This window comes from Haloferax marisrubri (genome assembly GCF_001469875.2).
Classification (GTDB): Archaea; Halobacteriota; Halobacteria; order Halobacteriales; family Haloferacaceae; genus Haloferax; species Haloferax marisrubri.
Genome location: NZ_LOPW02000010.1, coordinates 422,071 through 479,741, shown reverse-complemented (window position 1 = coordinate 479,741; position 57,671 = coordinate 422,071). Strand labels below are relative to the sequence as shown.

General features: G+C 66.9%; 45 protein-coding genes (2 of these 45 only partly in view). 11 read left to right on the top strand and 34 right to left on the bottom strand.

Annotated elements, in window-relative coordinates; translation table 11 throughout:
* A protein-coding gene (locus AUR65_RS09435) for an aldehyde ferredoxin oxidoreductase family protein (protein ID WP_058566574.1) crosses the window boundary here: on the top strand, positions 1–991 show its 3' portion. The gene continues 941 nt to the left of window position 1, outside the view; only the last 991 of its 1,932 coding nucleotides appear in the window; its start codon lies beyond the left edge, outside the window; its stop codon occupies positions 989–991.
* A gap of 58 nt (positions 992–1,049) precedes the next feature.
* Here the strand turns inward: AUR65_RS09435 and AUR65_RS09430 are convergent, their stop codons facing one another.
* From AUR65_RS09430 to AUR65_RS09375, 12 genes are all read right to left on the bottom strand, one after another.
* The gene (locus AUR65_RS09430) at positions 1,050–1,676 is read right to left on the bottom strand and encodes a hypothetical protein (protein WP_058566573.1); all 627 of its coding nucleotides are present in this window, start codon (positions 1,674–1,676) and stop codon (positions 1,050–1,052) included.
* A 51-nt stretch (positions 1,677–1,727) separates the two neighbouring features.
* Positions 1,728–2,411, bottom strand: a complete 684-nt coding sequence (locus tag AUR65_RS09425) for a hypothetical protein (RefSeq protein ID WP_058566572.1) — start codon at positions 2,409–2,411, stop codon at positions 1,728–1,730.
* 74 nt (positions 2,412–2,485) lie between these two features.
* Complete coding sequence (locus AUR65_RS09420; protein ID WP_058566571.1) at positions 2,486–2,824, bottom strand: AzlD domain-containing protein; 339 nt, start codon at positions 2,822–2,824, stop codon at positions 2,486–2,488.
* Entirely contained in the window at positions 2,825–3,520 is a 696-nt protein-coding gene (locus tag AUR65_RS09415; protein ID WP_058566570.1) for an AzlC family ABC transporter permease, read from the bottom strand.
* Positions 3,521–3,587: 67 nt separating this feature from the next.
* Positions 3,588–4,028, bottom strand: coding sequence for a hypothetical protein (locus AUR65_RS09410; protein ID WP_058566569.1), 441 nt, complete (start codon positions 4,026–4,028; stop codon positions 3,588–3,590).
* Positions 4,025–4,282, bottom strand: coding sequence for a hypothetical protein (locus AUR65_RS09405; protein ID WP_004042070.1), 258 nt, complete (start codon positions 4,280–4,282; stop codon positions 4,025–4,027). The genes AUR65_RS09410 and AUR65_RS09405 overlap by 4 nt, the downstream gene beginning before the upstream one ends.
* Position 4,283: 1 nt before the next feature.
* Entirely contained in the window at positions 4,284–4,562 is a 279-nt protein-coding gene (gene samp3, locus AUR65_RS09400) for a ubiquitin-like modifier protein SAMP3 (RefSeq protein WP_058566568.1), read from the bottom strand.
* 276 nt (positions 4,563–4,838) lie between these two features.
* A complete protein-coding gene (locus AUR65_RS09395; protein WP_269844094.1) occupies positions 4,839–5,141 on the bottom strand; it encodes a HalOD1 output domain-containing protein in 303 nt (100 codons plus the stop codon).
* 282 nt (positions 5,142–5,423) lie between these two features.
* On the bottom strand, positions 5,424–7,382 hold the full coding sequence (locus AUR65_RS09390; protein WP_058566566.1) for an archaea-specific SMC-related protein: 1,959 nt from the start codon (positions 7,380–7,382) through the stop codon (positions 5,424–5,426).
* Between the two features lie 34 nt (positions 7,383–7,416).
* Entirely contained in the window at positions 7,417–8,064 is a 648-nt protein-coding gene (gene rdfA / locus AUR65_RS09385; RefSeq protein ID WP_058566565.1) for a rod-determining factor RdfA, read from the bottom strand.
* A 191-nt stretch (positions 8,065–8,255) separates the two neighbouring features.
* Positions 8,256–9,263 (bottom strand): DUF1616 domain-containing protein, encoded by a 1,008-nt coding sequence (locus tag AUR65_RS09380; RefSeq protein ID WP_058566564.1) that lies wholly within the window; start codon positions 9,261–9,263, stop codon positions 8,256–8,258.
* A 63-nt stretch (positions 9,264–9,326) separates the two neighbouring features.
* Positions 9,327–11,510 carry a DUF4129 domain-containing protein gene (locus AUR65_RS09375; protein WP_058566563.1) on the bottom strand — a complete coding sequence of 728 codons (2,184 nt, stop codon included), beginning with the start codon at positions 11,508–11,510 and terminating at the stop codon, positions 9,327–9,329.
* Between the two features lie 259 nt (positions 11,511–11,769).
* On the opposite strand from AUR65_RS09375, the gene AUR65_RS09370 reads away from it, so the two are divergent.
* The 3 genes from AUR65_RS09370 to AUR65_RS09360 are packed head-to-tail and all read left to right on the top strand — an operon-like array spanning position 11,770 to position 14,753.
* Positions 11,770–13,209 (top strand): DUF58 domain-containing protein, encoded by a 1,440-nt coding sequence (locus AUR65_RS09370; protein ID WP_058566562.1) that lies wholly within the window; start codon positions 11,770–11,772, stop codon positions 13,207–13,209.
* A gap of 18 nt (positions 13,210–13,227) precedes the next feature.
* Positions 13,228–13,722 (top strand): hypothetical protein, encoded by a 495-nt coding sequence (locus AUR65_RS09365; RefSeq protein WP_058566643.1) that lies wholly within the window; start codon positions 13,228–13,230, stop codon positions 13,720–13,722.
* Positions 13,719–14,753: a hypothetical protein gene (locus AUR65_RS09360; protein WP_058566561.1), complete on the top strand. Its 1,035-nt coding sequence runs from the start codon at positions 13,719–13,721 to the stop codon at positions 14,751–14,753. The genes AUR65_RS09365 and AUR65_RS09360 overlap by 4 nt, the downstream gene beginning before the upstream one ends.
* A gap of 10 nt (positions 14,754–14,763) precedes the next feature.
* Here AUR65_RS09360 and AUR65_RS09355 read toward each other — a convergent pair whose 3' ends face one another.
* From AUR65_RS09355 to AUR65_RS09340, 4 genes are all read right to left on the bottom strand, one after another.
* On the bottom strand, positions 14,764–15,753 hold the full coding sequence (locus AUR65_RS09355) for an AAA family ATPase (RefSeq protein WP_058566560.1): 990 nt from the start codon (positions 15,751–15,753) through the stop codon (positions 14,764–14,766).
* Positions 15,754–15,848: 95 nt separating this feature from the next.
* The gene (locus tag AUR65_RS09350) at positions 15,849–16,754 is read right to left on the bottom strand and encodes a DUF4350 domain-containing protein (protein WP_058566559.1); all 906 of its coding nucleotides are present in this window, start codon (positions 16,752–16,754) and stop codon (positions 15,849–15,851) included.
* On the bottom strand, positions 16,755–17,030 hold the full coding sequence (locus tag AUR65_RS09345) for a hypothetical protein (RefSeq protein ID WP_058566558.1): 276 nt from the start codon (positions 17,028–17,030) through the stop codon (positions 16,755–16,757).
* 121 nt (positions 17,031–17,151) lie between these two features.
* Positions 17,152–18,003, bottom strand: coding sequence for a hypothetical protein (locus AUR65_RS09340; RefSeq protein WP_058566557.1), 852 nt, complete (start codon positions 18,001–18,003; stop codon positions 17,152–17,154).
* A 242-nt stretch (positions 18,004–18,245) separates the two neighbouring features.
* Between AUR65_RS09340 and AUR65_RS09335 the strand changes: the two genes are divergently transcribed.
* Positions 18,246–20,480, top strand: coding sequence for a S8 family serine peptidase (locus tag AUR65_RS09335; protein WP_058566556.1), 2,235 nt, complete (start codon positions 18,246–18,248; stop codon positions 20,478–20,480).
* Positions 20,481–20,492: 12 nt separating this feature from the next.
* On the opposite strand, the gene AUR65_RS09330 is transcribed toward AUR65_RS09335, so the two are convergent.
* A complete protein-coding gene (locus AUR65_RS09330; protein WP_058566555.1) occupies positions 20,493–21,518 on the bottom strand; it encodes a DUF1616 domain-containing protein in 1,026 nt (341 codons plus the stop codon).
* 41 nt (positions 21,519–21,559) lie between these two features.
* Positions 21,560–22,045 carry a hypothetical protein gene (locus AUR65_RS09325; RefSeq protein WP_233194351.1) on the bottom strand — a complete coding sequence of 162 codons (486 nt, stop codon included), beginning with the start codon at positions 22,043–22,045 and terminating at the stop codon, positions 21,560–21,562.
* Between the two features lie 537 nt (positions 22,046–22,582).
* On the opposite strand from AUR65_RS09325, the gene AUR65_RS09320 reads away from it, so the two are divergent.
* The 3 genes from AUR65_RS09320 to AUR65_RS09310 all read left to right on the top strand — a co-directional run bounded on the left by AUR65_RS09320 (position 22,583) and on the right by AUR65_RS09310 (position 30,297).
* Entirely contained in the window at positions 22,583–27,832 is a 5,250-nt protein-coding gene (locus tag AUR65_RS09320; RefSeq protein ID WP_233194350.1) for a CARDB domain-containing protein, read from the top strand.
* A gap of 86 nt (positions 27,833–27,918) precedes the next feature.
* Complete coding sequence (locus tag AUR65_RS09315; protein ID WP_233194349.1) at positions 27,919–29,040, top strand: dockerin type I domain-containing protein; 1,122 nt, start codon at positions 27,919–27,921, stop codon at positions 29,038–29,040.
* 3 nt (positions 29,041–29,043) lie between these two features.
* Complete coding sequence (locus AUR65_RS09310) at positions 29,044–30,297, top strand: PGF-pre-PGF domain-containing protein (RefSeq protein ID WP_233194348.1); 1,254 nt, start codon at positions 29,044–29,046, stop codon at positions 30,295–30,297.
* A 721-nt stretch (positions 30,298–31,018) separates the two neighbouring features.
* Here AUR65_RS09310 and AUR65_RS09300 read toward each other — a convergent pair.
* From AUR65_RS09300 to AUR65_RS09235, 14 genes are all read right to left on the bottom strand, one after another.
* Entirely contained in the window at positions 31,019–32,164 is a 1,146-nt protein-coding gene (locus AUR65_RS09300) for a hypothetical protein (RefSeq protein ID WP_058566551.1), read from the bottom strand.
* A 54-nt stretch (positions 32,165–32,218) separates the two neighbouring features.
* The gene (locus AUR65_RS09295; RefSeq protein WP_058566550.1) at positions 32,219–35,212 is read right to left on the bottom strand and encodes an FtsX-like permease family protein; all 2,994 of its coding nucleotides are present in this window, start codon (positions 35,210–35,212) and stop codon (positions 32,219–32,221) included.
* A 15-nt stretch (positions 35,213–35,227) separates the two neighbouring features.
* Positions 35,228–35,908 (bottom strand): ABC transporter ATP-binding protein, encoded by a 681-nt coding sequence (locus AUR65_RS09290; RefSeq protein ID WP_058566549.1) that lies wholly within the window; start codon positions 35,906–35,908, stop codon positions 35,228–35,230.
* A gap of 49 nt (positions 35,909–35,957) precedes the next feature.
* Positions 35,958–37,622, bottom strand: coding sequence for a hypothetical protein (locus tag AUR65_RS09285; protein WP_233194347.1), 1,665 nt, complete (start codon positions 37,620–37,622; stop codon positions 35,958–35,960).
* A complete protein-coding gene (locus tag AUR65_RS09280) occupies positions 37,615–40,587 on the bottom strand; it encodes an ABC transporter permease (protein WP_058566548.1) in 2,973 nt (990 codons plus the stop codon). The genes AUR65_RS09285 and AUR65_RS09280 overlap by 8 nt, the downstream gene beginning before the upstream one ends.
* Positions 40,588–40,777: 190 nt before the next feature.
* Positions 40,778–41,758, bottom strand: a complete 981-nt coding sequence (locus AUR65_RS09275) for a CARDB domain-containing protein (RefSeq protein ID WP_058566547.1) — start codon at positions 41,756–41,758, stop codon at positions 40,778–40,780.
* 318 nt (positions 41,759–42,076) lie between these two features.
* The gene (locus AUR65_RS09270) at positions 42,077–42,370 is read right to left on the bottom strand and encodes a hypothetical protein (RefSeq protein ID WP_058566639.1); all 294 of its coding nucleotides are present in this window, start codon (positions 42,368–42,370) and stop codon (positions 42,077–42,079) included.
* A gap of 227 nt (positions 42,371–42,597) precedes the next feature.
* Positions 42,598–45,501, bottom strand: a complete 2,904-nt coding sequence (locus tag AUR65_RS09265; RefSeq protein ID WP_146047399.1) for a right-handed parallel beta-helix repeat-containing protein — start codon at positions 45,499–45,501, stop codon at positions 42,598–42,600.
* Positions 45,502–45,675: 174 nt separating this feature from the next.
* Positions 45,676–46,479 (bottom strand): DUF502 domain-containing protein, encoded by an 804-nt coding sequence (locus AUR65_RS09260; RefSeq protein WP_058566638.1) that lies wholly within the window; start codon positions 46,477–46,479, stop codon positions 45,676–45,678.
* A gap of 258 nt (positions 46,480–46,737) precedes the next feature.
* The gene (locus AUR65_RS09255) at positions 46,738–46,938 is read right to left on the bottom strand and encodes a hypothetical protein (RefSeq protein ID WP_058566637.1); all 201 of its coding nucleotides are present in this window, start codon (positions 46,936–46,938) and stop codon (positions 46,738–46,740) included.
* Between the two features lie 270 nt (positions 46,939–47,208).
* Positions 47,209–47,814 carry a hypothetical protein gene (locus tag AUR65_RS09250; RefSeq protein ID WP_058566545.1) on the bottom strand — a complete coding sequence of 202 codons (606 nt, stop codon included), beginning with the start codon at positions 47,812–47,814 and terminating at the stop codon, positions 47,209–47,211.
* 64 nt (positions 47,815–47,878) lie between these two features.
* On the bottom strand, positions 47,879–48,787 hold the full coding sequence (locus AUR65_RS09245; protein ID WP_058566544.1) for a hypothetical protein: 909 nt from the start codon (positions 48,785–48,787) through the stop codon (positions 47,879–47,881).
* A complete protein-coding gene (locus AUR65_RS09240) occupies positions 48,780–52,094 on the bottom strand; it encodes a 5'-nucleotidase C-terminal domain-containing protein (RefSeq protein ID WP_233194346.1) in 3,315 nt (1,104 codons plus the stop codon). Before AUR65_RS09240 ends, AUR65_RS09245 begins: the two co-directional genes overlap by 8 nt.
* 587 nt (positions 52,095–52,681) lie before the next feature.
* Positions 52,682–54,049, bottom strand: coding sequence for a hypothetical protein (locus tag AUR65_RS09235; protein ID WP_058566543.1), 1,368 nt, complete (start codon positions 54,047–54,049; stop codon positions 52,682–52,684).
* A gap of 191 nt (positions 54,050–54,240) precedes the next feature.
* Between AUR65_RS09235 and AUR65_RS09230 the strand changes: the two genes are divergently transcribed.
* Both AUR65_RS09230 and AUR65_RS19970 read left to right on the top strand, forming a co-directional pair.
* A complete protein-coding gene (locus AUR65_RS09230; RefSeq protein ID WP_058566542.1) occupies positions 54,241–55,416 on the top strand; it encodes a PAS domain-containing protein in 1,176 nt (391 codons plus the stop codon).
* Between the two features lie 98 nt (positions 55,417–55,514).
* Positions 55,515–55,691, top strand: a complete 177-nt coding sequence (locus AUR65_RS19970) for a hypothetical protein (protein ID WP_199180585.1) — start codon at positions 55,515–55,517, stop codon at positions 55,689–55,691.
* A 35-nt stretch (positions 55,692–55,726) separates the two neighbouring features.
* On the opposite strand, the gene AUR65_RS09225 is transcribed toward AUR65_RS19970, so the two are convergent.
* Both AUR65_RS09225 and AUR65_RS19720 read right to left on the bottom strand, forming a co-directional pair.
* Positions 55,727–56,119 (bottom strand): DoxX family membrane protein, encoded by a 393-nt coding sequence (locus AUR65_RS09225; protein WP_058566541.1) that lies wholly within the window; start codon positions 56,117–56,119, stop codon positions 55,727–55,729.
* A 60-nt stretch (positions 56,120–56,179) separates the two neighbouring features.
* Entirely contained in the window at positions 56,180–57,184 is a 1,005-nt protein-coding gene (locus AUR65_RS19720; RefSeq protein WP_158250832.1) for a polymer-forming cytoskeletal protein, read from the bottom strand.
* Between the two features lie 277 nt (positions 57,185–57,461).
* Here AUR65_RS19720 and AUR65_RS09215 point away from each other — a divergent pair, with 277 nt between their 5' ends.
* Positions 57,462–57,671, top strand: partial view of a PAS domain S-box protein gene (locus tag AUR65_RS09215; RefSeq protein ID WP_058566540.1) — the 5' portion only. 3,843 nt of this gene lie beyond the right edge of the window; 210 of the gene's 4,053 nt are visible here — the first part of the coding sequence; it begins with the start codon at positions 57,462–57,464; its stop codon lies beyond the right edge, outside the window.

The window sequence follows — 57,671 nt, the reverse complement described above, 5'->3', positions numbered from 1 at the left end:
TAAGAAGGAAGTCGAGGTGTCGGTGATGCACAAAGGCGAGGAGATGAACGTCCGCGGCGAGTCCTACGAGTACGAGTCCGCGTACGCGCTGGGCCCGAACTCCGGGCACACCGAGCGCGACGAAATCGCCGTCATGATCGACCGCTGTAACGACATGGGGGTCGACACCATCGAGGTGGGCAACATGATGGCGATGGCGATGGAGATGTCCGAACAGGGCAAGCTCGACGGGCTGAGCGAACAGCTCAACTGGGGCGACACCGAGCGCATGATCGACCTCATCACGGAAATCGCGAACCGCGAGGGCGACCTCGCAGACGCCCTCGCCGAGGGCGCAAACGGCCTCGCCGAGCGCTTCGACGCCCACGACAACTCGCTGGCCGTCAAGGGTCAGACCATCCCGGCGTACGACCCGCGCTGCATGAAGGGCATGGGCATCGGCTACGCCACCTCGAACCGCGGTGCGTGCCACCTCCGTGGCTACACGCCGTCCGCCGAGATTCTCGGCATCCCGGAGAAACACGACCCCCACGAGTGGCGCGGGAAGGGCGAACTCGTGGCGCTGTTCCAGGACATGCACGCCATCTCGGACTCGTTCGACATCTGCAAGTTCAACGCGTTCGCGGAGGGCATCGAGGAGTACGTCCTGCAGTACAACGGCATGACCGGCCGCGACGTGACCGAAGAGGAACTGCTCGAAACCGGCGACCGCATCTACACGTTAGAGCGGTACTACAACAACCTCGCCGGCTTCGACGGCTCCGACGACTCGCTGCCGGGCCGCTTCGTCGAAGGCGACGAGGCGATTCCGGGACAGGGCGCGTCCGAGGGTCAGCTGTGCGAACTCGACGAGATGAAAGAGGAGTACTACGCCCGCCGCCAGTGGGTCGACGGCGTCGTCCCCGACGAGCGTCTCGACGAACTCGGCATCGACATCGGCCCGGGAACGGGCGTCTCCCGCGGCGACTCGCCGGCACCCGCCGACGACTGAGCCGACGGCCGGACCGACCACCCGGCCCCGACCCTGTCGCGGCCGATACCCACCCGAATCACGCTTTTTCCGACCGATTGCGAACCGCAGTGGCGACGAGTCTCCCGACGAGCGCCGCGGCGGCGACGACGCCGAGTCCGATGAACGCCGTCGGAGAGACGAGCGGGAAGTCGAAGACCGGCCCGACGAGGTGGAACGCGGCACCGACGACCGCCGCGGCGACGGCGAGCCGAACCGGACCTCCTCCGCGGTACGTTCGCGTCCCGACGCGTCCGAGCGCGAGGCCGTAGGCGACGAACGGGAGTTCGTACAGCCAGTAAATCACCGGGAAGCCGCCGGCGGCGAAGGTGTAGAGCCGGTAGTAGTCGCCCTCGTAGACGACGGCGTACAACCCCTGTCCCGGGGCCGTGTAGTCGCTGTAGAAAAAGCGGTCCGGCCAGTCCTCGTCGCCGTAGACGATGTGGGAGCCGTCTGGCGACACGATGGCCTGCCGAACCGCGTCCTGTGCGTCGGCGTCGAGTTCGTCGTACCGAAGCACGGGCGTCTCGTTTCGGACCTGCGACGCGTCGATTTCCGACGCGGAGAACGACACCTGCTCCGACCAGTCGGCCATCGTCACCGGCGCGCCAGCGAGCGAGAGAGCGACGAGGAGCGCGAAGACCGATGCGACGAGTCGCCGGGACATAGGCGTTCCACGTTGTCAGGTCGGTGAATATCTTCTGGGGGCCAACACCGACTATCGGAACGGGGAGAACGACGCCACCGCCCCGCCGAGGCCGCCGAAGACGACGCCGAACACCAGTCCGGAGAACGCCCCCCAAATCGGGAGGCCGACCGAATCGCCGTCGAGGTCGGTCGGGTGGAATCCCGTCGAACCGATGCGGACGAACCCCTCCGCGTTCGGGGGCACGTCGCCGAGGCCGACGCGGGCGACGACCGCGGCGACGGCGACTGCGGCGGCGAAGCCGAAGGCGACAGACGACCCGGTGGCGAACCCCTCGGCGGGGCGTCGAGACCACGCCGTGAGGCGCGCTGTGACGACGCCGGCGAGAAAGAGGCAGGCGGGCGGGAGCGCGCCCAGCCAGTACCACGGGTCGGCGGGTCCGTCGAGTCCATCGACGAGGTTGCGGAGGACGACCGCGCGACCGGGACCGGTCGTCTCGACGAGTCGGACGGGCAGGCCCATCGCGCCGCCGAACGTCCAGACGGGGACGAACGCGGACGGGACGGGCTTGCCGGCGGTCATCTCGGTCGCGGCGTCGAGCGTGGAAAACGAGCCGTCGGTGGCGAGGGCGAGCCAGCCGGCGACCGCGAGCGTGCCGACGACGAACGCGGCGACGCCGGCGGCGAACCCGGTCGGGAAAAGGGCGCGAGCCTCGTCGCGGGGGAGCGAGTAGAGGCGCGGAGGTGGGGAGGGCATACGTGCGGTCGTGGTCGTCCGCGAGACGAGTATCTTGGGGGAGGCGACGGTTAACGAACGGGGCTGACGGTGGCTCAGACGACGAACCGGAGAACCCAGAGCGCGCCCATGCCGACGAGGATGGTGGCGAGCACGCGTTCGGTGTACCACGCGGCGAGCGCGGCCAACGCGCCGGCGACGAGTTTCTCGTTGCCGACGGAGACCGCGAGGTCGCCGGATGGGGCGAGGAGCGCCGGGAAGACGAGCGCCGCGAACACCGCCGCGGGGACGTACTCCAGCGCTGACTCGGCCGCCGGCGGCACGTCGTCGATGCGGCCGAACAGGTAGATGAACGACCCGCGGATGGCGAACGTGAGGACGCCCGCGAGGGCGATGACGAGCCAGACGGTCGCCGAGTCGTAGCCAGTCGGCATTCAGGCGTCGCCTCCGAGCGATTCGACCGCGAGACCGGCGAGGACGCCGACGACGGCCGCGACGATGATGTCGAGGTGGAACGGGACGCCCGCGACGACGACGCCGGTGGCGACGAGGCCGCCGACCAGACACGCCGCCCCGGAGGCGCGGTCTTTCAGCGTGGGGACGAGCAGGGCGAGAAAGACGAGCGGCGCGGCGAAGTCGAAGCCCAACTCCGGCGGGAGCCCGGAGCCGAGGAGCGCGCCGGCGACGGTCGTCACCTGCCAGACGAGCCACAGCGACGCGCCCGCACCGACGTAGTACGCGAAGCGGTCGGTCTCGCCGTCGCGGCCGTAGCGGGCGATAGAGACCGCGTACGCCTGGTCGGTCAGGAGGTACGACGCGAGCGCCTTCGACCGAGCGGTCAGGTCGCGGAAGTAGGGCGCGATGGACGCCGAGTACATCATCGTCCGGAGGTTGATGACGACCGCCGTGCCGACGACGATTGCCAGCGGCGCGTCCGCGCCGAGGAGTTCTATCATGGCGAGTTGCGACGCGCCGGCGAAGACGAGACTGGAGAAGCCGAGGGCGTGCGCGACCGACAGCCCCTGCTCGACGGCCGCGACGCCGGCGACGAGGCCGAACGGCGCGATGCCGAGTTGGAGCGGCCCCGCGGCCCGGACGCCGTCGAGGAGGTCGGAAGAAACGGTTGGCATCTGTCGGTAGCAGGGCGTCGCCCCCGAAATAGCCGTCTATCGTCGGGCGGTTTGCCGGCTCTTGGGCCTACCGACTGACGACGGCGACCTCGCGGATTTCGAGCGCCGTCTCGAACTCGTCGCGTCGGTCGGCGTCCGAGCCGACGCGCCGGAGATGTTCGGCGTGTGCCCGGCGGACCGCGTCGACCTCGCGGTGCGAGAAGTCGAGGTCGAGGCCCTTCGTGTCCCAGTGGCCCAGCGGGACGAGAAACACCGCCGTCTCGTCGTCCTCGTGGACGCATTCGAACCCCTGTGCGTACTCGCTGGCCCGCCCGTCGAGATACGCCTGCGCCCGGTCGAGCAACAACGGAAGACTGCTGGCGGGGACGCTCGCCTTCGCGGCCGCGAGCATGATGGCCGTGCCGTCGATGGCACCGCCGTGGGGCGCGCCATCGTCACCGTCCGGTGCGAGGCGCTCGCTGAGTCGTTCGCGGCCCGGTCGCCGGTCGCCGTCGGCCCCCACGGTCATCCCCCCGCGCGCATCGCCTTGCGGGCGAACCGCTCGACGAGGTCGTCGAGCGTCTCCTCGTCGCCCTCGAACGCGAGTTGTACTTCGGTGAGTTGGATACTGCTCGTTATCGTGACCTCCTCGGTCTCGATGTCGACGGCCCAGTCGGGGCCGACCACGCGGCCGTCGCCGTCGGCCTCGCCGCCGAGTCCTTCGAGGTACTGAATCGCGAGGCGGGGCGAGATACCGCGGAACGCTCGCTGTCGGCGCGCCACGTCAGCCCCCCGCGACCGGTGGGAAGACGCTCACGGCGTCCCCGTCGTCGAGCGCCGTGGCCATCCCGTCGAGGTGGACCACCTCGCGCCCGTTTTTCAACACGTTCACGTGCGGCTTGACCTCGCCGTCTTCGATGAGTCGGCCGGCGAGGCCGTCGTACTCCGCTTCCAGCGACTCGAGGACGTCCCCGACGGTCGCGTCGTCGTCGACTCGCCAGTAGATGGACTTCTGGCCCACCACCTCCCGAAACGTCGCGAAGAAGCGCAATTCGAGTTCCATACCCCTTGTCGGCGTCCACGAGACAAAAAGGTACGTCGCGGGCGGCCACAGCGGACGGTCGACCGGACTTATCGGACCCAATAATCCAAATAAACTGCAAGATTATCGCCTGAAAGATCTCAACCAATTAAGTAGAAAGAGCGTCGAAACGTCTCGTTCGAACGGACGTTCCAAACGGCTTCGATACCGGTCCGCGCGGGCCGGAAAAGTGCGGTCGGTGCGGGCCGTTCGACGACAGTCGAATCATCCCCAAGTAGTGCCGAACGGCTCGGTCGATTACTGTCCCGCGTCGCGGACTTCGATACGACCGACGGACTCGACGGTGACGACGAATCCGGCGTAGTCGAATTCGAGCGATGCACCCGCCACGCGCGGTGCACCGGGCGTGTCGCGGCCGAACAGGGCGTCGAGGGCGTCAGTATCTACGTGCTCTGTGAGCGGCGGGAGCTCCGTCGCATCGCGGTGGGTGTGTTGGTTCACGGCCGCGACAACCGCCTCAGAGACTGGCTCGGTACGCTCGCAGTCGTACCAAACCCGTGTCGGTTCGAACTCGTCTCGGAACTGCGTGTCTGATGTGATGATGGTTTCGTCCCCCCAGTATCGTCCGTGCGATACGTCGTTTCGATGTGTTATATTTCTTGCGTACTAACGGTATGTCTCCCTGATAGTGATACAATACTGCAATACTCGCTTCGGGAGATGGCCCGAAAAAAGACTCGAAAGGGGCGAATCATCGGACGATTCGGGTCGGATGTCGGCCGGACCCGGTGCTGCCACGGCACCGCGAGCGTGTCCAGTCGGACGGAACCCGACTGAGAGCAACGAAGACGAAAAGAGACCGCCGGAAATCGCGCGGGTCGGTCAGGCGGCGGGCGTCACGTCGGGGCCCCACGTGACGCGCCGGTACGACGCGTCGAGGGCCTCCGCGTCCTCCGGGAGGAGGGCCGCGACGAGGAACGTCGGGTACTGCTCGAAGTGGTCGACGAGCGCGGCGATGCGCTCGGCGTCGATGGCCTCGACCGAGTCGAGGAGCATGAACGGGACCTCCTCGTACACCTCGTGGACGAGATAGCCCGCGAGGGCGAACACGAGGCCGACGACCTCGCGCTCGCTCTCGCTGAGGTGGTCGATGGAGTCCTCGTACACCGCGCCGGAGTCGGACGCGCGGACGATGTGGAGTTCGAACTGGGTCTTTTCGACCTTGCGACGCCCCTCGCGGACCCGGCGTTCGACCTGCTCCAGCCAGACGCGCTCGATGTTGTCGTAGGCGAGGAGGTCGAGGACCGTCTCCATCTCCTCGTTGAACGCCTCGACCGCCGCCGTGGTCAGCGACCGAATCCGGGTTCGCGCAGATTCGAGTTCCACGTTCACCTGCTCGCGCTCGAGTTCGAGTTCCTCGCGCTCGTCGAACCGGTCGTCGAGGGCGTCGAGGTCGTCGTGGACGGACGCGAGGTTGTCACGCGTCCGGTCGAGCGTGAACTCGACCTCGTTGAGTTCCGTGTGGAGTTCGATGAGGTCGCCTTCGGCCTGCCCGCGGAGGTCCGACGCGTCGGCTTCGAGCGACTCGACCCGCTCGGCGAGTTCCTCGCGCTGGTCGGTCAGCGACTCGATTTGCCCGGTCCGGCGGTCGAGTTCGTCTTCGAGGCGCTGGAGCTTATCGCGGAGCTTCCGGCGGTCGCGCTGGGCCTGTTCCGCCGCCCGCATCGAGCGTTCGAGTTCGTCGAGTTCGCGGCGGAGTTCGGCGCGTTCCTCGCGCTGTTCGTCTCTGACCTCGCGGAGGCGGTCGGTCGTCCCCCGAATCTGGTCGCGGTCGACCTCGGTGCCGCAGGTCCAGCAGGTGATGGTCTCCGAGGAGACGAGCTGGTCCGTCACCGAACCGTCGCCGACCGCGCCCAGCGAGTCCTCGACGAGGTCGGCCTTGCCTTCGAGCACGTCCTCCGTGTACTGGACGATGGTCTGAAGCTCCGAAATCGTCGAGTTGAGCGACTCGATGCGCGACCGAATCGACTCGATGCGGTCGTTCGCCTCGCCGCGGTCGACCTCCTCGGTCTCGAACGAATCGAGTTCCGACTGGAGTTCGGAGCGCTCCTCGCGGAGCGATTCGACGCTCTCGCGCTCGCTTTGGAGGCGGAAGCGGACGGTTTCGAGGTCCGACCGCGCCGACTGCAGGTCCGACAGCACCTCGTCTAACGCGGCTTGGTTCTCGCGTTGGGCCTCGACCGTCCGGTCTTCGGCCTCGATTTCGGCTTCGAGGTCGTCGCGCTCGGCCTCGAGGTCCTCGATTTCGGCTTCGAGGTCGTCGCGCTTCGATTCGAGCGACCGGCGGTCGGCCTCCAGCGAGTCGAGCGAGTCGAGTCGCTGTTCGACTTTCTTGCGTCGGTTCTGCAGGCGCTCGATTTCGGCCTCGATGGCGTCGGTGTCGACCGGGGCCATGATGACGTCGTGGAGGTCGCGCTCCGCGACGACCGCCCGCCGCGCCTCGTTCGACCCGAGGAGGAACGCGAAGCGGTCCGCGGTCGTCGTGTCTTGGAGATACGGCGTGCCGTCGGTCGCGACCGCCCCGTTCTCGCGAGAGAGGATGCGGGTGTACGTTCGTCCGTCGAGTTCGAGTTCGACCGACCCCTCGTCGGCGTCGCCTTTGAGACTGACCGCGTCGCTTCCGCACGCGCCCATGAGCGCCCGCAGGAAGGAGGTTCGGTTCGTCGCGTTACGGCCGGTGAGAACGGTCACGCCGGGTTCGAGCCTGACGGTCCGCTCGTCGATGCCGCCGATGTTTCGTATGTGTACCGTCGCCGTCTGAAGTGCCTCTGAATCGTTCATGTGTCAGATGTGGATTGTTGGTGTGCCCGAATCGCTACTCGTCCCCGCCCTGTTCGCAGTCGCAGTGCCCGGAGGAGAGGAGTGTCGTCGGGGTCATTCGCGTGTCGCAGTCTGTGCAGGTGACGCGGATATCGACTTCGACCTCATACGTGCCGATGAAGACCGCTTCGGCCTTTACTAAACGGTCGATAACATCGATAGTCACCGTCCGAAGCCGGGACCGGAGCTTTCGAATCGTCGCCAGTCCCGACTCGGTGGCGCTCTCTCCGTCGTCGCTCGCGTCTTCGCGCTCGACGTTTCGGTGTCGCTTGAGGTAGTTATACACCGACTGGTAGGAGATGATGTCCGCCTCTAACTGCTCGACGTCGACGCCGCGTTCGCGAAGCGTGTTCCGCGCGTCGGTGCGACTCCCCGCAGTCACGTCGTCGCTGGTCAGGAGGCGGTAGAAGTTCTCCGCCTCCCCGTCGAGGACGTGCGCGCCGGCTTCGTCCAGCGCGGCCCGAATGAGTCGCTCGTTCACGTCGCCTTCGAGTTCGCGGAGGCTCCGTCGTTCTCGACCATCGCCGAGCCACGCGTCGACGAGGTCGTCACCGAGGCCGTCGAGACCGTACCGGTCCGCGATGCGTTCTATCTTCGGACCTCGGCCGCCGCGGCGGGAAACCGTACTTCCAGAGTCTCGCATTGTGACCTCGCTACCCCCACCTTAGCGTGCAGTACCCTAAACGTTACTTGTAGATTATCAGAGGTGATAAAACTAGAACACAAACGAGTTACACGACCTACGCCGATGTTCTTACAGATTTCGGAGGGTGACTGAGAGATATCAGTAAATTGGTGGACTCCCCGTTGCCAGACGGCGGTCGGGTTCCGCCGTCATTCTTCACGAACTGTCACCCAGAGGTGGACCTCACGGTACGCGTTGTCGACCGTCGGCGAGGCCGGCGGCGCGCCCTCGTAGAGGAGATACGTCAGTCGCAGACGCTCGCCCGTCATCGTCGGCCGGACCTCGTGCGGTTCGTGCCACGTCTCGTTGTGTTCGAGCCGGGGCGTGAACGTCCGGAGTCGCTCCGACTCCAACACGGTCGTCGAGTTGTTCGACACCTCGACGCGCTGGAGCACGGTGACGACGGTGTAGTTCACCGTCCGGTGTTCCTGGTTGCCGACGCCGAGGACGAGCGACGCGGGCTCGCCGCGGACGAGTTCCTCGGGGTAGTTGTCGGCGGTGAGTTCGTCGTTTCCGTCCTCGGTCAGGAGGTACAGTTCGGTGAACGACTCGCCGTCTTTCGGCACCGCCACCGCGTAGCCGACGCTGGCGGTCGCGAGGACCACGCTCACCACGAGGACGACGTTCAGCATCGCGTCGGTCCCCGACGCCGGGTTGAACAGTTCGTCGCGCGCGGCGGCGAACCAGCGTTGGTAGGGGACTTCCAGTCGCTCTTCTTCGGGGAGCGCCGACCGGCGGGCCGCCGCGAACGCCGTGGCGACGAGCGTGAAGCCGCTCACGGCGACGAGGATGGGCACGAGTCGAATCCCCCACGGCGTGAAGTTGAGAACGAGTCCGAGCAGGGGGACGACCGCGATGCTCGTCCCGAACGAGAGCGCGACCCGCTCGATACCGTCGATACCGCCCATCCGGTCGTGGTCCTCGGGGGCGTCTATCGGCGGACCGCGCTCGGGAAACAGCGCCGCGATGAGGGCGTAGCCGGGGATGAAAAGCACGAACGGCAGGCCGACGACGACTCGGAGCGGCGTCCCCTCCAGCCCGGGCGTGAGCGTCGCGACGAGCGTGAGCACGACTCCCGCGACGACGACCGCGAGGTCGGCCGGGAGCGTGCGGAGCGGCTCGGGGAGGAACAACCGCCAGTCTTGGCGCTGCGACATCTACCCGAAGTGGGAAACACGAGCACAAAAATCATTTGTCAGCCGTCGGGGCCCGCGGCCGCGCTACTCGACCGGGCCGACCGGCTCCGACGCGTCCGCGCCGTCACCCGACTCGGGCGATTCCAGCGCGTCGGAGTCTGCCGGGTCGGTGAGCGAGCGGGCCGTCTCGACCAGTTCGGCCGCGTCCGCGTCGCTCACCGAGAGGCCGCTGTAGGCCGCCCGCTCGTAGCCCGCGGTGAGCGATTCGAGCGCGTCGGCGGGCGCGACGCCGGCGTCGATACACCGGTCGCAGAACTCCCAGTGGGTCGCGGCGTCGTCGACGTCTGCGGCGGCCGAAAGCGCCCGGCGGACGCCCGCGTAGGCGACGACCACCGCGTCGTTCGGCCGGCCCGCATCGAGCGCGTCGGCCGCCGAATCCAGCGCCGACGCTCCGGTCGCCGACGGTTCCGGCGCGGTCGAGTCGTCGGAGCCCGAGGCGGCGGACTCGTCGGCTGTCGGCGTCGCCGCGGACTCGCCAGCGCCGTTCCGCCGGAGGAGCACGGCGGCGGCAAGGCCGACAACTGCGGTCCCAGCGACGACCCACGCGAGGTCGAGCGGGTCGACCGGGAGCCCACCGGCCGCGCCGTTTCCGGCCCCGGCCCCGGTGGCACCGTTCGAGAGCTGGATGCTCGCCGTCGCGTCGGACGATTCGAGGTTCGTCCCCTCGCCGTCGAACGCGGCCGAGACGGTCGCGTTCTCGGCGGCCACGCCGCTCGGAAGGTCGATAGTCGTCCGGTACGCGCCCGACTCGCCGGTCGTCGCCGACGCGACCTCGCGCCCGCCGACGCTGACGGCGACCGACTGCCCGCGCACGGCCTCGCCCTCGTCGGTTTCGAGACGACCTTCGACGACGACCGTTTGGGCGGTCGTCTCGCGGGCGCGTACGTCGAGCGCCGTCTCCTCGGTTTCGAGCGGGACCGACACCGTCGTCGGGGCGAACGTGACCGCCCTGCCGTCGCCGTCGGGCGCGACGCGAATCGACGCCGCCCCCGTCGCGCTCGCCGGAACGGTCGCCGAGACGGCCGACGCGCCGCTCGCGTTCGTCGCCGACGCGGTCGCCGACGACCCGGCGAAGCTCGCGGCGACCGGGTAGTTCGACACCGGCGTCCCGTTCACGCTGACCGTCGCGCGAACCGAGACGGCGTCGGCGTAGCCGTAGGCCGGGGCAGGCGGCTCCGACAGGCTCGCGGTCGCGTTCACCTGCGAGACGGCGACGGGGACGACCCGCTCCGTCGCCTGATACATCGACGCGTCGTCCGGGAGGTACCGGACCGTGAGCGACGAGGTACTCGTCGGAATCCGCGCCGGCCGGTAGGTCAGTTCGAACGAGCCGTCGGGGGCGACCGCGGTCTGGACCGTCTGCCCGCCGACCGCGAAGCGAGCGGTCGCCGTCTCGACCGGCGTGCCGTTGTCGGCGACGAGCGACCCCGAGAGGACGAGCGGGTCGGTAAAGGAGATGTTCCGGTCGTAGTCGGCGACGGTGAGGTTGGTGGCGACGAACTCGCGGGAGACGATTTCGTCGCGCTGTTCGGAGACGTTCGCCTGTACGTCCGCGATTTGGGCGCTACTCTCCGTCAGGTCGCCGTCGGTCCGGTTCGAGATGACGTCGAACGCTTCCAACAGCCGGTCTGACTGCGTCTCGCCGTCCTCGGCGAGTCGCGTCAGTTCGCGGGCGAGTTCGCGGGCGCGTTCGTCGTTGCCGGCCCGCCTCGCCGCCTCGTACTCGCGGCGCGTCTCGCGGAACTCGCTGACGGTGTCGACGTACTCCCGCTGCGTCTCGCCGACTGACTGGTACTCCTCGCTCGCGCCGTCGCCGCCGGTCTCGCCTTCGACGTCGACGTACTTGCCGAGGGAGTCGTCGTAGTCGTCGCCGAGCGCCGCCTTCGCGGCCGCGTACTCGCCCTGGCTGAGTCGCAGGGTGCTCGCGCCGATGTCCCCGTTGAGCTCGCCCGAGAGGTACGAAAGCAGGCGGTCGAGTTCGTTCTCGTCGTCGACCTCGTCGGGGTTCTCGTGGATGACGCCGGTGCTGTTGTTCGTCGCGTTCGCGGTCTGCTGTCGCGGACCCGCGGCGGGCCCGAGCACCGACGCTCGGTCGGCCGACCCGAGCGACGCCGAACCGTCCGCGTTCGGGGCGGGCGCGTCGCCGACCGCCCCCGCAGAGACCGCCGCTACTGGTGCTGTCGCGACGAGACAGGCGACGACCAACATCGTCCAGAGCAACCGCACCCGGCGGCCCGATTCACCACGCACTACTCGTAGCCAGACGGGGGGACCTAATGGGTTTTGGCATTCGGCCGACTCTCCGCGGGGCCGGACGCCGCGCAACCCGTAGACTGCACCGAGTTAACGGCGGGTTTAACGCCCGATTGACGTGCCGAGTGTGCCGCGGTTCGACGGGGACCGCGCGGCCGAGCGTCGCGCGCGCCAACACAAACATTCAACTTGGGCGGCACGAATCGAATCCACGATGCTTCCGACCCGCCGATGGGCCGCGCTCGCAGGCGTCGCCTGCTTCCTCACCGTCTACGCGGTCGTCCTCGACGAGCCGACGCCGCTTTTGGCCGCCTGCGGCCTCGCCGCGTGGCTCGTCGTCGCGCAGGTCGACGCCGTCGGGACGATGCGCGCGGTCGACCGCGACCTCTCGGCGTCCGTCTCTATCGAGCCCACGTCGGTGTTCGTCGGCGACCGCGCCGCGGTGACGCTGACGGCGTCGCTGTCCGAGGCCGTCGACGCGCCCGTCGAGGTCGAACTCGTCGCGCCGCCGAGCGTGAACGCGCCGGAGCGGGCGCGCCGGACGGTCGCGTTCGACCCCGGCGAGACCACCGGGTCGGTCACGTGCAGTATCGAGTTCCCCGTCGCCGGGCGAATCGCGTTCGACGAGGTCGCCGCCGATATCGAGGGACGCGCGGGCTTTTTCACCGAGACGGTGACGCTCGACGTCGACGCCCGCTGTCTGGTCGAACCGCCGGCACCCGACGGCATCCACGTCGGTCGCGGCGGCGAACTGGTCGGCACGACGTTCGGCGACCACTCCAGCGACCAGACCGGACCGGGACTTGTCCCCCACGAGACGCGGCAGTACCTCCCCGGCGACACGCTGTCGCAGATCGACTGGAAGACCACCGCGCGGATGAACCACCCGTACATCCGCGAGTTCGAATCCGAGTCGGACTACCTGCTGTCGCTCGTGGTCGACTGCGGGTCGCACATGAACCGCGGCCCGACCGGGCGGACGATGCTGTCGTACGCGCGCGAGGTCGCGCTCGGCCTCGTCGACGCCGCGGAGTCTCACGGCGACCCCGTCTCGGCGCAGTTCGTCGGCGACGCCGCGATGGAGTGGGAGTTCGGCCCCTCCTCGTCGTCGAACGCCTACCAGACGATTCGGCGGCGACTGCTCTCGATAGAGCCGACCGCCAGCCCGCGCCGCCCGGTCGACGCGTCCCGCCCGGTCGCCCCGGAAGACGCCCGCAAGCGGAGTCGCCTCCTCGGCGACGACGACTCGGCGTTCGCGACGACGCTCCGCCCGTATCTCCGCGACGGCGAGAGCTACGTCTCGCGGGTCAGCGACCGGCCGCTTTTCGACGCGGTGAAGTCCGCGTGCTCGCGGTCGGACAGAGAGGACCACCTCGTGCTCGTCACCGACGACTCGGCGAAGGTCGAGACCTACGAGGCGGTCGTCGTCGCGTCGAAGCGGAGCAGTCAGACGAGCGTCTTCCTCACGCCGACGACGTTCTTCGACGACGCGGCCGACGCCGCCGACGCGGGGGCTGCGGGCGACGCGGCCGGGTTCGTCGCCTTCGAGGAGTTCCGAGCGCGCCTCGAACGACTGCCGAACGTCACCGCCTACGAGGTCGCCCCCAAGAGCGCGATGGAACTGGCGACGACGCGGGCCACCACAGCGGAGTGAACACCGATGGAGACACCTGTGAACCAGAGCGAACGGACGATTCGAACCGTGTTGGACGCGAACGAACTCACCCCGATGGACGCGGCGGGCGTCCTCTGTTTCACCCTCGCGGTGAGCCTGACGAACGGGCTGTGGGGCGTCGCCGCCGGCGTCCTCGTCCTCGCCGCGGCGGCGGCGTCCGACGGCCCTTTCGCGTTCGTCGTCGCGCAACTGACCGCCGTCTCGTTCTTCGCGGACGCGGGCCTCGTCGCGCTCGGGAGCGCGCAACTCGCCGCGTTCCCGCTTCTCGCGGGGGCGGCGTGCGGGTGGCCGCCGGACCGCGCTCTGCTCGTCCGACTGGCGGCGGGATACGCCGTCGCCCTCGGGGTCGCGTGGGCGCTCTGGACGACGCTCCGGTGGGCGTGGCAGGCCGCGCTGGTCGCCGCCGTCCTCGCGGCGCTCGTCGCCTACGGACTCCACCGCTACGAGCGCGTCGCGCTCGGCTTCGTTGACGCGCCGGAGGCGAACCGATGAGCGCGGACGACGGTCGCGACCGGGAGTTGGAGTTAGCCAACGGGGAGGCCCACGCGACCGTGTCGGCCCCCAACGGCGGCGACGGCGACCTCGGGCGAGCCGGAACCGACGAGACGGACGCCGACCGCGCCGAACTCGCCGACCTCCGACGCGAGAACGCCCGCCTCAGACAGCGCTACGAGGCGCTCCGGCGGGGTCGCTACCGACAGACCGCCGTCGCGCTGGCCGCGCTCGGCGTCGCCGGTCTGCTCGGGGGCGCGCTGTTTCCGCCCGTCAGGGAGACGCTCGTCGTCCTCGGCGCTATCGGGCTGTTCGCCGCGGCGGTGACGCGGTATCTCAGCCCCGAGCGGTTCATCCCCGTCGGCGTCGGCTCGTCGGTGTTCGGCGCGCACGCGAGCAACCACGCCGCCGTCGTCGACGAACTCGGCCTGCAGGACGTCGCGGTTTACGTCCCCGACGCCGACCGCGGCGACGTTCGCCTGTTCGTCCCGGAGCACCGCGGCTACGCACTCCCCGACGCCGAGGCGCTCCGCGACACCTTCGTCGTCACCGACGACGACCTGGCCCGCGGCGTCGCGTTCGACCCCAGCGGCGGCGGCCTGTTCGACGAGTTCGAACGGAGCCTCGACGGCCCGCTCGGCGACGACCCCGAGACGCTGGCCCGGCAGGCGACCGACGCCCTCGTGGAACTGTTCGAACTCGCCGAGACCGCGACCGCCGAGACGGACGCCGCGGACGGTCGCCTGACGGTCCGCGTCGAAGACTGCCGGTTCGCCTCGGCCGAGACGTTCGACACGCCCGTGGCGTCGTTCGTCGCCGTGGTCGTCGCCCGCGGCCTCGACGCCCCGGTCGTCACCGAGGTCGCCGCCGGCGAGGAGATGGACTTCGCCGTCACCTGCCGGTGGGACGTCGAAGACGGCGAGGAAGTCGAGTCGTCCGCGGGCGCGGCGTCAGCGGTCGAGCACGAGGCCGACGCAGGTGCGGTCGAGGCCGAAGAAGCAGAAACAGAAACAGAATCCGACGAGCGATAGCCGACCGCCCTCAGTCGTCGTCGCCCGCGACGGACGGCGTCGTCGACTCGTTGAGGTCGACTTCGGGCGTCGGAACGGTGTCGACGACCTCCTCGACGATTTCTCGCGGGTCGCGCCCGCTGATGTCCGCCTCGGTGCCGAGGACGAGACGGTGGGACATGATGATGGGCGCGAGTCGCTTCACGTCGTCGGGAATCACGTAGTCGCGGCCGCGAATCGCCGCGGCGGCCTTGCCGGCCCGAAGGAAGGCGAGCGAGGCGCGGGGCGACGCGCCGAAATCGACCGCGGCGTGCGTCCGCGTCGCGCCGACGAGGTCGAGGATGTAGTCGAACACTTTGTTGTCGACGTGTACGTCCGTGACGACCTGCCGTGCCTTCCCGATGTCGGCGTCGTCGATGACGTTCGAGATGTCCGAGGGCTTGAGCGACGGCGAGCGGTCGAACCGTTCGAGAATCTCCCGCTCGTCGGCCCGCTCCGGGAGGTCGACGACGACCTTGAACTGGAAGCGGTCGCGCTGGGCCTCCGGGAGGTTGAACGTCCCCTCGTACTCGATGGGGTTCTGCGTGGCGATGACCATGAACGGGTAGGGGAGTTTGAGCGTCTCGCCCTCGATGGTCACCTGTCCCTCCTCCATCGCTTCGAGGAGCGCGGACTGTGTCTTCGGCGTCGCCCGGTTTATCTCGTCGGCGAGGACGACGTTCGAGAAAATCGGCCCCCGCTGGAGGTCGAACTCGCCGAGGTTCTCGCGGTAGATGTGGGTGCCCGTGATGTCGGCCGGCAACACGTCGGGCGTCATCTGAATCCGCTGGTAGTCGAGGTTCGCGGCGTGGGCGAACAGGTTGGCAATCGTCGTCTTAGCCACGCCCGGAACCCCTTCGAGGAGGACGTGCCCGTTGGTCAGCAACGCGATGGTGAGCGCCTCTATCGCGTCTTCGTTCCCGACGAGGAGTTGCGACGTCTCGTCCAGGATGGCCTCGTAGACCTCTTCGGGAGCACTCATATGGAACCACTCGGGACGGCGACCACATATAACTGCGGTCTCGGCGTGCCGGCGAAGAGAGTGCGGTGGCGGGAGCGGACGCGCGGACAGTCGCGCTACGAGACCCGGTCGCGGCGGGCGACGAGCGCAATCGCGCCGACGACGAAGCCGCCGAACAGGAGTTGGAGCCCGCCCGAGTCGCGGAGCGCCCGAAGCGCGACCTGGAGCGGCGGACGCTCCTCGGCGTGCGAGAAGTCCAACACGACGGTCGTCCGGTTGGCCGCGAGCGCCGTCGCGAACGCCCGGTTGTCCGGCCGTTCGAGCATCGCGTTGATGAACACGCTCGGGTCGCTCACGACCACCACGTCGCCCGCGCCGAGACGCTCCGTGGTCACGACGGGGTACGACCGGAGCGTCTCGGTGTCGTCCAGTTCGCCATCACCGTCGGCGTCGAGATACGAGAAGTTCGACGAGCGGACGAGGACGGTGCTCCCGTTGGGCGTCACCGTCGCCGGGTGGTTCAGCGTGAGTTGGCTCACGTCGCGGGTCAGGGGGTCCGCGGCGACGCGCGTCGCCACGGGGAGCGCGCCCGACCTGTACTGGTGGCGGTCGTCGCGGAGCGGCGTCTGGTCGAGTCGCGCGGACGCGCCCAGTCGGACGAGCAGGTCGTTGGCGTGCGGCCTGAAGTCGTCGGCGACGACGACGGTCCCGCCGGCGCGGGCGAACGACTCGATGCGGGCGGCCTCGGCGTCGGTGTAGCCCCGCTCGGGCGAGACGACGAACGCGACGGTGCCCGCCGGGTCGACCTCGTCGTACTCGGTGGTGTTGTAGACGACTTCGGTCTCGGCACCCGCGTCCGATGCGACCCCGCGAATACCCGAGCCGCCGTCCCACGCGGCGTTGAACGCGCCGTAGGTGGACGAGGAGGTGCTCGCGCCGACGCCGACGCCGAGGAGCATCGTGACGAGGAGCGCCGCGGCCAACAGGTGCGGATAGCCGACCTCGCGGGAGCCGAGGCGCACTCAGAACACCCCCGGCGGGAGGATGTCGAGGATGCGTCTGACCACGATGTAGCCGAAGGCGACGAGGCCGCCGCCGATGAGCCACAGGAGCCGTCGCCGCCACGCGGGCGTCACCGCGATGGGCGCGGTGAGTTCGACGACGACGAGGAAGCCGATGAGGGACACGACGAAGACCAACTCGTACGAAAGCGAGTCGAGGAGGACCAAGACGAGGGTCGCGCCGAGCATCCAGGCGAGCTGGGCGCGGATGAATCGCTCGCGTCGTGCCGTTGCCATGCACGGTGATGGACGGTGCGGGATAACTAAACTATCGCTTGCGGGAACCGACCCGACGCGAGCGGTGTGGGCGTCGGTGCGGTCGGTGACGAGAGTCGAGAGGCGACTCCGCACTCACCCTTCAATCGGAGCGGGTTCGCACCGAGAAGTACAGACCGGCGACGAGGAGAGAGACCGTAGTGAGAAGTATCGACGGGCCGGGGGCGGCCGTCTCCGTCGGTATCGCTGACGTGGCGGGTTCGGTGGTGGACTCTGCGGGTTCGTCCCGTCCGTCCGTCGTGGCGCTCGCCGTCGATGACGACGACGCGACGGGCGAACTCGTGTCGTTCGCGTCCGCATCAGCGCCGCCCATCGCCGAGACCGTCAACTCGCCGGCGGTCGATTCGGAGTCGGAATCGGAACCGTCGCCGCCGTCCTGCGACGACGAACCCTCACTAGTCGTGCGTTCTACCGCAGTCGTCGTGTTCGAACTCCCCGCACCAACGACGAGACTCCCGTTTTCGACGGCCGTGATTCGATAGCTGACACCGGCTTCGCTCCCGACGTCAGTCACGTCCACCCCGATTGGGGTCGTCCCGTTCGCGCTGCTCTCGACCGTGACGGTCGCGATAGTGACGGACCCCGACTGCGACGTGTCGATGAGCGCCCCGTAGAGGCGAACTTGCGAGCGCCCGTCGCTGTACGTGACCTCGTTCAGCCCGGGGTCGGGCACGAACGACGCGTTAGCGACGGTAGCGACCGACTCGTCGACGCTGACCGTCACGTCGGCCGCGCCGACACCGCCGCCGTCGAGGCCGCGGACGACGAGGTCGTAGGTCGTCGTGGACCCGACTTCGGCGTCTTGGGACGCCGGCGTCACGACGACCGATACGTTGTCCTGCGCTGTCACTCCCCCGGCGGGGGCGACGCCGAGGCCGAGGCTGACGAGCACGAGAAGACCGAGCGGGACGACGAGAGCCAGTCTAGTCGACATTTGGGTTCGGTACCCGACGTGTTACGAGTCGGACTACTTTTCTGTTCCGGGACCGGCGGACGGCGGACCGCAGACCGTCATTCGTCCGCATGAGTATAACGCCAATATGTGTGTTTTACCAAACGGTCTCCCCGTCGGCACGACCGATGGATGTTTTAGGCCAGTAGCCGCGATTGACAGTACCTCTCGAATAAGATGCTCGCCGTCACAGCCGTGCCCTCGCCCAGACGACTCCCGAAGAGATGATTCGAACGCAACGAGGGACGCGGGCCGCCGTCGTCGGCATCGTGTTCTGTCTGCTTCTGAGCGCGACGCTCGCACCGGTCTCCGAAGCGGCGCGCCCGCCCGATGCCGAGTTAGGCGGGTCCGAGCGGGGCGCGGCCACAGCGGCCGCCGCCGACCTCGCGACGACTAACAACACGACTGCGCCCGACGACGAGACGACCAACAACACGACTGCGCCCGACGACGAGACGACCGGGGACGGCGTTCTCTCGGGCGCGGCGGCGTATCAACTGTCGCGCGCGGCGTCGGACGAACTGGTCCCGGTCATCCTCGTCTTCGACGACCCCTCGCGCGAGTCGGCCGACGCGCCCGGCGAGTCTGAGACGACGCGCGCCCGACTCAGAGAGACGACCAACCGAACGCAGTCCGACGTGCGCGAATTCCTCGACGCGCGACGGGAAAGCGGCAACGTCACAGACGTGACGCCGTTCTGGACGCGGAACGCGCTCGCCGTCGAGGCGACGCCCGCGGTCGTGCGAACGCTCGGTGGGATGCCGAACGTCTCCGCGATTCACTACGACCGGCCGATTTACGCGACGGGGTCGGTGTCGCCGAGCGTCGCCGCGTATCTGGACTCGCTGTCCGCGTACGGCGAGACGGTCCGACCGGACAGCGCGCGGGTCGCGGCGAGCGGAACGGAATCGTGGAACCTCGAATCGATTGGTGCCGACGACGTACAGGACCGTGGAATCACCGGCGCGGGCGTGAACGTCAGCGTCATCGACAGCGGCATCGACGACAGCCACCCGGCGCTCCGCGGGCAGGTCGTCCGGTGGAAGGACTTCGTGGGCGACACCTCCCAGCCGTTCGACCCGTGGGGTCACGGCACGCACGTCGCGGGGACGGTCGCCGGGCGGGCAGACGCGAACAAATCGGTCGGCGTCGCACCCGAAGCACGGCTGTTCGGCGCGCGCGCCCTCGACGAGGACGGACAGGGCAGTATGTCGGACGTGATGGCGGCGATGGAGTGGAGCGCCGAGAACCGCGCGGACGTGGTCTCCGCGAGCCTCGGTGCCAGTCCGTTCCCGCTCGAATACCGCGGCGAGCGGGCGGTCCGGCCGAACGGGACCGGAGCGAGCGACATCGAACTCTACGCGAACGGGTCCGGCGTGTACCAAGCCAGCGCGCGGTACGACGGGTTCAAACCGGCGTACGTCTACGTGCTCGTCGAACCGACGCAGGTCGGCGGCGAGCGGATTCAAAGCGACGAGCGACGGGCCGAAGTCATGCGGAACCTCTCGGTGACGCTTCGAGACCCCGCGGGCGAAACCCCGCTCAGGGGCGTCGATGCGGGCTGGTGGTTCGAGGACGGCCGCGTGCCGGAAGCAATCGCGTACCAGAGGTTCACCCCTCGGAACGAGACGGCAATCGAAACCCCCGGGAACTGGTCGCTCGCCGTCGAGAGCGACCACCCCGAGTCGGTGTCGTATCGGTACCGGGCGACGGCGTACTACCCGTCGAACGGGAGCGACCAGTTCTCCCGGTACGTCGACTCGCTCGTGACGACGACGGACACGGTCGCGGTCATCTCGGCCGGCAACGCCGGGTTGCTCGGAAACCGCTCGGTGGCGAGTCCCGGCGCGTCGGAGGGCGCGATTACGGTCGGTGCGGCGCGACAGACGACGTCCGGCGTGACCTCGTTTTCGAGTCACGGCCCGGTCGGGTTCGGAGACGACCGGCGGCCCGGCATCGCCCTCATCGCTCCGGGAGAAAACGTCACGTCGGCGTACTCGACGTCACAGCGCGACGAGGCCGAACCGTACGTCACGCTCGACGGGACGTCGATGGCTGCCCCGCACGTGAGCGGCACGGTCGCGCTCCTCCTCGACGCGAACCCGAACGCGACCCGCGCCGACGTGACGCGGGTTCTCCGGTCAACGGCGCAACCGCTCCCACAGACGGAACCAGCCGTCGGCGCGGGGATGCTCGACACGTGGAGCGCGGTCAACGAAACGGCCGCGCTCCCGCGTACCGTGACGAGCGAAACAGCGCCGCCGACCGACCCCGACGGCGACGGACGCTACGAGGACGTCAACGGAGACGGAAACGTGACACTCGCGGACGCGCAGGCGCTGTTCGCCAACCGCAACGCCGAGGCGGTCGAAGGCACGCCGGAGGCGTTCGACTTCTCCGGAAACGGTCGCGTCAACGTCGTGGACGTACAGGCGCTGTTCGCGGAAATCCGGGCGTAATAGCGGCGTCGGTCAGGAGGAGGCGGAGTCCGGAGCCGTCACGTTCACCCAGAGATGGACCGACTGATAGGCGTTTGCAGCCGTCGGCTCCGCGGGTGCCGACCCCTCGTACAGGAGGTAAGTGAGTCGGAGTCGGTCGCCGGTCATCGTCGGCGTGACCGCGTGTTCAGTCCGCCACGTCGCGTTGGCCTCGACCGACGGTCGGTACCGGGTGAGTGCCTCGCGTTCGAGGACCGTCGTCGTGTTATTGGCGACCCGGACGCGCTGGAGTTGCGAGACGACGACGTAGTCGGTGGCCGCCCCCTCGTGGTTGCCGACGGCGACGGTGAGCGACGTGGGCTCCCCCGCAGTGAGTTCCGTCGGGTAGTCTTCCGCGGCGAGGTCCCCGGATTGGTTCCCCGTCAGCACGTATATCTCGGAGAAGGACTCCCCGGACCCGGGAGCGGCGACCATGTATCCGCCCACTCCGACGGCGACCGCGAGGCAGAGCACCAACACGACGGCGAAAGCCGCGTCAGTCCGCGACCCGGACGAAAAGGGGTTCGGGTCATTTGGGAGACTGGACCGGACCGCGACGCCGAAACGTTCGCTCTCGGGGAGGGCGGCCCGCCGACGCGACCCGACGACCGCGGCCGCGACCGTGAGTAGGCCGATAGCGACGACAATCGGAACGAGTCGAAGCCCCCACGGCGTGAAGTTGAGGAGCAGTCCGAGCGCCGAGACGAGGGCGATGCTCGTCCCGAACGAGAGCGCGACCCGCTCGATACCGTCGATTCCCGTCCGGTCGGCCGCGTCGGCGTCGCCGCTCGCGGCGACCGAGGGCCCCGACTCCGGGAACAGCGCGGCGATAACTGCGTAGCCGGGGACGAAAAGCACGAACGGGAGGCCGAGGACGACCCGAAGCGGGGTGTCGCGGACGCCGGGGAGGGTGACTGCACCGCAGGTGAGGACGGCAACCACCACGACCGCGAGTAGGTCCGCAGGGGCGGCGCGAACCGAGCGCGGGACGAGCGATAGCCAGTCCGTGTCGGAGGTCATCGGCTATGGGTGCGACAAGGATTCACTAAAAGCGGTCGGTCTCACGCGTCTTCCGCGCGCGAGAGCGTGTTCAACACTTTGAGCGAGAGTTCGTTCGAAGAGATCTCGCCGTCTCGGTACTCCTCGAACCACGACGACTTCGCGTACCACGTCCCGAAGCGGGACTCGGGGCTGTCCATGACCACCGCGTTCAGGCGCTCGGCCTCCCAGCCGTTTGCGACCCGATTGAAGAAGCCGCCGGCAATCGTGCCGATTTCCCCGCCGACTTCCTCGTACTGGTCTTCGTTCGAGACGTACGTGAGTTCCACCGCGTTCGCCGGCGGTTGCGGGAGGAGTTCGACGATGGAAATCTCTTCTTGTTGGAGGAACGACCGAAACTCGTCCGCCTGCTCGACGTACGGTGAGGGCGTTCTCGTCGGGAGCGTCGTTTGTGTTTGGGTTGATACCTCGGTTTCGGACTCCTGTGTACAGCCGGCAGTTCCGACGACCATCGCAGAGAACGCAGTAAGGAACCGGCGTCTTCGCATATGCTACTCACATGACTAGCCGCCTTCTTTAATGTGACCACGGCTACGAAACGGCCGAAATGTTGTCGGTTTGAATGAGTGTCAATACAGCTGGACGGTATTATTCAGGACTATGAATCTGAATAAATCCATGGGTGATACAGAAGTATTTTATCGCTCCTATCAGATGAACATACCATGAGGCCTACGACCAGCAACAGGACTAAACTCTTGAGTTTAGTTCTGACGGGGGTTGTGGTTCTATCCATGGTGGTAGGGCCCGTTAGCGCGAGCACCCTCACCTCAGCAGACGCATCGGCCTCACTCAGCGGAGGGGGTTCCGCTCCGATAGATGGAGCGACAACACCTGCGGTGAGTGACGAGTTGAAAATAGACGCCGGAGAGAACGTCTCCGTGTGGCAGTATTCGCTGCTAACACTCCGGCCGAATAACCCGGCGGCGTCGAGCGAGTTTGTCACACTCGACGACGTTCCGTACATCAGCCACGAGATACGGAACACGAACATTTTCGTCGGGACGAGCGACCTGGAGACCAGTTTGGACAAAAACCGAATCTACGTCTTCAACAAGACGGAGATCACCGCGACCTTCAATCCGGGCAAAGCCGGGCAGAGTAGCGTGGTCGACGGGGAGAAAGTCCAACTGGTCGCTGTCCGCCTGAAGGAGGGCGCGAAGCAACCGGGTGGCATCAGCGATATCGGCAAACTGCTCACCACGAGCAAGGACACGAACGCCGAAATCGTCGACGAGTTCACCGGGCAGAGCGGAACGCAGAACTTCAGATTCACGCCCAACGAGTCCGGGCAGTACATCTTCGCGACGGTCCTCGTCGAGAACAGCACCGACCCGGGACTGGTGCAGGGCTCGTCGCCCGGTAACCTCACCGCCGAAGGGAACGTGACGGTCGTCGGATTCGACCACTTCCTCGTGCAGGACGGTCGGTCGACCGTGACGCCGCCGGAGGTCGCCGCGGTCGGTAACGACGTGAACGTCGACGTGGACGCGTCGAACCTGGGCACGGACGACGTTTCGCACACGACGATTCTGCTGAACGAGTCCGTCCTCGGCGACCAACAGCAGACGATTCAGCTCAACGGGAGCGAAGTCGAGGAGATTCAGTCGTCCATCGACCGGATCGAAGGGGCGACCGACGTGAAGCCCGGAACGAACTTCGCCGGGAGCACGCTTCCCGCGAGTCGCTACAACGGGAACACGAACATCGTCTCGCTGCTCTCGCGGCTCGCCGGTGAAGACAGCGTGACGCAGACCGACGACACGGTCATCTACACGAGTATCAACGGGACCGTCGGCGGGCCGAAGGAAACGGTCACGCTTCGCACGACGGAGAACTTCACCCCGGGTAACTACTCGGTGGTTCACTTCGCGACCGCACAGAACGGGACGGCCACGCTGAGCAACAAGGCGACCGTCGAGCTCGTCGACGGCGTCCAGCTCAACATCGAGCCGAGCGCGGTCGAAATCCAGCAGGGAGAGAGCGTCACGCTCAACGTCACCCGGGCAGACACCGGCGACCGCGTCGCTGGTGCGAACGTGACGTACAACGGCAAGACGTTCACGACCGATTCGAACGGTCAAGTGACGTTCACGCCCGTCGAGTCCGGAACCGCGACGGCCACGAAAGCGCCGTCCGACGGAACCGCGTACATCTCGTCGAGCGTCGACCTGTACGTCATCACGCCGAACATCGAACTCACCGACTACAACGTCTCGTCGACGTCGGTGACGACGGACGAGACGGTGACGGTCAACGCGACCATCGAGAACACCGACTACTTCGGTGGGAACTTCACGGTCGACCTCAAGCGTGACGGTCAGACCGTCGAGTCGAAGACGGTGTTCGTCGGCGAAGGCGAGACCGTCGTCGAGCAGTTCGAACTGAGCTTCGACGCACCGGGCACGTACGACGTGACGGTCAACGACGCGACGCCGACGGCCATCGAGGTCAGCGGCGTCCCGGACATCGTCTACTCGAACTTCACGGCTCCGAGTCAGGTTTCACCGGGTGAGACGACGGTCGTGAGTGCCGATGTCAGCAACAACGGAACCGGCGCTGGCGAGTACAACGCGTCGCTCGTCATCGACGGTCAGACCGTCGAGTGGATGAACGGCACGCTCGCGCCCGACGAATCCACGACGGTCACCTTCGAGAAGGATCTCGGTCCCGGCACGTACCAGATCGCGATCGACGGGCTTCCCGCCCAGACCGTGACTGTCGACAAGCCGGCGAACCTCGAGTACTCGAACCTGCAGGTCAACGCGACCGAAATCGGACTCGAAGACGATGTCAACGCGAGCGCGACGGTGACGAACACCGGCGACGTGTCGGACACGTTCACCGCGACGCTCTCGGTTGACGACGAAATCACCCAGACCAAGTCGGTGACGCTCGACGGGGGCGAATCGAAGACGGTCTCCTTTACCGTCACCGGCCTCGAACTCGGTGAGCACACGGTCCGTATCGGTGACCTCTCACCCGAGACGGTGACCGTGAAGGCACCGGACATCACGCCGACGCTCTCGGTCGAAACGAACGTCACGAAAGGCGTCGTGCCGGTCAACGCGACGGTCGAAAACCGCGGTAACGTCGAGGCGACGGGCGTCGACGTCATCGTCGAAGCGAAAGCCGACAACGGTGGGTCCTGGGAAGAACTCACCAGTCGGTCGGTCGACCTCGCCGCGGGCGAGTCGGTCGCTATCAACACCACGCTCGCACGCGTTGACGCGCGGAACTACTCCGTTCGCGTCGTCGCCGACCCGGCTGACGAAATCGCCGAGGCGAGCGAGACGAACAACGAAGTTGACGCGCGCGTCACCGGCGGTCCGCTCGCGAAGGGCTACGTCAAACTGCCCGACGGGAGCGCCGCCGTGGACGACCTCGTCTACACGAGCCGCACGAACCCCGGCGACGAGCCGTGGTTCGTCGGCCAGACGTTCACCGACGAGAACGGTCGGTTCCTCGTTCCGGTCGTTAACGGAACCACGCAGACGATTGCGTACGTGCAGGACGGAGCGAGCGGCTGGAGCGGCGACCACCCGCGCGACGGGTCGCCCGACATCTTCTCGCTCTACACGACGCAGGGAACCGAGCGGGTTCTGAACGTCGGAAACACGACGCTCCCCGACGCGGGGCTGCTGAACGTCACCGTCGTCGACCAGAACGGTGACCCGGTGGAGAACGCGACGATTGCGGTCCAGCACAACAACGACGGCACGCGTTCGGGTGTCGCGTACAAGTCCAACGCCGACGGGCTCTTCCCGGCCGGTGAAGGCGACAAGACCGGCATCGAGGTCCGCGGCGACATGGAAGTCCGTGTCACGCCGCCGGAGAACGACCGGTTCGTCAACCGGACGTACTGGCAGAACCTCACGGTCGACACGAGCGGTGCGAACCTCACCTTCCGCCTCGCGGAGGGTGCTGACCTCTCGCCCGAACTCGACGTCGAACGGCGACAGCGGTTCAACGACGGCGTGAACGCCTCCGTGACCGTCTCGAACGACGGTCTCGTCAACGTCTCGAACGCGACGGTCAACCTGACGGTCGAGGCCGCAAACGGCGAGACGGAGACGTACACGAAGTACACCGGCAACCTCTCCGACAGCACCGACGCGCCGAACAACGAGACGACGCTCAGCTACGACCTGACCGAGTTCGCCAGCGAGGAACTCCTCGGAACCCTCGCACAGGGTAACGCGCGGGTGACCGCGACGGTCGACCCGGCGAACGAGATTCCCGAGACGGACGAGACGAACAACCAGGCGGTCAACACCACGCGCGTGGTCTACGCCGACCCGACGGTCCGTATCCAGGGACAGAGCACGGTGCTCCAGAGCCAGAGCGCGACGCTCGTCGTGTTCACGAAGAACAACGGTACCGCGCCGACCGGTGAGTTCAACGTGACCGTCGATTACGACGACGGCACGACCGAGAACATCACCATCGGAAACCTCGGTGTCCAACAGCCCAACACGACCCGCGTCACCCACAACTTCGCGACGGGTGGCGACAAGGTCGTGCGTGCGAGCGTCTCCGACGGCGTCCCGTTCGACAACAACGAGTCGACGAAGGACGTCACGGTGAAGCCGTACACGCTGAGCATCGAAGACGACGACGTCTCGGTGCCCTCGACGGTCGTGAACAACTCGACTGTCACCGTCCTCGCCGAGTTCAACACGAACTACCCGTCGAACGTCAACGCGACGGTTTCGCTCCCCTCGGGGCTCGAACTCGTCGACGGGCAGACCGCTGAGAAACAGGTTCGTGCGACAGGCAACGGCGGGTCGGCCGCGTGGAAGGTTCGCGGCAACACGACCGCCGACATCGACGACGCGCAGATAGACGTCACCGTCGAAGCGTTCGGCGAGAGCGACACGGCGTCCGCGACGACCAACGTCACGGTGCCGAAGGTTCGCTACACGACGACGAACGCGACGACGCTCGAGTCCGCGGGCGAGACGCAGTCGCTCGCGCTCAACATCTCGGACGCGACGACCTACGAACACACGCTCAACGTGACCGTGCAGGCCGGGACGGACGGACGGACGCTTCAGGGTCTCGAATACCTGTTCTCCTACCCCTACTGGTGTGTCGAACAGACGACGACCCAGATGATGTCCGCGCTCCGGACCGACCAGTACTACCGCGACGGCGACATCCCGAGCAACTACGACCGCGACCGTGCGAACAGCACGATCAGCGCGGGTATCAGTAAGCTCGCCGACGAGCCCACGCCCGGTACGTACTTCAACATCTCCCAGCACGACAACGGCGCGTGGAGCATGTACGGCAACAACCCGCGCGGTGACCTGTTCTACACCATCTACGCCCTGCAGGGCGCGAGCGCCGTCTCCGACGACGCGGTGCAGAGCAACCGCACGGACGTGAACGCCAGTCTCAAGCGGATCAACCAGAGCGGTGCGGTGCTCTGGCTGGCAGACAAGCAGCGCAACGACGGAAGTGTCCGTCCGAACGGGTACTTCCTCCGCGACAGAACCTCCGCGACCGCCTACACGACGGTCGCAATCGACCGCGCTGGCGACGACCTCAACGCGACCGCACAGACGGCCGCCGACGAGTTCAGCGTCGACGCCGCGGTCCACCTCATCGAACGGCAGAACAGCGACGGTAGCTGGGAAGCCGGTTCGAGAGAAGCGCAGGCGACCGCGTACGCGGTGCAGGCGCTCGCCGCGGTCAACGACAGCGACACCCTCCGGACGCAGGTCAACAGCGAACTGAGTTCGGGCAGCGTGTCGATGGCGCTCGACAGTGGTACCCAATGGCTCGTGGCCAACCAGCACGACGACGGCTCGTGGACCGGTTACACGAACTCGCCGTACTGGAGCAACACCGGTGAGAAGGCCCGTGCGACGGGCAACGCGATTATCGCGTTGAACGCCGCGGAGGGCTACACGGCAGCGAACAACGATACCGTCTCCGATGGTGTCGGCTACCTCGTTGGAATCTACCAGCAGGGCGGCTCCTTCGGGAACACGCGTGCGACCGGCGTCGCAATCGACGCCCTCACCACGGCGGACCAGCGTAACGCCGGTTCGCAGACGGTGACGGTCGAAATCAACTCGACCGTCTCGAAGAACGTCACCGTCGACGGCAACACGCCGACGGCCGTGGTGTCCTTCACGACTGACGAACTCGAAACGCTTCGTCAGACCGGCAGTATCACGCTGACCGCCGAGAACTCGACTCGAGTCGTTGTCGGTGCCGAATCCGAACAGCTCGTCAACGAACAAGAGTACGAGGACGCCAACTGAGGAGAACGATGACACGAAAACTCTCAATGACACTGGCTGCCCTCCTGGTCGTGGCATCGATATCGTTCGGTGTCGGTCCGGGTGTTGTGTCCGCTGCGGACCCGTTCAGCGTCGCCATCGACGCGCCGGACGACCTCAGCACGGACGGCAACCAGACGATTGCAGTAACGGTTACGAACAACAATGACACCGCGCTCCTCAACCCGCTCGTGGAGGTTCCGATTAGCAGTCCGGTCGGACTCCCGAACGGGGCCGAAGACGCGGTGTACGTGAACGACACATCTGACCTACGAGACGCGACCGTCCAGCAGAGCACGATTTCGACCGGCGACGCCCTGCTCATCACGGGCGAAGTGGTGCCGGCCGGCGAATCCCGGACCTACCACTTCAACGTGACCGTCTCGTCGGCGGGGACCACGTCGCTGACCGCTGACGTGCGCCCGCTGTACAACGAGCCGAACAACGTTCGCACGAGCGAACAACTCGACGTGAGCGGCGTCGGGACGGTCAACGCGAGCGTCGTGGACAACGACGGAAACGCCGTGACTGGCGCGTCCGTCGTCCTCGACGGTCAGAGCCAAGCCGACTCGGTCAGCGAGACCGTGCTCGAAGGCGACCACACCGTCGGCTCGAGCCTGACGGACGCCCCCGAGTTCACCGTCGGTGTCGGCATCTCTGAGACGGCGTCTGTCACCTTCGTCGACGGCGACGACAGCATCCAGCCGGTCGCCTACGTCGGTGAGGAACCGACGCTCGTCGGCGACTCGACGTCGGAGTCCGACGGGGACGCGAAGACGCCCGTCAACACGACGGTGTCCGTGACCATCTCGAAGAGTGACGGTACGGTCGTGTACGACATCGCACCGCCGAGCGACAAACCGCTCCGCGGAAACGGCTTCGCGACGACCGACGCGAACCTCGTCGAGCAGACGACCATCGACGGCGAGACGCGGGTCCAACTCAACCAGACCGGCGTCGGAACGCAGGTCTCCGTGGAGTTCGAAGGCTACGAACTCGGTAACGTCGACCTCGACGGCGACGTCGACGCGGACGACGCGTCCGAAATCGCACAGGCCGCCTCGAGCGGCTCTGACGCCGCCTACGGCGACGTCAACGGCGACGGGCAGGTCAACGCGGTCGACGCGATGCTCGTCCAGCAGTACAGCGAGAACAACCGTGATACCGACTACACCATCGGGGGTGCATAACTCATGAACACGAAACAGCTACTCGCGGTAGCGATGTGCACCGCCATGCTCGTCAGCACGGTCGCCGTCGGCGCGGCCGGTGCCGCGACTGCGAAGACCGTCTCGGTCGACGCCGTCGGCTCGATCGACGAGCGCTCTGCAGACTCGACGGCGACGCTCACCGCGTACAACGTCGAAGACGCGGACGGTATCGGGTCGTACGAACTGAACATCAGCTACGACGACAGCGTGGTCGACGTCTCGGTTGCCGGGAACTCCCGGTTCAACGTGGAGACGACCGACCACGGCAACGGAAAGCTCACCGTCGTCGGGTACACGGGTGAGACCTCCGGTTCGACCGGAAATATCTCGCTGGCGGACCTGACGGTGAGTGCGCAGTCCGTTGGGAGCGACACCGCCGCGTCCATCGACGTCACCGTCGAATCGATTACGGACACGAGAGGGAACCTCCTGTCGCACAGCGGCGACACGACGACCGTTGACGTGAACAACATCGACGGCAGTACGCCGACGCCGACGCCGTCCACGCCGACGACCACCGAAGCACCGTCTGGTGGCGGTGGCGGTGGCGGCGGTGGCGGCGGCGGTGGTGGCGGCGGCGGTGCCCCTGACAGCGGAACCTACGAGAGCGTCCGGCTCTTCTACGGTTCGGAAGTCAGCGCATCGCTCCCCGGTGGCTCCACCGTGACGAACGTCGACCTGGCGTTCGGGAGCCAGGGTACCGGCGAGGTCATCGTCCGCGAACGGACGAGCCTCCCCGGAACCGTCGGTCGACCGTCGAACGCGGCAATCGGGTACGTCCAAATCGACGTCCCGAACTCCCTCCGCGATTCGCCGTCGACCATCACGCTGAGCGTGAGACAAGACCGACTCGACGAACTCGGAATTACGGCGCAAGACCTCGCGGTCGAACGCTACAACGACGAAAGCGGTGAGTGGGAGACCCTCGACACGCGCGTCGTGAGCGAGGGCGACGGACGGGTCGTGCTGGAAGTCGATACGCCCGGCTTCTCGTACTTCGCCGTGACGTCGACGCAGGCCGTGACGACGACGGCGGACGACGGTGGTGACGACACCACCACCTCCGACGACGGTGGTGACGACACTACCACGTCCGACGACGGAACGCCCGGCTTCGACGACGAGACGACGACCGGAGAGCCGACGACGACTGACTCGGTCATTCCCGGCTTCGGCGTCACCGCCGCGCTGATTGCGCTCGTCGCAATCGCGCTCATCGCGGTGCGACGCGAATAAGTTCGCGTCACCGTTCTCGGTTCTTTTTTGGTTCGACCTGTGCGGACGACTCGCTTCCGAATCGGAGAGTCACGCACGGCGCTGTTGAAATCCGTAGGTACTGCTAGTTTGTTGCGTCCGTGGTGAATAGCGGGCGCGAGTTTACCGAACAAGTACTTCCCCGGTTACCTGCGCGGAGCCGGTCTGTCACCCGACTCCACCGAACGAGAGGATGACGGCTGACAGGAATTCATCGCACCGAACAACGTTCGAATCTCCCCACGAGCGATATCGAACTGTACCTGAAAGCACTCGTTTTCGCCCCAGTCATCGACTAATTGTTCCACGTCCGATGTTGAGAAGGTGACCTCGACTCGGGGATTCCGAGCAGTCACCGTAATCTCGTAGGTGACATGTTGCCCCATCCACGGTTCAATGACTTCAACCATATCAGCGCTGTTGAGCGTGTGCGCTTGTTCGTACACAGAGCGGCCGTCTCTAAGAACGGTGATGTCGGCAGTAGTCCGGGCCTCCCGGACGTTGAGCACGCTGATCTTCCCGAGGCCGACACGTGGCGACGCTGGTTCATCACGAAGCGGGAGAGAACCCAGACAGCCTGCTCCGAGAGTAACGAAGGGGACAGCAGCGATGAAGCGGCGACGCATAGCGGAGGGAGCCATTGTCGAATGGTACGTAGAGGGAGGTAAAGAAAACCGCGCGAGGAGAGCAATCGGTCGTCCGATTACGAGCGCCGGCGGAGGAGACTGACACCGACGAGGCCGACGATACAGACCAGCGCAATTCCGACCGGTCCCCAGAGGGGAGCGGCGGTTTCAGTCGTGGTTTGGGTCGTCGGTTGCATCGTCGTCGAGGTGTCTGCGGTCTGCGTCGAGGTCTCCGTGCCGGTCGAATCGGTGGACTCCGCCGTCGAAGACAACTGATCGGCGTCGTCCGCGTCGTCCGAATCGTCCGCGTCGTTCTCGTCATCCGCATCGGTCGTGGGCGTCGGCGAGTCAGTCGTCTCCGCCGAGCTTCCACCGGAGGACCCTCCGGTCGAGTTGGATGTGGTCGACTCGTTGGTTGCGGTCGTCGTGGTGGTCTCGGTCGTCTCCGTGGTCGTCGTGTCGTCGGGGCCGTCCGTCGAGTCCGAGTCTTGGAGCGAGCCTTCCTCGACGACGCTCACCGACTGGGTTCCGCTCACCGCGACGAGTTCGGGTTCACCGAACACTTCGTCGTCGGTCTGTGCGGCCGAATAGAGGCGATAGTCGCCCGTCGAGAGCGACGCGACGTCGACCGTCGCCGTGTAGTTCAGCCCGGTCTGTTGGGTCGCAGTCGTGCGGACAGACGTCGATTCGTTCCCGAGAACGACCTCGACGCCGGCCGGCGGTGACTCAACGTCGCGACTGACCTTCGAGAGGTTCACTTCCACGAGGAGTTCGTCGTCCGCTTCGACGCGGTCCGCCGCGGTCTGTTCGACGTCGAAGCCGTTGATGACGAACGGTTCGACCGCGTAGACCGTCTCGGTCCCGTTCGTAATCGCAATCGCGTACGTACCGGGGTCGTAGCGGTTGAGCGAGAACGTCTCCGAGGCGGAGCCGCCGCCGTCGACGTAGTAGTTGTCGCGGAGCCGCTGTTGACTGTCGACGAGACGGATGGAGTACGAGTCACCGGACGGCCCGTCGGTCGACACGGAGAGGGAGCCGTCTTCCGACGCGCTGCCGATGGCTTCGATGGTCTGGTCACCCCACTGGGTCGAAATCGTCCGGTCGGGGATATCGAGGTCGTCGTCGATGTCGACATCGTAGTCAGCGCTCTGTGCGGCCGTCAACGGGGCGACCGTCGAACACACCAACACGAGCGCCAAGAGGAGGGCACGGGACGAGTGCATATGCGCTCCCTACACCCGTCTGGGGTAAGTGCATTTTCATGGCGAGTCGAACAGTCAGCGGTGGAGCAACCGCCCGACGTCGAATCGAACGAACGGCGTCGCCGCGATGACGGCGCTACAGACCGCGAGACAGACCGCGCCGAGGGCGGAGACGCCGACCAGCAACGGGGTGAACGGAACGGCGAGTCGAATCCCGAAGACCACGAGCACGTCGACCCGCGCGAGCGCCCACAGGAGCGCCGCCGCGAGGCCGAACGAGAGAACTGCCGCGGGAATCGCGAGGCGGACGGCGTCGGCCGCGAGGAGGGCGAGAACCCGCCGCCTGCTCGCGCCGGTCGCGCGGTAGATGCCGATGACGCGACGGTTGGCGTGTACCGCCTGCGCGAACGTCGCCGTCGTGCCGCCGATGGTGCTCAACCCGGCGAGCGACACGAGCACGACGAACAGCAACTGCACGTTCCCGAAGACGTTCTCGATGGCCCGGCCGATACCGGTCCCCTCGGTGTACTCGCCGCGACTGCTGAGCGTCGCCGCGACGCGCTCGTCGCCCGTGACGCGGTAGGTCGCCGTCGAGATGACCGTCCCGTTGACGACCAGTCGGAGGTCGTACGTGCCCGGCGGCGGGTCGTCACCGAGTCCGACCTCGGACGCCGACAGTTCGATTTCCGAGACGTTTCCGGCGGTCAGTTCGACGGTCCGCGTCTGCGTGCCGCCCGGCGAGACGAGCGTGAGGTTGCGGACGAGGAACCGACCCCACGGGTTAGCGACGCGCGCCGTCACCGTCGGGTTTGTGAGCCGCGACCCGGTGGACGGCGAGACCGTCAGCCGTCCGCCGAGACGCTGTGGCGCGCCGCGTTCCACGGTGAGGGTGTGTTCTTCCGCGACGTAGCCGTCTTTCGAGAGCCGGAGCGTGTACGTGCCCGGTTCGTCAGGGACGCGTATCGGGACGCCGCCGCGGTCGTTGGTCGTCGCACGCCGGCCGTCGAGCGTGACGGTCACGCCGGAGACCACGGACTCGTTTGGCGTCGTCGCCGGCACGACGAGCGTGGACCCCGGCGGCGCGCGGGTCGGGTACTCGGACGGCAACTGGAGCGTGTTCGGCCGGTACACCGTCACCGAGCGGGTGACGCCGTCGGTGGCGAGTTCGTACGTCCCCGCGGTCTCGAACCTCGTCTCGAACGACAGCCGGGTCGATTCGTCGCTCCCGAGCGTCACGTCTCGTTCGAGCGTCCGGTTCCCCACGCTGACCGTGACCGTTTCAGTCGCGGTCGAAGACCCGAGGTTCCGGACCGTCGCGCCGAAGCGATACGTCGCGTTCGTCTGGACCTCGGACGGGCCCGAGAGACTCGTCACGAGCAGTCCCGACGACCGGTTCTGCAGGGATGCGAGCCTCGACGAGGCGTTTTTCGTCCGAATCAGGTGCACCGTTCCGGGACCCGTCGCCAGCGGCTGTGTCGTTTCGAGCGGGACGACGAGTTGGTCGTTCGTCACGCCGCTCCCGGTGAACGCCCCGACTATCGTGACGCGTCTGACCCCGGGCGTGACGCTCCCGCCGAGCGTCACCGTCTCGCCGACTTCGAGCCCGAGCGTCCGCGCGAGGTCGGTCCCGATAACCGCCTGGTCGGCGCGCTGTGGGGCGGTTCCGGCGACCAACGACGCGTCGGTGACCGAGCTGAACGCCGTGTAGTTCGCCCCGCGAACGAGATACGGCGTCCGGCCTCGCGTCTGCGCGTAGATGACCTCCGGGCTGGCCGTGATACCGTACGAGCGGAGGACCGTCGCGTAGCTCTCGTCGATGCGGCTGTTGAGGGGGTGTGCGGCACCGCTCTCGACGACCGTCCCGCTCGACGTGGTCGCGAGGGGGGCGAGCGCGCCGCCGATAGACCCCGTCAAGAGGATGATGAGCATGAAGACGGCGAGCGTCGCCGCCGTGGGGGTAAACGCCCGCCAATCGACGAGCGTCGGCGAGGCGACCGCTTGGAAGCGGCGAATCGGCTGTGGCCATCGGCCGGTGGCCCGGTGCGTTTGGTCGAATCTCGGGTCGCCGCGGACGACCGGAAGCGCCGCGAGCACCCCGGCGAGGAGGCCCATCACGAGGAGGAACGCCGAGATGCCGAGGAGCGAACGCGCGATGTCGGGGGTCACCGTCGTCTGAAGCGATACCGGGAGGCCAGCGTACGTCGCGGCGTTGACGACGCCGTTGGTCACGACCACGCCGAGCGCGTAGCCCAACGCGACGCCGACGAACGTGAGCGACAGCACGCGGCCGAGGAGAATCGCGAGGATGCGCCACGGCGACGCCCCGGTCGCACGGGCGACGCCGATGAGGCGGGTCCGGTCCCGAATCGACATCTTCGTCACGTTGTACACGACGACGAGAATCAGGAGTCCGCCGGCGAACGCGGCGACCGAGAGGGTCCGGACGACCTGCGTGATGCCGCCCGCCAGAAACGGAAGCGCCGCGATGAGCGGGACGCTCGTCGGTGCCGACGGAGCGCCCGAACTCCCGGTATCGAACACTAACGCACCGCTCGCACCCAACTGCTGGACGGTGTCGGTGTCCGCGACGTACCACGAGTCGGGAAACAGCGTCTCCTCGACGCGGTGCGGCGAGACGGTCGTCGAAACCGCGTTGTCAGGGCCGACGAACTCGACCTGCTGTACCGTCGATACTGGCCCGGAGACGCCGTCAGACGGTGGTCTCGGGAGCGTCGCCGCTCGCCACGCGACCGACGCGCCGGAAATCGTCCGCGGCGCGTCCGGCGGTATCCCGACGACGCGGCGTGTCTCGCTGTCCGGGAGCGAGACGGTCGTGACCGCGATTACGACCTCGTCAGCGGACGCGGTCGCGACGGCGTCGTCGTACGACTGCTCGTACGACACCGTCGCCGAACTCGACAGGTCGGAACTGAGCGTTCCGGTGTAGGTGGCCGCCGTGAGCAACAGGAGCGCGGCTCCGAGGAGGAACGCCGTCGTGACGGCGACGACCGCGATGCTCAGCCACTCGCGGCGCGACCACCTCGAGAGGAGCGCTGTCGCATAGCGCATGTTATCCGAGGCGGCTCATTGCGGGATGCGCTCGTCCGATTTTCGGCGGAGCGAGCCGTCTATCAGCACGTGCGTCTCCTCGAACTGGTCGGACAGCGTGGGGTCGTGGCTGATGACGACGAGCGCGGTGTCCGTCTGGTCTTTGACCCGGAACAGGAGGTCGAGGACGCGCTCTGCGGTTTCCGGGTCGAGTTGGCCCGTCGGCTCGTCGGCGAAGACGACGTCCGGCCGGTTGGCGAGGGCGCGGGCGATGGCGACGCGCTGTTTCTCCCCGCCGCTGAGTGTCGCCGGATACTGGTCTTTGAGGTCTAAAATGTCGAGGGCGTCGAACAGCGTGTCGAGCCACGCCTCGTCTCGGCTCCGGGTGTGGTCCTGTGGGAGCGCGGCGTTGTCCCACGCGGTCAGGTCCGGGATGAGCTGGAAGTCCTGAAACACGAACCCGATTGCGTCCCGCCGGAGGACGGCGCGTTTGCGCTCGGGAAGCGCGCTCGTGTCGTCGCCGTGGACGTACAGCGAGCCGCTCGTCGGGGTGCTGAGCAGTCCGAGGACGTTGAACAGCGTCGTCTTCCCGGCACCGCTCGGGCCTTGAATGAGGAGGGAGGTGTCGGGCTCGACGGTGATGGAGACGTCCGCGAGAATGGTGGAGTCACCGCGTTCGACGGTGAGCGAATCGCCGCGCAGTACGGGGCCCGTCATCGATATGCTCCCTTCATGCTTCACCTATGTATAGTGTACGGCTACTCGGTCACACCGTCTGGTTCGTCGCGGCCGCGCACGTCGCGTTCCCGACCGGCCGGGACACCGAGACGGGGTCGTTCCCGGTGTTTGCGTAGACGACGTTGCGCGTCGCGGTCCACTCGGCGTACGTGGTGGCCGAGACGGTCCCCGGCGCGTTCGGGAAGAGGTGGGCACCGGTCGTCGTCCACGAGTGCTGTGAGATGACGAGACAGTCAGGGCTTGGCCCGCCGGAGAGCCAGTTCGCGACGGCGCTGTAGCCGACCTGTGCCTTGAAGTAGTGCGCGCCGACCCGCGTCAGCGAGTGGTCGCTCACCCACGGCGAGTCGGTGTGCGTGGACGCGAACCGGACGCCTTCGAACTCCGACTCGTACGTCGTGGTCGGGACGGTCGCGGTGTCCATCGTGAGATACGCGAGCGGCGCGGTCGCCAGCGTCGAGACGAGCACGAGCGCGACGAGCGCGAGACGGAGCGTTCGTCCCGAGGTCGAACGCGAGACGCCCTGCAGGAGGCGCACGAGAACGACGCCGACGAGCATCGCCGCCGGGACGTGCAGGAAGGTCTGGGCGCGCATGACCGTGTCGTAGTACTCGGGCGTGAGCGACGCGGTGAGGCCGAACCCGATGATGGTGACCGGCGCGAGGAACATCGCCGTCGGTATCGCGCCGCCGCGGTACGACTCGAACAGTTCGAGCCCGAAGGCGGCGGTGACCGCGAACACGCCGAGAATCGCGACGAGCCCCAAGATGAGCGGCGGCGTCTGGGTCGTCCCCGGGAATATCGGCGAGACGGCGTTGAGCCCGACGATGGCGAAGAAGGAGCCGACGACGGCGAGATACGAGACCTGCTTGACCCGGCGGCCGGTCTGTTGGACCCACACGATGCCGATGGCGAGGAGGATGAGCCACGCGAGGAAGAGTCCGGGATAGGCCATGACTCGGTTCACGTACGGGACGCTGAGCGTCGTCGACGACTCGGCGAAGCGGTAGTACGAAAACATGTACGCCCAGAAGGCGACCGCGAGTGCGCCCGGCCCGAGCACCGACCGGAGCGAGAGCCGCACGGAGACGTGGCGCACGACGAGCGCGGTCACGACGAGCGCGGCGATGAACGTCGAGAACGTGTGCGTCATCGGGAACACGGCGAGGAGCAGCCCGACGACGAGCCACCAGCGGAGGCGCTGACTGCGGAGCGCGAGATGCAGGCAGAACGCGAGGGTAATCACGAGGAGGATGCCGAGTATCTCCTCGTCGGGAACGGCGGTCCGACGGAGGAACAGCCCCTGAATGGCGAGGAGCGTCGCCGTCACCGCCCCGACCGCCGTGGCGGTCTCGTCGCGCGACCCGCTGTCGCGGAGCACGCGGCGAGCGACGACGCCGCCGACGAAACAGATAATCCCGCCAACGGCCGTCGCAAGCGGCTGAATCGATCGGAGGGGAACGGCGTCGGTGACGAGCGACACGACGCTCAGATAGGTGCTGAACACGAGGTTATCTGCTCGCTGCGTGAGGGGGAGCGACCCCGTCTCCGTGGCCGTCTTCGCTAACCACGCGTAGTCGAATCCGTCGAGCGTAGAGGGATAGCCGCTCCAATAAAGGGGGAGGGCGCGGAGGGCGAACGCGAGGGCGACACCCGCGATGAGAATCACGAATCCGCGGCGGCGTCCGTTACTCATTGGTGATACGTTCCTCTCCCTCGGGCGTCGGTATATGTCTATCCACTAAGAGTGCGGCGGGGTCCTGCAGCAACAGATAGCCCGTCGCGAGACAGGCGCTCGTGACCGCGAGTCCGAGGCCCGCGAGAACCATCCCGGCGACGACGCCGGGCGAGAACACCGGCGTGAGCGCGACGCCGAACACGCGGAGTTCGCCGAGCGACAGGAGCGCCGTCACCGCCGCGGTGGCGATGGCGAACGCGACGACCGACGCGACGAGGCCGACTTTCAGCGTGTCGAAGAGGACGAGCCGGAGGACGTCGGTCCGGCGCGCCCCGGTCACGCGGTACACGCCGATGGTCTTCCGAACGCCGTAGGTGCTCCGCGTGAACGCCGCGGTCGTGCTCCCGACCGTCATGAGGCTCACGAGCGCGACGACCGCGGCGAGGAGCACTTCGAGGTTCCCGAAGACGAGCTGAATCGCCTGTGCGATGCCGCCGCCGCTCGTGTAGCGACCGCTCCCCGCGAGCGCCGTCGCCAACCGCTCGTCGCCTCGGACGCGGTAGGTGAGCGTCGTCTCCTCGCCCGCGCCGACCTGCGACGAGACGGTGTACGCTCCGGCCGGTCGCTGTGGGAGGGTCGCCGAGACGCGACCGCTTCCGCCCGGTGCGAGCGAGACGGCCCGCTCGACGTTCGTCCCCGGGCCGCGAATGGTCACCGTCGCGTTCAGCCGCTGTGCCCACGGGTTACTGAGTCGCGCCGTCACCGTCGGCGACGTGAACAGCGTCGGGGCCTGCGGCGAGAGCGAGAGCGTCTGGACCGGTCGCCGAGTCGCGTCGTCGGAGACGGTCACGGTGGTGTTACGCTGTTGGGAGCCGGCGCGAACCGACACGACGGACGTCCCGGTCTCGTTGAACCGGACGCGGGTCGCCCCGCTCGCGTCCATCGTTTGGGTCTGACTCCGGCCGTCGACCAAGACCGTCGCGTTCGCGACCGGCTCGCCGCCCCGCGAGACGCTGACTCGCGGCGCGCTCCCGACGGGTATCGACGTGGGGATGGTCACGCGAAGTGGCTCGACGACGCGGCCTCGCTCGTCGACCGTCACCGACTTCGTCACGTCGGCCACCGAGAGGGAGACGGTGCCTTCCGGCGGCGTCTCGAACGCGACGAACGTCGTCGTCGACCGGCGACTGGGCACCGAGAGCGCGGCCTCCGCCGTCGCGTCGCCGAGCGTGACCGAGACGGGCCGCGAGGCGTCGCTCAGCCCGAGGTTCGTGGCCTCGACGGCGACGCCGAAGTTCCCATCACGACGGGTGACCGTCGCGTCGGTGACCACGATTGTGGACGTGTTTGTCCCGCCGTCGGCGAGGCCGCTGGTTCTGATGAACTGAACCCCGTTATCCCCCGTCGTCGTGAGATGACGCGCCGTGTCGAGCGACACCAACAGTTGGTCGTCTTGGACACCGGTTCCGGCGAACCGTCCCACGATTTCGATTCGCGTGATTCCGGGGGTCGTGCTGCCGCCGAGAACGAGCGTGTCGCCGACTGCGAGGTCGGTCGCCTCGGCGAGGCTCGCCCCGATGAGCGCCTCGTCGTCGCCGGTCGGTTCCCGTCCCGCCGTCAGCGTCGTGTGCGCCAACGACTCGTACGCGGAGTAGTTCACCCCCCGGGCGACGAACGGCGTACTGCGGTACACTTCGAAGAGGAGAATCTCCGGGCTGACCGCGACGCCCTGACTGCGGAGCGCGGACGCGTACGACTCCGGGACGTTACTGGCGATGGGATGCGGTGCGTCCGGCTCTGTAATCGTCTGCTGGCCGACGCCCGACAGCGGGCCGACCGCGCCGATGACGGCCGACAGCAACAGCACCACGCCCATGAACACGCTCAGCGTTGCGACGGTAGGCACGGTCGCCTCCCACCCGAGCAGCCGCGTCTCGAACAGTCGTTTGAGCGGCGACCGGGAGCCTTCGGCGGTCGGCTGTCCCGGCGACGACAGCCGGTCCAGCGGTTTCGTCGCTTCGGGGTACGACGCGGTCAGGCCGGCGACGACGCCGGCGACGAGAAGCACGGCGGCCGCCAGTCCGAGCAGTTGGACGACCGTCGGCGTGAGCGCGAGCGCGAGCGAGGTCGGGAGGCCGGCGTACACGGCCGCGTTCAGGACCGCACGGACGAGTATGACGCCGATACTGTAGCCGAGCGCCAGCCCAATGGCCGCGAGCGTGATGGCGCGGAGCGTATACACGCCGACGATTTGCCGCGGCGTCGCGCCCGTCGAGCGGAGCACGGCGATATCCGGCCGCCGCTCTTTGACCGTGAGTCGGATGACGCTGTACGTCGTCACGCCGACGAGAATCCCGCTCGCGAGCGTCGCGAGTTGGAGCAGGCGGACTAGTTGGTCGGTGCCGCGGACGAAGAACTGGAGCGCCGACAACAGCGGCGTCGCCGGTTCGCCGTCCGCCCGTTCGATGGTGACTACCTCGGTCGCCTCGAACTCCGAAACCGTCTCGGTGCGGGTGATGTACCAGCTATCTCGGAGGACCTGATGACCCGAACGGCCTGCGACCGTGGCCGTCGTCGCCGTCCCATCCGCTTCGAGCGTGACGGTCTCGCCAGAAGGCGGTCCGCCGACGACGGCGAGCGTTCCGGTGGCCGGCCGTGGGAAGTCGATTGTCTGTCCCCGGACGGTGAGTTCCGGCGCATCCGGCGGGATACCCACAATCGTCGCGGGCGTCCCATCGATGGTCGCGCGAACGAAGACGAGTTGGACTTCGGAGTCGCTCGCGCCCGCGACGCTCGACGGAGAGGCCGCGCGCTCGACGTGGTAGCTCGTCCCGAACTCGTCGGAGATAGTCGTCGTCTGCTGGCCGAGCGAGACGCCGAGAACCGCGGCGCCAACGAGAAACGAGACGGTGAGGGCGATAACGAGCACCGCGAGTGTGTCGCGCGTCTCCCAGCTGAACGAAAGTGCTCGACGGTAGCCCATTAGCGTTCTCTAACGCGAGACTCACGAGCACTCACATTAAGTGTGTGTGGTTCCGCCGACCCCCGTCTGACCGGACTGCACGCCCCCGGGAAGTCGGAGACTCGGGAGCGTACTGGCGAACTCAAAAACAGTTACACGTCGATGCCTCGACTCCCGACCACTCACTCGGCTGGAGCGAGTCGAAAGCGAGTTACTCGGCCCGCAGACGCGCCGCACCGACGAGCGCGACCAGCGAGAGGAGCGCCGTCAGCACGCCGAAGCCGGGCGCTTGGCTCTCCGTCTCCGTCGGCGTTGAGGTCGTCACCGGGTCGGAGGTGGTCGTGTCCGGCTCGGCGACCGTGACCGTCGCCCACTCGCCGCCGACGGAGAGGTTGTACGTCCCCGCCTGCTGGAACGCCAGGAGGAACACGACGGTCGATTCGTTGCCGGGGTCGAGGTCGGAGACGGTCTTCGTCGTTCGGACCGCCCCGTCGACCGTGAGGTTGACCGTCGCGTTCGTCGTCACGTCGCCGTCGTTCAGGACGGTCGCCGTGACTTCGACGTTCTCGCCGGTCTCGACATCGGTCGTGCCGACCGAGAGGTTGGTGACGGTCGCCGATTCTGTGTCACCGTCGCCGCCGTCACCGGAGCCACCATCACCGTCGCTGTCGTCCCCGCCGTCGGAGCCGCCACCGCCCGACGAGGAAGTCGTCACCTCAAGCTGTGCGGACTGCTCCTCGCTCACCGTGTAGTCGTTGCCGTCCTCGTCACCGAGCGCATTGACGTGCGGCGTGACCATGGTTTCGGCCGTACTCGTCGCGTTCCCTTCGACCGTGACGGTGGCGACGACCACCGAGCCGGTCTGGTTCGTGTCGAGTCCGTAGCCGGTGAGCGTCGCAGAGCTGTTGTCACTCGCGTACGTCGTGGTGACCTCGGCCGTCTCGTGACTGAACGCGACCTGCGTGATGGTCGCCGTCTCGTTGGCGACCGAGAACGAGATGTTCGCCGCGCCGACGCCGCCGGAGGCGTTCGTCACGACCACGTCGAACGTCGCCGTCTCGCCGTTCTCGACCGTCTGGTTCGTCGGTTCGAGCGCGACGGCCGTCGACCCGGCCGCGGCGCTCACCCCGGGCGCGACGGCGAGCGCGAGCGCCAGAAGCAGCAGGAAACCGTGCCGCGCTTTCAGTTTCATCTCGCATCCCCCAAACGGTTGGACGCTGTCCAGACGACTCGCATTGAACCGGGCGTGTTCGAAGAGCTCATAGTTAGTGTCGGGTTGTCCGTCGAACCATCACGAGCCACGCACGACGTGGATTGCGCGAAGCCGCGTCGGACGGCGGTCGGCAGCAGCCCCTCACGCGTCGTACTGCCGTGAATCGCCGTGCAGGCACGTGATTACTCCGACGTTCACGATATGACAAGAAGAATCGAGCATGCTAATTGTTACGGTCAGTCGGAGGGTTGCCACTTCTGACAGGTGGCGGTCGTCGCAGGGCCGAGCGAGGTCACGTCACGCGTGGGCCGCCAGACGCGCACCGACTTTGTCGACGACGTCGAACAGCGCCTCCGGGAGCGGTTCGTCGTCCGGGAGACCGACGGTTTTCACGAGGTCCGAATCGACCGGTTCGAGGCTGGGTGAGCGGGCGGTCTCCCAACCGGTGACGACGACCGGCTGGGAACCGTCGACGCGACGAGTGACGCGCGCGGCGACCCCACCTCGGTAAGACGGCGGTGCGTGAAGACAGACGACGACCGTCGGATCTTTCGACGACGCGAGCCGGCGAAGCGCTTCAGTCTCGGTCACGTATCGGATTTCGACGTCGCTCTGCGGGTGCCAGGCCCGCTCTGGCGGTGGTCCGTAGACGAGAACTCGCGGTGGCGGCCCCATGCGTGATCATACCACACTTCGTGGAGCAGACATATAAAGATTAGATACATTGACAGATTCGAGGGCGAGATACGGCTTCGAGGGGCCCGAGGCGTTGATGAGAACAGTCGGACCGAAAACAAGCGGTCAGCCAGCGAGCGAAGTCAGACCAGTTCGGTGTAGAACAGGCGCTGGATGTCGACGATGTTGAACCGTCCGTTGTCGTTGAAGTCGAACAGCGAGGCCTGTTCGCGGACGCTCGCGTCGTCTCGGCTGGTGAAGAGTGCTTGTACGTCCGAGACGGTCACGTTCCCGTCGCCGTTGACGTCCTCGTAGTGGCCGTCACCGTCCGGGTCCGTCGGGGGCAGTTCGCTCGGCCCGATTGCCGACAGCGTCACGACGTCCAGCGTGCCGTTCTCCGTGGACTCAACGGACAGTTCAGTTCCGTTCTCGTCGGAGACGTTCGCGTTCGAGACCGTGACCGGTATCTGTTCCTCGCGCTCTCCGCTGACCCGGTCCACAGCCACCGTAAGTTCGGCGAGGTCCGGCGACGGTCCGTCTGCAGTCTCCATCCCCACGGCGCTCAGTCGGACTGTCGTGTTGTTCTCGCTGTACTCCGCGTCCGAGAACGCGGGCGAGCCGGTAACGTTCGCCGACGTGAAACGGACGCCCGACTCGGCGGGGACCGACACGGTCGCCTCGTACGCGCCGACGAAGGAGTCGACGTCGCCGGCGACGAGTTCGACGGGCGCGGTGTCGTTTACGCCGACGGCCTCGGTCGGCGTTTCGACGGAGAGCCGTATCGTCGAGTCGTTACTCGACTGGGTGCCGATGAGGAACGTCTCCGTCTCCGTCACCTCGTTACCGGCGGTGTCGGTCGCGGTCGCGGTGAACTCGTACTCGCCGTCGCCGGCCCCGCCGTACACGGTCTCGTACACGTACGTCCCGTTCAGGACCGATTCGTCGAACGCACTCAGCGTGATCTGCTCGCGGTACACGCTATCGCTGTCGGAGAGCACTCCCGTGAGCGACGCGAGCGACTCGTTCGAGGAGACGGTCACGGCGATGTCGTCGTCTTGCTGTACAGCCTCGCTATCGAGTTCGGGCGGGGCCGTGTCGCCCGTGTCACCCTCTCCGGACGCGACGCTGACCGACCCGTTGGTCACGGGGAAGCCGACGTAATCCGCGCCGGTCGTGTAGACCGTCCGGTCGCTGACGTTTACTGCAGTCGCCGTCCCACTATCTCCGACGACGTCGAACGTCACGTTCACAACCGGGTCTGTGAGGTAGTCGGCGCTCTCGATGCCGAACTCGACGGTTCCGTTCTGGTTGTCGGCCTCCGACCAGACGAACGCGTCTTCGTCGTCCATCGAGACGTTCGCGACGTGCACAACCGACGCGTCGAACGAGACGGTTCCGGCGTAATAGACGCCGCCGCGGACCGGTTCCGTCTCGATGGGAATTACGACCGTCTCACCTGTCTCCGCGGTCACGGTTCCGACGGTCATTGAGAGGTCATCGGCCGCCGCCACGGTGACCGGGTAGCTGAGCGACTGGGTCGTCTCACCGGTGGTCATCGTCGCCGAGACGTTCCGCTCGGACGGGAGCGACGTTCCGGAGGTGTCTGCACTCACGTCGAGCGTCAAGGAAGCGCTCGCGCCCGCTTGCAGGGCTCCAATCTCCCACTCGTCGGTGTCGTTGTCCCAGGTGCCGGCGCTGGCGTCCGCCTCTCGGACGGTCACGCCCGCGAGGTCGTCGAAGACGACGGCGGTCGAGACGGCGGTGTCACCGGTATTGGTGAGTTCCGTCCGAAGCGCCCCCGGTTCGTCCGGCGAGATCATCGTCGCCGACGTAGACACGTCGACGCCATCGCCAGCCGAGGCAGTCGAGAGCGCCGTCAGTGCCGAATCGGTGTAGTACGGCGTGACCGAGAGGTTCCCGGTCGCGGCGTCACCGGAACCGTTTGCCACGCCCGACGGGCCGTCCGTCGCTCCCCACCAGTTCCGCTCAACAGCGCCGCGCTCGGCCGCTCCGGTCGCGTCGACACCGACTCCGTTATCGACCAATCGGGTCTCGTGAACCCGCCACGGCCCGGTCACTTCCTCGGCGTTGATGCCCGCATCGCCGTTCGACTCGATGGTCGCCCCGATAATCGACCAGTTCGCACCGGTCGTGGTCGCCGTCGCGGGACCGCCGACATTGACGCCGAACTGCCCGTTTTCGGCGACGGTGCTGTTCGTAATCCGCCACGAACCGACCGTGTTCGTCGCTTCGATTCCGTCGCGGGAGTTGTTGACGACCGTCGTTTCAGTAATCGTCCAGTCGCCGACGGTCTCGAACACCGCGATACCGGTGGTGTCGTCCCGCGTGTCAGAAACGGTCGCGTTCCGCATCACCCAGTCACCCGTCGATTCGTCGGCGCGGATGCCGTTGCCGAACACGGTGTCAGTCACGGTGACGTTTTCGAGCAGCCACGAACCGTTCGACTGTCGGGCGTTGACCCCGTTTCGGTAGCTGTCTCGGACGAGCGTGTCAGAGACGACCCAGTTCCCACTCGAACCTTCGGCGTTGACGCCGGTCCCCATGAAGCCGTCAGTCTCGGCGATTTCGAGGTCGGTGGCCTCCCACGCACCGGTCGTCCCCTGTGCGTCGATGCCCGTGGTACCGTAGCGAGTGATAGTAAAGCCCGAAATCAGCGGCTCGGCGTCTCCGACGATGGTTACCGCGCTCGCCTCGGAGTCGAGCGTCGACCCGTTCAGCACCGCGCCGTCCGGCGCGGTAAGCGTGAGACTCTTGTCGACCGTCACCGCTTCGCGATACGTCCCCGGTCGGACTTCGACCGTCGACCCGGCAGAGACGTTGTCTATCGCCGCTTGAATCCGCAGGTAGTCCGCCCCTCCGGACTCGTCGACGGTTACCGTCGTGTTACTCAGTTGTGCGGGGGTCGTTCCCCCGTCCGTCGTGGACGTGCCCACGCTGACCGCACCAACTGGTGCAGTCACGAGTAATCCACAGACGAAGATGCTCAGCGCTACCCACCCAACAGAACGCGTTGTGTTCCGTGCCATAGTTAGACCTGTCCGTGCCCACAGAGCGCGTGCTCGACAGCCCCTGCACTACTACCGTCGCTGTTCTGCCCCTCGCACAGCGTGTGGAATGCGGACGTGTCTGTCACACGACAGACATCGAGTAAAAAGCTTGTTCCGCTGGCCAGTCTCGCCAGCGGTCGTGCGAGAGACGACTCAGTCCTGTTTTTCCTTCCGCTCTCGCGTAATCATCGACTCGCGGATGTCCTGTAACCGCTCGGTCCCGCGGAGTTCGGACATGTTCACGCCGAGCGCGCCCGAGTCCTCGTCGGTGGCGACGCCGCTCGTGAGGATGCTCCGGACGCCCTCCTCGACGGTCATGTCGATGTCGTACACGTCGTCGGCGGGGATGTAGGTGAGCAGGCCGCCGGTGACCGGGTTGGGCGCGAGCGGGAGGAACATCGAGACCATTTCGTTGTGGCCGGTCGACTGTTCGATGGTCGCGGGGGAGCCGCCCGTCTGGAAGCCCAGTACGTACACGTCGTCGTCGAAACACTGGACGAGTTTCACGTCCTGGAACTCGTCGGCCCCCTCGTCGAGGACCACGTCGCCCATGCGGCGGAAGCTCTTGTACACCGTGCCGACGCCCGGAATCGACGAGACCACGAGGTCGAACACGCCGATGATTTTCTCGCCGTACTGGTTGCGGCCGACGGTCCCCACGACCGCGACGATGGCGAAGAGGACGAGGAGCGCGACCAGTTCGGTGAAGAAATCGACGACGAACGAGTAGATACCGAGGTCGATGAGGAGCGTGATGAATTCGACGCTCTCGAAGCGGCTGATGACGCCCGCCCAGCGAAGCAGGTCGATGAACGGTTCGAGGGCGTTTCTGACGAAGTCGATGCCGACGCGCAGGACGTACAGCGTGATGACGATGGGGATCATAATCGCCACGCCCGTCAACAGCGTGTTGTACGCCCGTTCGTACAGCGATTGACCGGTCTCTTTGGCGCTCACGGCGAGCGTTCCCGGCGAGCGCGGAGGGTCTGCGGAGGACACGGCCGGAGATTCATGTGGGTCGTAAAAATAGTATCGGCAATCGAACTGTACAGATTTTCGAGACGCGCTTCGGCGCGGTCGCTCGCGGGCGTCCGGTGACGAACGAGTCAGTCGAGAGCGGGGAAAACGGGGACCGAGGCGGGCCGGATGGATTCGCGGTAACCGTGAGCGACGACGGAAGCCGAGACGGTGGCCCGTGCCGTCCCGAAAGCGGGGTCAGGAAACGACTTCGAACCGACCGACCGAGAGGTCGACTGCGAGCTGTTCGCGCGGGTAGACGAACTCCTCGTCGTCGTACATCGTCCGAATAGTCTCGTCTTCGATTTCCACCACCGTCTGTTCCGTACACAGCGTCGAATGCCGGATGGTCGACCCCTCCGTGATTACGTGCGGGGCGACCTCGAGTGTTTGCGTCATCATTTCACTAACGGGCGGTATACGGTATAATTCTTTCGCAGTTATCGGGGATTGGCGTCCAAATGTAGCTATATAGTGGTATTGTCGAGTTGATTGTACACTTTCTGTTGCAGTCGCCTTCACACCGATAGGAGCCACTCTGACGGGGGCGTAGTTGAGCACAGACAGCAGTCGGGGCGTCGGACGCGCTCCTCTCGGGAGCGTCACCACTCTCGGTCGGTCCTCACGTGATTCGACGCGGGCGGCGAGTCGGCGGTTCGCCTCGGCGCGTCAGTCGCGCTCGAACGGGTCGCGCTCGGGGAGTTCGTCGTCGAGGACGGCCGCCACGGCGTCGACGAACGCGTCGTGCGCCGACAGCGCCTCGCGGAGCGCCTCGTAGTAGGCGACGGTGTCGCCCGCGAGGAAGTGGGAGTCGACCCGCCAGAGCGTCCGCCCGGTGCCGAACTCGCCGGCCGGGAGGTCGTCGTGTTCGTCGCGCACCTCGTCGAGCGCCGCGACGAGTCGCTCGCGGAGCGCCGCGTACGGCGAGTCGCCCGAGAAGTCGGCGTCGCCGTGGATACCGTCTTCGAGGTGGAGTTCGAGGCGGAACTGTCCACGCTGGAGGGCGCGCGGCGTCGGGTAGTGCTCGAAGTGGAGGTCGTAGCCGCGGTCGCGGCCGCGCTCCCACGCCGCGGGCGTGACGCGGCCCCACGGCTTCCCCGAGTCGAGGGCGTGCCACGTGTGGGGACCCTCCGGCGGGGACGCACGGAGGTAGTCGGCCCACTCGTACTGGAGGACCTCACGAGCGAGCTTCGCTACGGCGTCACGGGTCGCATCGACCTGTAGCTCGTAGTCGAAATAGAAGCTCGTTTCGTCCGCGGTGTCCGGGCCGTTCATACCTCCCTGCTAGACGCCCACACGGATAAAGATTCGACACAGACCCCCGTGGGCCCGTGTTCGCTCAGTTCTCGCACCGCGCCCGGCGTCCGAACCCGAACAGGAGCGCTGTGATGGCGGCGACCGCGGGAGCGACGCCGAAGCCGGGGACGCCGGTTGCCGTCGTCCGGCGCTCGGTCGTCTCGGTCGCGGACTGCGTGTCTGTCGCGCTGGCGGTCGTCGCACCGTCGTCGGCTGTCGTCGGACTCGCGGGTGACGCGGCGGGGGTTGGCGACTCCGCCGGCGGCTCGGTGGTCGCGGGCTGGTCGGTCACGTCGGCCGACTCGTCGTCCGTGCCGGAATCGCCGTCTCGCCCTGAGTCCGAATCGCCGTCGGTGTCGTCGCCATCGGCAGTCGAGTCACCGGTGTCGGCGGCGGAGTCACCGCCACCGCCACCACCGCCGGTGCCCCCGCCACCAGCCGACTGCGAGACGGAGAGGTCCAGTCCCGACGTGTCGGTGACGGTGTAGGCGTTGCCGTCCTCATCGCCGAGGGCGGACACGGACACGTCGAGCGCGCCGTCACCGGTGGCATCCGCAGTTTCGACGGTGACGGTCGCGACGGCGACCGAGCCGGTGTCGTCGGTGTCGAGGCCGACGACGCGAACCGAGGCGACCGTGCGCTCGGTGTCGTACGACACGTCCCGCAGTCGCGGGTCGGTGCCGTCGGGGGTGGCGACCTCGGCGATGCGACCGACAGATGCGTCGTCGAGTTCGACCGTCAGGTTGTACGCACCGACGCCAGCGTCGGCGCTGTCGACGACGATGTCGAACGTCCGCGTCGAGTCGGGTTCGACGGTCGCCGCGTCGGTGTCGAAGCCGACGGTCGTGTCGGTCGCGGCGAGCGCGGGCGGCGCGACGGCGCTCAGACAGACGAGCGCCGCGAACACCGCAAGCGCGCTCCGGCCGGTCCAGTTCGGGTTGGGCTTACGCATTCGTCGAGGCGAACAGCCGCTGCACGTCGCCCACGTCGACGCGACCATCGTCGTTGAGGTCGAACGCGGGGGTGCTCGACTGGACCGGCTCGGCGTTGCGGTTCACAAACAGCGCCTGGGCGTCCACGACGTCCACGCTGCCGTCGCCGTTCACGTCCTCGAAGGTGCCGTCGCCGTCGTGGTCGGCCATCGCGCGGCCGTTGCCAGTAAGGTCACCGGGTTCGACGCCGACCGGGCGGTTGTCGATGCGCGACACCGCGTAGGCCGTTCCGTTGGGGTCGTAGGTCGCCGTCGGGGTCAGTTCGAGCGCCGTCGAACCGCCGAGCGCGACGCCCTCGACCGTCACGGTCGCCAGAACCTGCGAGTCGTTCGCGTCGTCGGCGGCGTCGATGCCAGCGGCCTCGACGTGGACCGTACTGCCGTCGTCGCTGACGTTGACCGCCGAGAAGCCGGGTTCATCGGGGAACTGCACGGCCGTGATGCGGGCCACGCTCGAATCGCCGACCGTGAGCGTCAGTTCGTACGCGCCGACGCCGCTTTCGGCGTCACTCGCGGTGATATCGAACGTCTGCGTGTCGCCGAGGGGGACGGATTGGGCGTCCGAGCCGACCGCGAGCGCGACGCCGTCTGCCGGTTCAGGTGTCGGGTCGGGCGTGGTCGCCTCGCTGTCGAGGTCGGCGTTCAGCACGGCCGAATCGAAGTTCTCGTACTGGCTCGAATACGCGCTGTCGGTGTAGTCGACGTAGAGGTCGACGCCCGAGTCCGGCGCGGTCACCGACGATTCGAAGGCGTCGAGGTCGCTCGTCGGCACCGTGACCGTGATGGTGCCGCTCGCGTCGTCGTAGGCGACGTTCGTCGTCTCGACGTAGCCGCCGTTGCGGTCGGCGAAGGCGGCGGTCCCACTCACGCCGGTCACGCGCGAGGGTGCGTCGATAGTGACCGTCGTCTGGCCGTCGTCGCTCGTCACGTCGACCGCGTCGGCGTCAACCGCCGTGTCGACCCGGCGCATCCGGTCGTCGGACTCGGTGTCGACTTCGGCGGCCGCGATGGTCGAGCGGTTCTGCAGGTAGCCGATGACGCCGTCGGCCATCGTCGTCTCGTTCAGGACAGTCACGCGCGGCTTGTCGGCGAGCGGGTAGCCACTACCGCCGTCGGCGATGTAGGAGTTCGTCGCCAGCGTGTAGGTCGCCGAGTCGTTGACGGGTTCGCCGTTCACCGTGAGGTCGCGAATCGTCGCGTCGCCCTCGCCGGGCGACGAGCTATCGGTGTGGGGCACCCACTCGAAGGTGACGCCGCTGACCTGCTGTTGGGTCTGGGTGCCGTACTGGTTGTCCATCTCCAGCGGCGTGATTTGGCTCTTGACGACCTCGCGGAGTTCCGCGCCGGTCACCTCGACCACGACGATGTGGTTGCCGAACGAGAGCGTCGAGGTCACCATCCCGCGGGTGATGTTGAACTCCTCGCCCGGACCGTACTCGCTCGGGTAGAGCGTGTCGCGGATGCCGCCGGCGTTCGTCACGGCCACGTCGGCACCGGTGTAGCCACGGACGCCGTCGGTGACGAGGTGGCCCGTCGCGGAGTCGTCGGTGTAGCTGGAGCCGACGCCCGTGTGCTCGGGCATGACCGCCGTCGCGAGTTCCGTGTTGAGATAGCCCTCGCGGAGCGGGTTGATGTACATCTGCCACGAGTCGTTGCGCGGCACGTCGGTCGTCACGTCGACGAGTTCGCCGGAGGCGTCGGTGACGCTCCCGTTATCGACGGTCAGTTCCATCCGCATGATGGCGTTTGCCTTGCCGGTGGTCTCGCCGATGAGGACGCCGTTGGTGGTCTGCGGCGGGTAGCGCTGTTGGTCGTCGCCGGAGACGAGCGCGTCGATGCCATCGACGTTTCGGGCGAGGTCCTTCGAGTCCGGAATGCCGACCGGAGCCAGCGCGACGACCACGTCCACGTCCTCCTCGGTGCGGAGCGTGTCGACGGTCCGCTGGGCGGCGGTCGTCGGGTCGACGACGGTGTAGCCGTTGCGCTCGATGACGCCGTCGGTCTTTGCGTTGATGGCCTCGTCGGTCAGGCCGAAGAAGCCGACTCTGACACCGCCGCGCTCGACGACGGTGTAGTTCTGCGTCCCGGGGAGGTTCTCGCCGGTCTCCTCGTGGACGACGTTGGCGAGGAGCCACGGGTAGGTCGACTCGTTGGCGATGGCCTCGAAGACGGCGAAGTCGTTCGTCCCCGCGTCCTCGTCGTAGTCGAGTTCGTGGTTCTGGACGACCTCGGCGTCGGGGTCGATGAGGTTCATCGCCGTCACCGGCGGCTCGTAGCCGTGCTCCAGCCCGTCGTAGTTGCGGAGGGCGTGCGGACTGAGTTCGTCGCCGCCGCCGGCCACGAAGACGGGGCCGGAGGCGTTGGCGCGCTCGCGGTTGATGAGCGTGATCATCCGACCGAGTTTGTCGTCGCCGGAGCCGGCGGCCGCCTTGCCGATGTCGTTGAAGCCGACGAGCGTGATTGTCGTCGCATTCGCGCCCGCGGTGTCGTTGCCGGCGTCACCGCCCGCGGGGGCGGTCAGGTTCGTCACCGACGCGGGCTGAATCTTGTACTCCTCGAAGCTGTAGAACACCGGTCCCTCGATGGCGTCGGCGGTGCTGCCGACCTCCGAGGGCGTGGTGTCGTCGCCCGTCGTCACGTCGTCGATAGCGACCGGCCCGGAGCCGTCGGTGACGGCCCACTCGCCGTACTGGCCGGGCGTCGCCGTGACTTCCACGTCGCGCACGCTGACGAGCACGCTCTCGTAGGCCTCTTGGGAGACATTTTCCGTCGCGAGGACGGTCGCCTCGGGGACCGACCCGCTTCCGGTCGTCGACAGCGAGGCGCTGTCGTTCGTCAGGTCGAGTTGGGTCAGGCCGTAGTACTCGGTGACGGGCGCGTCGACGCGCACCTCGTCGCCGGGGGTCGCGTTCGACGACCCGCCCGCGTAGACGTAGACGGCGCTGTGCCGCACGTCGGCCGCGGAGGCGTTCTGCAGGAAGAAGCCGTCGGCGTTCGTCGCGGTCACCGTCCCGGTGACGCTGACGAACTGCCCCGCGTAGGCCGACGCGTCGCCGTCGGACGTGTTCGACTGGAGTTCGGTGATGGTCACGGCCGCCGGCGCGGACGCGTTCATCGCCGACTGGACGCTCGAATCGAGTGCGCTCGCGTCCTCCGCCGCCGCGACGCCCGCCGCACCGGCGGGAAACGTCGCGGTCGTGAGTACTAACACGAGTAGCACCGTTACAGTACGACTGAGCGCTGTCTGTGGTGATGTGTGTGGAGGCACATCTGTCCGCACCGAGGCGGGTGTGATAACCGCTGGTAAGTGTGTTATATAGATGACACAATTTCGATAGAGAGGTTCGTACGCCGTGGTGCGGTTCGTCTCCTTCTCGGTGGACACAACCCGGCTTCGCCGCGCGGCGACCCCGGTACGAGCCGTTGGCCATCCACGGAGTGTCAGTAGTACGTACTTTCGGTAGCCGCAATAGGTATATTTAAATCCATTGGCCAATTGCGTGCCAGTTGAGAACGGTTTTCCACCTCCTCGATCCGGTGGTCGCCCCCACCGTGAGACCGTTCTCTCTTTCCCCCCGAAGCGAGTACACTATCAGTATACACCAATAGTCTCTACTATCCAAATCTATATCACTCCCTACCAGAACAACGTGTACGAGGGCGAGAACGTTATCACCCGATGCTGATAGCGTGGCTCTCGTTCTCGTTCCATCCTCCCCCATCCGGGGGACCCCACCACCCTTCGGATACCGCTCTCGTGAGTCTCGGTACTGACTAGACGTAGGGCCACCTGTCACGAACTGATGCGTCTGGCTTCGAGCGTCGCCACAGGCGAACCGCTACAGCCGGGCTGGGTTACTCGTTCGCGTCGAGTGCAGCGTGCGCTCGGGTTCGAACGTCGTCGGCGCTCGCCGCCGACGCGTCGCGCCGCGCCATCCGTCCGGTGACGAGATCGAGGAGGTCGAGCGCGGTCAGCACCTCGCGAACGTCGGCGCGGTCGAGTCCGAGGCGGCGCTCGACTTCGTACAGCGTCTTCGCACCCGTGACAGCCGCACACACGTCTTCGGTCGAGCAGTCGAGCGAAGACACCGACGCGGGAAGCGGCGGGAGGGTGGCCGGGGTGGGCGCGACCTCGGTCACCTCGCTCGTCTCGTCTGTGTCGGCCGCGACTGGCTCGGCGTCCGAGGCCGGGGCCGTGTCAGCGTCTGACTTCGATGCCGACTTCGGGTCGGGCTCCGGTTCCGACGCCGACGTCGGTTCGCCGGTCGCGTCGGCTTCGGAGTCGACTCGCGTGTCTCGTTCCGTCGCGTTGGCGGGTCCTTCGTCTCCCTCGTCTCTTTCGTCCCCCGACTCGGGCTCCGGTTCCGTCTCGCTCGTGCGGTTCTCGTCCGAGACGCGTGGCTCTGATTGCGGTGTCTCGTCGCCCGCGTCGGCCGACTCGTTCGAAGACGACGATTCGGTCGGCGCGCCGTACGACTCCGGCTCGTGGATTCCGCGTTGAATCATCTGGTTGCGGACGGTCTGGGGAGTCACGTCGACGCCGAGAGCGTCGGTCATCTCTTTGAACGTCTCGCAGGCCTCGTACGCCTCGCGAAGTCGAACGGGGTCGTGATGCGCCGGCACCGAGTCGGCGTCTGCCCTCGCGTCCGCCTCTGTCTCCGTCTGCGTGCTGGTGGTCGCGTTCGACTCGCTGTCCGCGTCCGAGTTCGTCTCTGTGACCGTGTCGGCCTCAACGGGGTCATCAATCGAAGCCGATGCTGGCTGGTCACGTTCGGGCGCTTCGTCGCTCACCGTCGGGGCCGCAGCCTCCATCGTTAGCGTCTCGACGGACGCGACGGGCCCGACGACCGCCGAGTTGCGCGTCCCCGAGCCGTCGGTCCGGGCGATTCGTGATTCCGTCGGCTCGGCGTCGCTCCCGGCGGCGTGGCCGGAGGATACTGATTCGCTTCCGGCGTCCTCGCCCGACGGGGGCGCGAGCGACACGTCGAGTTCGAGCCGAAGCCGGCCGTCGGTAATCGACGCCGCCGGCGACGACACCGAGAGTCGGTTCGGCTCGACGCCGCATCCGGTCGCGAGGTCGTACTCGACGGTAACCGACGCCAGCACGCCGTCCGCAGCCGACTCACCCTCGCTCGTCAGTTCGAGTTCGCGAACCGCTCCCGTCGTCTCCGAGAACTGTTCGAGAACCGCCGTGAGTTCTCGGACGTTTCTGACCATTTCCATATGAGGGTGTCAACTGCGTCACATCGCATATAATTATTGCCGCTGACATCATCTAGTAATATATATTCTATACAGACTTCGGTTCTCTTGGCTCCCGGTGGTGAGCGGCCTGAAGCGTCTGTAGCGCGTGGTCGTCGCGCTCGACTGTCGCCCTAGCTGTTTTTATGACTCTGAGGCCACAGTAGGTCCGTATGGACGTGTCCCTGCTCCACGATATCGCGCCGTTCAGCACGGAACAACGCGCGATGCGAATCCTGTTGGTCGACGACGACGAGCCGATGGTGGAGCTGTCCGCGACGTTCCTCGAACGCGAGCTCGCCGACGCCGAGACGGCGACGTACACCGACCCGGAGCCGGCGCTCGACGAACTCACCGACGGCGGGTACGACTGCGTCGTGAGCGACTACGACATGCCGGGAATGGACGGACTCGAACTGCTCACGGCGGCGCGCGAGCAGGGCATCGAGATTCCCTTCGTCCTCTTTACCGGCAAGGGGAGCGAAGAGATCGCCAGCCGCGCCATCTCCGCCGGCGTCGACGAGTACCTCCAGAAGGGCGGCCCCGAGGAGTACCCCGTGTTGGCGAACAAAGTCTCGAACCTCGTCGAGAAGTACTGGGCCGAGACGCACATGCGACGCGGCTTTCTCGCCATCGAGTCCGCCGAGGAAGGCATCGGCATCATCGACGGCGACGGCGTCTACCAGTACATGAACAAGGCGTACGCCGCGCTCTACGACCGCGACCGGACCGAACTCATCGGGGAGCATTGGGACATCCTCTACCCGGACGACGAGGCCCGGCGCTTCCACGAGGAAATCCTCCCGCAACTCGAAGCCGAGGGGTCGTGGCGCGGCTTTTCGACCGGCGTCACCAAAGACGGCGAGGCGGTCCCCGAGCGCCTCGTGTTGACCCAGATGGACGACGGCGGACACGTCTGTATCGTCCAGGAACTCACCGAGGTCGACGCGCTCCAAGCGGAGGTCGAACTGAAAGACCGGGTGCTCGACGCCATCGGCGTCGGCATCGTCGTCACCGACCCCTCGCAGGACGACAATCCGATCGTCTACTGTAACGAGGCGTTCGAGGCGCTCACGGGCTACGACGCCGAGTCGGTGACGGGTCGCAACTGTCGGTTCCTCCAAGGTCCCGAGAAGGACCCGGAGACGGTCGCCGAGATTCGGGCCGCGCTCGACGCCGGCGAGTCGATTTCGACCGAGATTCGCAACTACGACGTCGACGGCGAGCCCTTCTGGAACCGTCTCGACATCCATCCGGTTCGGGACGACGACGGCGCGCTCGAATGCTTCGTCGGCTTCCAACGCGTGGGCGACCGCGACGGCGACGCAGACGACGCGGACTCGCCCTGACGCGAACGTCGCCGCAGTCGCCGACGACTATACTGGAAACGGTGGGGTGTCTGGCCCACGGGTAAGAGCTACAACCGCCGCACGCCTCATCTGGAATCATGTCCCGACGGACCCGTCTCCAACAGTTTCTCGTCGTCGCCGCGTTCGTCTTTGCGGTGTACTGGATAGTCGATGGTTCGCTACTCATCGCGGGCGGGTGGGTCGTCGTCGGACTGCTCAACGTATACACGCTCAGACACGAGGACGCGGCCGACGACGACGCAATCGACGTGTGACCGCAGAAAACGAGGGGTTGTGTGTCGGTCTGTGGTTACTCGTTCGACGCGCGCTTGAAGAACGCGACCGCCGCACCGAACAGCGTCAGGTTCTGCAGGAACGAGGTGAGTTCCTCGTCGCGGGCGTCGTCGTCGACGGCCCAGAAGTCGTGCATCGTCGGCGTGACGCCGGCGAAGAACGCCGCGACGCTCGCGGCGGCGAGTTTGGGGAGTTTCCAGAGGCCGATACCGATGCTCCCGCCGAGGAGCAGACCGCTCGCCGCGGGGACGAGTCGGTCCGCCTCGGGGACGCCTTTCGCCTCGGCGTAGGCGATGCGGCCGTCGAGGTCGGTCAGGTTGCGAATCGCGAGAACGGCGAGACCGCTCGCGAAGAGGGCGCGGGCGAGCCGCGATGGCGTGCTGCGTTCGGATTCGTCGGGGGCTGTCATCACCTTTCGAAAATGGAGTCCTAATTATAAGCGCTCTGTTTACGAATTGGCCAATAAGGTTTAGTACGCGAAACTGACCGTCCCCGTATTGACGTGCCCCTCAATCTGATTCGCCTGTTTCAGGTAGATTTGCCCGCTCACGCTCACATTTCCGCTCACTCGCGACCCGGAGCGCAGATAGAGGTTCTGTCCGCCGTTGACGTTACCGTTCAACCTCGCGCCGGAGCGGAGTACGATGTCTCCCGAAACGTTAACGTCCCCTGTGATAGTCGCCCCGCTCAGTAGGAAGAGACTGCGAGCGTTGTTGACGTTGCTACTGAGGGTGACGCCGCTTTCGATGACGACCGCGCCATCCGCGTCGATGGGCGTGTTCGAGTCCGCCGAGACGCGAATCGCGTCGCTCGGCGGCGACGGCGGGGTCGAATCGTTGGAACCGCCAGCGTCACCGGAGCCGTTGGAGCCACTCACATCGCCAGAGCCGCCGGACCCATCCGAACCCCCGGACTCACCGGCACCGTCACCAGAGGGCGCTTCGTTCGTCGCGACGATTGTGAGTTGTCCGGTCGGCGAGCCGTTCCCGCCCGCGGTGGTGTCAATCGTGGCGTGAAGCGCGGTCGACTCGCCGCTCGAAAGTGACTGGACGCTCGGCGAGGCCACGCTCCCGACCGCGAACGTGACGGTCCCGGCTTCGAGCGCGATGGTCGCGCTCGGGTCGGCGGTGGGGTCAGCGCTCGGCGCGTCCGTCGAGACGCCGACGTACGTCGGGGAGCCGTCGGCCGCGTTGTTGGCGATGGTCACGATGTCGGTGACGGTGGTGACCGCGTTCTGGTTGAAGCCCGCGGCACTGGGACCGCCGAGGTCGATAGTGAGCGTCCCCGTCGCGGAGTCGTCGCTCACGTAGACGCCGTCGCCGGTGAGCGTGAGAAACGCGCTCGCGTCGCCGGCCGTGTCCACGCTGACCGCCCGCTGTGCGCTCACAGTCGTGAATGCACCGCTCCCCACGAGTGCGCCCCCGGCAGTCAGCATCGACCCGAGCCCGAGCAGCACCGAACGTCGCGAAGTCATGTCAACCCTACCCGGTATCGGGCTAAAGTATTAGCCTGCTATCCCCCCGGAAAGGGGAGCTTGAACACGCCCGAGCCCGCGATAATCACTCGTTTCACGCGTTGGTATGCCGGTGTCTGACGTGTACTTCGATGGGGAGACTGACTCAGAAATGAGACACACGTCTCCCGCACAGCCGCACCACGCAAGGATGCGAGGTGGGCCCGCGGTCAGCCTCGCGCCGGGTCGTTGTCCGTGGAAAACGCTTACCTCATCTCCGTGGATTCATTCACGCATCATGTCCCCCCTCGCCGACGCATCGAACGAGCCGATTCGAGTTCTCTACGTCAACGACGACGCCGAGTTCACGGAGCTGGTCGAGACGAAACTTCGGGCGACGGGGTTCGGATTCGACTGCCGCACCGCGACGCGGGCCGATGCCGCACTCGACGAACTCTCGACCGGGCGAGTCGACTGCGTCGTGACCGCCCAGTCGCTCGCCGATACC

Bases quoted from the DNA above. Each gene is read 5' to 3' on its own strand.
- AUR65_RS09430 (WP_058566573.1), bottom strand. From the start codon at position 1,676: ATGTCCCGGCGACTCGTCGCATCGGTCTTCGCGCTCCTCGTCGCTCTC.
- AUR65_RS09425 (WP_058566572.1), bottom strand. From the start codon at position 2,411: ATGCCCTCCCCACCTCCGCGCCTCTACTCGCTCCCCCGCGACGAGGCT.
- AUR65_RS09420 (WP_058566571.1), bottom strand. From the start codon at position 2,824: ATGCCGACTGGCTACGACTCGGCGACCGTCTGGCTCGTCATCGCCCTC.
- AUR65_RS09415 (WP_058566570.1), bottom strand. From the start codon at position 3,520: ATGCCAACCGTTTCTTCCGACCTCCTCGACGGCGTCCGGGCCGCGGGG.
- AUR65_RS09410 (WP_058566569.1), bottom strand. From the start codon at position 4,028: ATGACCGTGGGGGCCGACGGCGACCGGCGACCGGGCCGCGAACGACTC.
- samp3 (WP_058566568.1), bottom strand. From the start codon at position 4,562: ATGGAACTCGAATTGCGCTTCTTCGCGACGTTTCGGGAGGTGGTGGGC.
- AUR65_RS09390 (WP_058566566.1), bottom strand. From the start codon at position 7,382: ATGAACGATTCAGAGGCACTTCAGACGGCGACGGTACACATACGAAAC.
- rdfA (WP_058566565.1), bottom strand. From the start codon at position 8,064: ATGCGAGACTCTGGAAGTACGGTTTCCCGCCGCGGCGGCCGAGGTCCG.
- AUR65_RS09380 (WP_058566564.1), bottom strand. From the start codon at position 9,263: ATGTCGCAGCGCCAAGACTGGCGGTTGTTCCTCCCCGAGCCGCTCCGC.
- AUR65_RS09375 (WP_058566563.1), bottom strand. From the start codon at position 11,510: ATGTTGGTCGTCGCCTGTCTCGTCGCGACAGCACCAGTAGCGGCGGTC.
- AUR65_RS09370 (WP_058566562.1), top strand. From the start codon at position 11,770: ATGCTTCCGACCCGCCGATGGGCCGCGCTCGCAGGCGTCGCCTGCTTC.
- AUR65_RS09360 (WP_058566561.1), top strand. From the start codon at position 13,719: ATGAGCGCGGACGACGGTCGCGACCGGGAGTTGGAGTTAGCCAACGGG.
- AUR65_RS09355 (WP_058566560.1), bottom strand. From the start codon at position 15,753: ATGAGTGCTCCCGAAGAGGTCTACGAGGCCATCCTGGACGAGACGTCG.
- AUR65_RS09345 (WP_058566558.1), bottom strand. From the start codon at position 17,030: ATGGCAACGGCACGACGCGAGCGATTCATCCGCGCCCAGCTCGCCTGG.
- AUR65_RS09340 (WP_058566557.1), bottom strand. From the start codon at position 18,003: ATGTCGACTAGACTGGCTCTCGTCGTCCCGCTCGGTCTTCTCGTGCTC.
- AUR65_RS09335 (WP_058566556.1), top strand. From the start codon at position 18,246: ATGATTCGAACGCAACGAGGGACGCGGGCCGCCGTCGTCGGCATCGTG.
- AUR65_RS09330 (WP_058566555.1), bottom strand. From the start codon at position 21,518: ATGACCTCCGACACGGACTGGCTATCGCTCGTCCCGCGCTCGGTTCGC.
- AUR65_RS09325 (WP_233194351.1), bottom strand. From the start codon at position 22,045: ATGCGAAGACGCCGGTTCCTTACTGCGTTCTCTGCGATGGTCGTCGGA.
- AUR65_RS09310 (WP_233194348.1), top strand. From the start codon at position 29,044: ATGAACACGAAACAGCTACTCGCGGTAGCGATGTGCACCGCCATGCTC.
- AUR65_RS09300 (WP_058566551.1), bottom strand. From the start codon at position 32,164: ATGCACTCGTCCCGTGCCCTCCTCTTGGCGCTCGTGTTGGTGTGTTCG.
- AUR65_RS09295 (WP_058566550.1), bottom strand. From the start codon at position 35,212: ATGCGCTATGCGACAGCGCTCCTCTCGAGGTGGTCGCGCCGCGAGTGG.
- AUR65_RS09290 (WP_058566549.1), bottom strand. From the start codon at position 35,908: ATGACGGGCCCCGTACTGCGCGGCGATTCGCTCACCGTCGAACGCGGT.
- AUR65_RS09285 (WP_233194347.1), bottom strand. From the start codon at position 37,622: ATGAGTAACGGACGCCGCCGCGGATTCGTGATTCTCATCGCGGGTGTC.
- AUR65_RS09280 (WP_058566548.1), bottom strand. From the start codon at position 40,587: ATGGGCTACCGTCGAGCACTTTCGTTCAGCTGGGAGACGCGCGACACA.
- AUR65_RS09275 (WP_058566547.1), bottom strand. From the start codon at position 41,758: ATGAAACTGAAAGCGCGGCACGGTTTCCTGCTGCTTCTGGCGCTCGCG.
- AUR65_RS09265 (WP_146047399.1), bottom strand. From the start codon at position 45,501: ATGGCACGGAACACAACGCGTTCTGTTGGGTGGGTAGCGCTGAGCATC.
- AUR65_RS09255 (WP_058566637.1), bottom strand. From the start codon at position 46,938: ATGACGCAAACACTCGAGGTCGCCCCGCACGTAATCACGGAGGGGTCG.
- AUR65_RS09250 (WP_058566545.1), bottom strand. From the start codon at position 47,814: ATGAACGGCCCGGACACCGCGGACGAAACGAGCTTCTATTTCGACTAC.
- AUR65_RS09245 (WP_058566544.1), bottom strand. From the start codon at position 48,787: ATGCGTAAGCCCAACCCGAACTGGACCGGCCGGAGCGCGCTTGCGGTG.
- AUR65_RS09235 (WP_058566543.1), bottom strand. From the start codon at position 54,049: ATGGAAATGGTCAGAAACGTCCGAGAACTCACGGCGGTTCTCGAACAG.
- AUR65_RS09230 (WP_058566542.1), top strand. From the start codon at position 54,241: ATGGACGTGTCCCTGCTCCACGATATCGCGCCGTTCAGCACGGAACAA.
- AUR65_RS19970 (WP_199180585.1), top strand. From the start codon at position 55,515: ATGTCCCGACGGACCCGTCTCCAACAGTTTCTCGTCGTCGCCGCGTTC.
- AUR65_RS09225 (WP_058566541.1), bottom strand. From the start codon at position 56,119: ATGACAGCCCCCGACGAATCCGAACGCAGCACGCCATCGCGGCTCGCC.
- AUR65_RS19720 (WP_158250832.1), bottom strand. From the start codon at position 57,184: ATGACTTCGCGACGTTCGGTGCTGCTCGGGCTCGGGTCGATGCTGACT.